General features: G+C 72.0%; 59 protein-coding genes (1 of these 59 only partly in view). 33 read left to right on the top strand and 26 right to left on the bottom strand.

What is annotated here, in order from left to right:
- The 5 genes from secA to VFC33_06355 all read left to right on the top strand — a co-directional run.
- Window positions 1-1,738 carry the 3' portion of a preprotein translocase subunit SecA gene (secA, locus tag VFC33_06375; protein ID HZR12861.1) on the top strand. It extends 1,004 nt beyond the left edge of the window, so the window shows 1,738 of its 2,742 coding nt (coding positions 1,005-2,742); the start codon falls outside the window, past its left edge; the stop codon is at window positions 1,736-1,738.
- A gap of 21 nt (window positions 1,739-1,759) precedes the next feature.
- Window positions 1,760-2,860: a peptide chain release factor 2 gene (gene prfB / locus VFC33_06370; protein ID HZR12860.1), complete on the top strand. Its 1,101-nt coding sequence runs from the start codon at window positions 1,760-1,762 to the stop codon at window positions 2,858-2,860.
- Window positions 2,861-2,911: 51 nt separating this feature from the next.
- Complete coding sequence (ftsE, locus tag VFC33_06365) at window positions 2,912-3,598, top strand: cell division ATP-binding protein FtsE (GenBank protein HZR12859.1); 687 nt, start codon at window positions 2,912-2,914, stop codon at window positions 3,596-3,598.
- Between the two features lie 13 nt (window positions 3,599-3,611).
- Window positions 3,612-4,496 carry a permease-like cell division protein FtsX gene (gene ftsX / locus VFC33_06360; GenBank protein ID HZR12858.1) on the top strand — a complete coding sequence of 295 codons (885 nt, stop codon included), beginning with the start codon at window positions 3,612-3,614 and terminating at the stop codon, window positions 4,494-4,496.
- Between the two features lie 88 nt (window positions 4,497-4,584).
- Window positions 4,585-5,481, top strand: coding sequence for an acyl-ACP desaturase (locus tag VFC33_06355; protein ID HZR12857.1), 897 nt, complete (start codon window positions 4,585-4,587; stop codon window positions 5,479-5,481).
- Between the two features lie 68 nt (window positions 5,482-5,549).
- Here the strand turns inward: VFC33_06355 and VFC33_06350 are convergent, their stop codons facing one another.
- Together VFC33_06350 and VFC33_06345 are read right to left on the bottom strand one after the other, a co-directional pair.
- Entirely contained in the window at window positions 5,550-5,915 is a 366-nt protein-coding gene (locus VFC33_06350; GenBank protein ID HZR12856.1) for a DUF488 family protein, read from the bottom strand.
- A complete protein-coding gene (locus VFC33_06345; protein ID HZR12855.1) occupies window positions 5,912-6,346 on the bottom strand; it encodes a GTP cyclohydrolase I in 435 nt (144 codons plus the stop codon). The genes VFC33_06350 and VFC33_06345 overlap by 4 nt, the downstream gene beginning before the upstream one ends.
- 60 nt (window positions 6,347-6,406) lie before the next feature.
- Here VFC33_06345 and VFC33_06340 point away from each other — a divergent pair, with 60 nt between their 5' ends.
- Window positions 6,407-7,081: an ArsR family transcriptional regulator gene (locus VFC33_06340; GenBank protein ID HZR12854.1), complete on the top strand. Its 675-nt coding sequence runs from the start codon at window positions 6,407-6,409 to the stop codon at window positions 7,079-7,081.
- Between the two features lie 63 nt (window positions 7,082-7,144).
- On the opposite strand, the gene VFC33_06335 is transcribed toward VFC33_06340, so the two are convergent.
- Window positions 7,145-7,774 (bottom strand): peroxiredoxin, encoded by a 630-nt coding sequence (locus tag VFC33_06335; protein HZR12853.1) that lies wholly within the window; start codon window positions 7,772-7,774, stop codon window positions 7,145-7,147.
- A gap of 188 nt (window positions 7,775-7,962) precedes the next feature.
- Here VFC33_06335 and VFC33_06330 point away from each other — a divergent pair, with 188 nt between their 5' ends.
- The 4 genes from VFC33_06330 to VFC33_06315 all read left to right on the top strand — a co-directional run bounded on the left by VFC33_06330 (window position 7,963) and on the right by VFC33_06315 (window position 11,371).
- A complete protein-coding gene (locus VFC33_06330; protein ID HZR12852.1) occupies window positions 7,963-9,345 on the top strand; it encodes an MFS transporter in 1,383 nt (460 codons plus the stop codon).
- Window positions 9,346-9,408: 63 nt separating this feature from the next.
- A complete protein-coding gene (locus VFC33_06325) occupies window positions 9,409-9,822 on the top strand; it encodes a DUF3052 domain-containing protein (GenBank protein ID HZR12851.1) in 414 nt (137 codons plus the stop codon).
- An 8-nt stretch (window positions 9,823-9,830) separates the two neighbouring features.
- Window positions 9,831-10,559 (top strand): SOS response-associated peptidase, encoded by a 729-nt coding sequence (locus tag VFC33_06320; protein HZR12850.1) that lies wholly within the window; start codon window positions 9,831-9,833, stop codon window positions 10,557-10,559.
- A 68-nt stretch (window positions 10,560-10,627) separates the two neighbouring features.
- Entirely contained in the window at window positions 10,628-11,371 is a 744-nt protein-coding gene (locus VFC33_06315; GenBank protein ID HZR12849.1) for a maleylpyruvate isomerase family mycothiol-dependent enzyme, read from the top strand.
- On the opposite strand, the gene VFC33_06310 is transcribed toward VFC33_06315, so the two are convergent.
- Window positions 11,368-11,994, bottom strand: a complete 627-nt coding sequence (locus tag VFC33_06310; GenBank protein HZR12848.1) for a TetR family transcriptional regulator — start codon at window positions 11,992-11,994, stop codon at window positions 11,368-11,370. The genes VFC33_06315 and VFC33_06310 overlap by 4 nt on opposite strands.
- 104 nt (window positions 11,995-12,098) lie before the next feature.
- Here VFC33_06310 and VFC33_06305 point away from each other — a divergent pair, with 104 nt between their 5' ends.
- A complete protein-coding gene (locus VFC33_06305; protein ID HZR12847.1) occupies window positions 12,099-12,830 on the top strand; it encodes a fatty acid desaturase in 732 nt (243 codons plus the stop codon).
- A gap of 13 nt (window positions 12,831-12,843) precedes the next feature.
- On the opposite strand, the gene VFC33_06300 is transcribed toward VFC33_06305, so the two are convergent.
- The 5 genes from VFC33_06300 to VFC33_06280 form a co-directional block, all read right to left on the bottom strand.
- Window positions 12,844-13,800, bottom strand: a complete 957-nt coding sequence (locus VFC33_06300; protein ID HZR12846.1) for an LLM class F420-dependent oxidoreductase — start codon at window positions 13,798-13,800, stop codon at window positions 12,844-12,846.
- Window positions 13,797-14,633 carry a thioesterase family protein gene (locus VFC33_06295; protein HZR12845.1) on the bottom strand — a complete coding sequence of 279 codons (837 nt, stop codon included), beginning with the start codon at window positions 14,631-14,633 and terminating at the stop codon, window positions 13,797-13,799. The genes VFC33_06300 and VFC33_06295 overlap by 4 nt, the downstream gene beginning before the upstream one ends.
- A gap of 53 nt (window positions 14,634-14,686) precedes the next feature.
- The gene (locus VFC33_06290) at window positions 14,687-15,850 is read right to left on the bottom strand and encodes a CAP domain-containing protein (GenBank protein ID HZR12844.1); all 1,164 of its coding nucleotides are present in this window, start codon (window positions 15,848-15,850) and stop codon (window positions 14,687-14,689) included.
- 284 nt (window positions 15,851-16,134) lie between these two features.
- Window positions 16,135-16,671 carry a hypothetical protein gene (locus tag VFC33_06285; protein ID HZR12843.1) on the bottom strand — a complete coding sequence of 179 codons (537 nt, stop codon included), beginning with the start codon at window positions 16,669-16,671 and terminating at the stop codon, window positions 16,135-16,137.
- Between the two features lie 3 nt (window positions 16,672-16,674).
- Window positions 16,675-17,025, bottom strand: coding sequence for a DUF3817 domain-containing protein (locus VFC33_06280; protein ID HZR12842.1), 351 nt, complete (start codon window positions 17,023-17,025; stop codon window positions 16,675-16,677).
- A gap of 56 nt (window positions 17,026-17,081) precedes the next feature.
- Between VFC33_06280 and VFC33_06275 the strand changes: the two genes are divergently transcribed.
- A complete protein-coding gene (locus VFC33_06275; protein ID HZR12841.1) occupies window positions 17,082-17,954 on the top strand; it encodes a J domain-containing protein in 873 nt (290 codons plus the stop codon).
- Window positions 17,955-18,045: 91 nt separating this feature from the next.
- Entirely contained in the window at window positions 18,046-19,767 is a 1,722-nt protein-coding gene (locus tag VFC33_06270; GenBank protein HZR12840.1) for a D-aminoacylase, read from the top strand.
- A 3-nt stretch (window positions 19,768-19,770) separates the two neighbouring features.
- Here the strand turns inward: VFC33_06270 and VFC33_06265 are convergent, their stop codons facing one another.
- The gene (locus tag VFC33_06265; GenBank protein HZR12839.1) at window positions 19,771-20,970 is read right to left on the bottom strand and encodes a cytochrome P450; all 1,200 of its coding nucleotides are present in this window, start codon (window positions 20,968-20,970) and stop codon (window positions 19,771-19,773) included.
- A gap of 90 nt (window positions 20,971-21,060) precedes the next feature.
- On the opposite strand from VFC33_06265, the gene VFC33_06260 reads away from it, so the two are divergent.
- Window positions 21,061-23,232 (top strand): DHA2 family efflux MFS transporter permease subunit, encoded by a 2,172-nt coding sequence (locus tag VFC33_06260; GenBank protein ID HZR12838.1) that lies wholly within the window; start codon window positions 21,061-21,063, stop codon window positions 23,230-23,232.
- Between the two features lie 2 nt (window positions 23,233-23,234).
- On the opposite strand, the gene VFC33_06255 is transcribed toward VFC33_06260, so the two are convergent.
- Both VFC33_06255 and VFC33_06250 read right to left on the bottom strand, forming a co-directional pair.
- Complete coding sequence (locus tag VFC33_06255; protein ID HZR12837.1) at window positions 23,235-24,461, bottom strand: hypothetical protein; 1,227 nt, start codon at window positions 24,459-24,461, stop codon at window positions 23,235-23,237.
- 51 nt (window positions 24,462-24,512) lie between these two features.
- The gene (locus tag VFC33_06250) at window positions 24,513-25,316 is read right to left on the bottom strand and encodes an enoyl-CoA hydratase (GenBank protein ID HZR12836.1); all 804 of its coding nucleotides are present in this window, start codon (window positions 25,314-25,316) and stop codon (window positions 24,513-24,515) included.
- A gap of 41 nt (window positions 25,317-25,357) precedes the next feature.
- On the opposite strand from VFC33_06250, the gene VFC33_06245 reads away from it, so the two are divergent.
- Window positions 25,358-25,912, top strand: coding sequence for a YdcF family protein (locus VFC33_06245; protein HZR12835.1), 555 nt, complete (start codon window positions 25,358-25,360; stop codon window positions 25,910-25,912).
- Between the two features lie 544 nt (window positions 25,913-26,456).
- Here VFC33_06245 and VFC33_06240 read toward each other — a convergent pair.
- The 4 genes from VFC33_06240 to VFC33_06225 all read right to left on the bottom strand — a co-directional run bounded on the left by VFC33_06240 (window position 26,457) and on the right by VFC33_06225 (window position 28,721).
- Window positions 26,457-27,194 (bottom strand): iron-containing redox enzyme family protein, encoded by a 738-nt coding sequence (locus tag VFC33_06240; protein ID HZR12834.1) that lies wholly within the window; start codon window positions 27,192-27,194, stop codon window positions 26,457-26,459.
- Window positions 27,191-27,403 carry a C2H2 type zinc finger domain-containing protein gene (locus tag VFC33_06235; GenBank protein HZR12833.1) on the bottom strand — a complete coding sequence of 71 codons (213 nt, stop codon included), beginning with the start codon at window positions 27,401-27,403 and terminating at the stop codon, window positions 27,191-27,193. Before VFC33_06235 ends, VFC33_06240 begins: the two co-directional genes overlap by 4 nt.
- A gap of 154 nt (window positions 27,404-27,557) precedes the next feature.
- Entirely contained in the window at window positions 27,558-28,082 is a 525-nt protein-coding gene (locus VFC33_06230) for a VOC family protein (protein HZR12832.1), read from the bottom strand.
- A gap of 66 nt (window positions 28,083-28,148) precedes the next feature.
- Entirely contained in the window at window positions 28,149-28,721 is a 573-nt protein-coding gene (locus tag VFC33_06225) for a YceI family protein (GenBank protein HZR12831.1), read from the bottom strand.
- Between the two features lie 119 nt (window positions 28,722-28,840).
- Between VFC33_06225 and VFC33_06220 the strand changes: the two genes are divergently transcribed.
- A complete protein-coding gene (locus tag VFC33_06220; GenBank protein HZR12830.1) occupies window positions 28,841-29,332 on the top strand; it encodes a MarR family transcriptional regulator in 492 nt (163 codons plus the stop codon).
- 35 nt (window positions 29,333-29,367) lie between these two features.
- Here the strand turns inward: VFC33_06220 and VFC33_06215 are convergent, their stop codons facing one another.
- Window positions 29,368-30,609 carry a CaiB/BaiF CoA-transferase family protein gene (locus VFC33_06215; protein ID HZR12829.1) on the bottom strand — a complete coding sequence of 414 codons (1,242 nt, stop codon included), beginning with the start codon at window positions 30,607-30,609 and terminating at the stop codon, window positions 29,368-29,370.
- A gap of 38 nt (window positions 30,610-30,647) precedes the next feature.
- On the opposite strand from VFC33_06215, the gene VFC33_06210 reads away from it, so the two are divergent.
- Together VFC33_06210 and VFC33_06205 are read left to right on the top strand one after the other, a co-directional pair.
- Window positions 30,648-32,054 carry an OB-fold domain-containing protein gene (locus VFC33_06210; GenBank protein HZR12828.1) on the top strand — a complete coding sequence of 469 codons (1,407 nt, stop codon included), beginning with the start codon at window positions 30,648-30,650 and terminating at the stop codon, window positions 32,052-32,054.
- Window positions 32,054-33,253, top strand: a complete 1,200-nt coding sequence (locus tag VFC33_06205; GenBank protein HZR12827.1) for an acetyl-CoA acetyltransferase — start codon at window positions 32,054-32,056, stop codon at window positions 33,251-33,253. Before VFC33_06210 ends, VFC33_06205 begins: the two co-directional genes overlap by 1 nt.
- Before the next feature lie 14 nt (window positions 33,254-33,267).
- Here the strand turns inward: VFC33_06205 and VFC33_06200 are convergent, their stop codons facing one another.
- Both VFC33_06200 and VFC33_06195 read right to left on the bottom strand, forming a co-directional pair.
- Window positions 33,268-34,188: a TIGR03564 family F420-dependent LLM class oxidoreductase gene (locus VFC33_06200; GenBank protein HZR12826.1), complete on the bottom strand. Its 921-nt coding sequence runs from the start codon at window positions 34,186-34,188 to the stop codon at window positions 33,268-33,270.
- A gap of 21 nt (window positions 34,189-34,209) precedes the next feature.
- Window positions 34,210-34,974 (bottom strand): crotonase/enoyl-CoA hydratase family protein, encoded by a 765-nt coding sequence (locus VFC33_06195; GenBank protein HZR12825.1) that lies wholly within the window; start codon window positions 34,972-34,974, stop codon window positions 34,210-34,212.
- A 101-nt stretch (window positions 34,975-35,075) separates the two neighbouring features.
- Between VFC33_06195 and VFC33_06190 the strand changes: the two genes are divergently transcribed.
- A complete protein-coding gene (locus VFC33_06190; protein ID HZR12824.1) occupies window positions 35,076-35,474 on the top strand; it encodes a hypothetical protein in 399 nt (132 codons plus the stop codon).
- Between the two features lies 1 nt (window position 35,475).
- On the opposite strand, the gene ligD is transcribed toward VFC33_06190, so the two are convergent.
- Together ligD and VFC33_06180 are read right to left on the bottom strand one after the other, a co-directional pair.
- A complete protein-coding gene (gene ligD, locus VFC33_06185; GenBank protein HZR12823.1) occupies window positions 35,476-36,495 on the bottom strand; it encodes a non-homologous end-joining DNA ligase in 1,020 nt (339 codons plus the stop codon).
- Window positions 36,496-36,514: 19 nt separating this feature from the next.
- Entirely contained in the window at window positions 36,515-36,883 is a 369-nt protein-coding gene (locus VFC33_06180; GenBank protein ID HZR12822.1) for an MmcQ/YjbR family DNA-binding protein, read from the bottom strand.
- A 127-nt stretch (window positions 36,884-37,010) separates the two neighbouring features.
- On the opposite strand from VFC33_06180, the gene VFC33_06175 reads away from it, so the two are divergent.
- The 5 genes from VFC33_06175 (at window position 37,011) to VFC33_06155 (ending at window position 41,989) form a co-directional block, all read left to right on the top strand.
- Window positions 37,011-38,423, top strand: a complete 1,413-nt coding sequence (locus VFC33_06175; protein ID HZR12821.1) for an alkaline phosphatase family protein — start codon at window positions 37,011-37,013, stop codon at window positions 38,421-38,423.
- Window positions 38,424-38,457: 34 nt separating this feature from the next.
- Window positions 38,458-39,219: a ParA family protein gene (locus tag VFC33_06170; protein ID HZR12820.1), complete on the top strand. Its 762-nt coding sequence runs from the start codon at window positions 38,458-38,460 to the stop codon at window positions 39,217-39,219.
- On the top strand, window positions 39,216-39,536 hold the full coding sequence (locus tag VFC33_06165) for a hypothetical protein (protein ID HZR12819.1): 321 nt from the start codon (window positions 39,216-39,218) through the stop codon (window positions 39,534-39,536). The genes VFC33_06170 and VFC33_06165 overlap by 4 nt, the downstream gene beginning before the upstream one ends.
- 23 nt (window positions 39,537-39,559) lie before the next feature.
- Complete coding sequence (locus VFC33_06160; GenBank protein ID HZR12818.1) at window positions 39,560-40,768, top strand: amidohydrolase family protein; 1,209 nt, start codon at window positions 39,560-39,562, stop codon at window positions 40,766-40,768.
- A gap of 78 nt (window positions 40,769-40,846) precedes the next feature.
- Window positions 40,847-41,989 (top strand): acyl-CoA dehydrogenase family protein, encoded by a 1,143-nt coding sequence (locus VFC33_06155; protein HZR12817.1) that lies wholly within the window; start codon window positions 40,847-40,849, stop codon window positions 41,987-41,989.
- Here VFC33_06155 and VFC33_06150 read toward each other — a convergent pair.
- Entirely contained in the window at window positions 41,976-42,575 is a 600-nt protein-coding gene (locus VFC33_06150; GenBank protein ID HZR12816.1) for a TetR/AcrR family transcriptional regulator, read from the bottom strand. The genes VFC33_06155 and VFC33_06150 overlap by 14 nt on opposite strands.
- 63 nt (window positions 42,576-42,638) lie before the next feature.
- Here VFC33_06150 and VFC33_06145 point away from each other — a divergent pair, with 63 nt between their 5' ends.
- Window positions 42,639-43,085 (top strand): SRPBCC family protein, encoded by a 447-nt coding sequence (locus tag VFC33_06145; protein HZR12815.1) that lies wholly within the window; start codon window positions 42,639-42,641, stop codon window positions 43,083-43,085.
- Window positions 43,086-43,094: 9 nt separating this feature from the next.
- Here the strand turns inward: VFC33_06145 and VFC33_06140 are convergent, their stop codons facing one another.
- Entirely contained in the window at window positions 43,095-44,606 is a 1,512-nt protein-coding gene (locus VFC33_06140; GenBank protein HZR12814.1) for a hypothetical protein, read from the bottom strand.
- A gap of 70 nt (window positions 44,607-44,676) precedes the next feature.
- Window positions 44,677-46,500, bottom strand: coding sequence for a S8 family serine peptidase (locus VFC33_06135; protein HZR12813.1), 1,824 nt, complete (start codon window positions 46,498-46,500; stop codon window positions 44,677-44,679).
- Window positions 46,501-46,613: 113 nt separating this feature from the next.
- Here VFC33_06135 and VFC33_06130 point away from each other — a divergent pair, with 113 nt between their 5' ends.
- Genes VFC33_06130 through VFC33_06105 form a run of 6 tightly spaced genes read left to right on the top strand, consistent with a single transcriptional unit; the run spans window position 46,614 to window position 52,131 of the window.
- Complete coding sequence (locus tag VFC33_06130; protein ID HZR12812.1) at window positions 46,614-47,366, top strand: hypothetical protein; 753 nt, start codon at window positions 46,614-46,616, stop codon at window positions 47,364-47,366.
- Window positions 47,363-48,595 carry a serine hydrolase domain-containing protein gene (locus VFC33_06125; protein ID HZR12811.1) on the top strand — a complete coding sequence of 411 codons (1,233 nt, stop codon included), beginning with the start codon at window positions 47,363-47,365 and terminating at the stop codon, window positions 48,593-48,595. Before VFC33_06130 ends, VFC33_06125 begins: the two co-directional genes overlap by 4 nt.
- 54 nt (window positions 48,596-48,649) lie before the next feature.
- Window positions 48,650-50,089 carry an acetyl-CoA acetyltransferase gene (locus VFC33_06120; GenBank protein HZR12810.1) on the top strand — a complete coding sequence of 480 codons (1,440 nt, stop codon included), beginning with the start codon at window positions 48,650-48,652 and terminating at the stop codon, window positions 50,087-50,089.
- Complete coding sequence (locus tag VFC33_06115) at window positions 50,086-50,871, top strand: thioesterase family protein (protein HZR12809.1); 786 nt, start codon at window positions 50,086-50,088, stop codon at window positions 50,869-50,871. The genes VFC33_06120 and VFC33_06115 overlap by 4 nt, the downstream gene beginning before the upstream one ends.
- Before the next feature lie 35 nt (window positions 50,872-50,906).
- The gene (locus tag VFC33_06110) at window positions 50,907-51,743 is read left to right on the top strand and encodes an alpha/beta fold hydrolase (GenBank protein HZR12808.1); all 837 of its coding nucleotides are present in this window, start codon (window positions 50,907-50,909) and stop codon (window positions 51,741-51,743) included.
- 4 nt (window positions 51,744-51,747) lie between these two features.
- Window positions 51,748-52,131: a VOC family protein gene (locus VFC33_06105; GenBank protein HZR12807.1), complete on the top strand. Its 384-nt coding sequence runs from the start codon at window positions 51,748-51,750 to the stop codon at window positions 52,129-52,131.
- 9 nt (window positions 52,132-52,140) lie between these two features.
- On the opposite strand, the gene VFC33_06100 is transcribed toward VFC33_06105, so the two are convergent.
- Complete coding sequence (locus VFC33_06100) at window positions 52,141-52,860, bottom strand: MBL fold metallo-hydrolase (GenBank protein ID HZR12806.1); 720 nt, start codon at window positions 52,858-52,860, stop codon at window positions 52,141-52,143.
- Between the two features lie 96 nt (window positions 52,861-52,956).
- Window positions 52,957-54,648, bottom strand: a complete 1,692-nt coding sequence (locus tag VFC33_06095; protein ID HZR12805.1) for a helix-turn-helix transcriptional regulator — start codon at window positions 54,646-54,648, stop codon at window positions 52,957-52,959.
- A 96-nt stretch (window positions 54,649-54,744) separates the two neighbouring features.
- Here VFC33_06095 and VFC33_06090 point away from each other — a divergent pair, with 96 nt between their 5' ends.
- Both VFC33_06090 and VFC33_06085 read left to right on the top strand, forming a co-directional pair.
- On the top strand, window positions 54,745-55,053 hold the full coding sequence (locus VFC33_06090; GenBank protein ID HZR12804.1) for a PH domain-containing protein: 309 nt from the start codon (window positions 54,745-54,747) through the stop codon (window positions 55,051-55,053).
- A 135-nt stretch (window positions 55,054-55,188) separates the two neighbouring features.
- Window positions 55,189-55,548, top strand: a 360-nt coding sequence (locus VFC33_06085) for a hypothetical protein (GenBank protein ID HZR12803.1), incomplete at its 3' end; no start/stop codon positions are given.

Genomic DNA, 55,548 nt, shown 5'->3' with positions numbered 1-55,548 from the left:
CCAAGCGGTCGAGGCCAAGGAGGGGGTGCGGATCAAGGAGGAGAACCAGACCCTCGCGACCGTCACCCTGCAGAACTACTTCAAGCTCTACGACAAGCTCTCCGGCATGACGGGCACGGCCCACACCGAGGCCGGCGAGTTCATGCACACGTACAACCTCGAGGTCGTCACGATCCCGACGAACCGGCCGATGATCCGCGCGGACGAGTCGGATCTCATCTACAAGGCCGAGGACGCCAAGTTCGAGGCGGTCGCGGACGACATCGCGGAGCGCCACGAACGCGGGCAGCCCGTGCTCGTCGGCACGATCTCCGTCGAGAAGTCGGAGAAGCTGTCGCGCCTGCTCGACAAGCGCGGCATCCCGCACTCCGTGCTGAACGCGAAGCAGCACGAGCGCGAGGCGCACATCGTCACGCAGGCGGGGCGGCTGCACTCCGTGACGGTCGCGACGAACATGGCCGGCCGCGGCGTCGACATCCTGCTCGGCGGCAACCCCGAGGGACTCGCCCGCAACGAGCTCCTCGCGGACGGCACGACACCCGAGGAGTCACCCGAGCGCTACCAGCAGCTCGTCGAGCGGTTCCGCGTGGAGTGCGCGGAGGAGGGCGACAAGGTCCGCGAGCTCGGTGGCCTCTACGTGCTCGGGACCGAACGTCACGAGAGCCGGCGCATCGACAACCAGCTGCGTGGCCGTTCGGGGCGTCAGGGTGATCCGGGCGAGAGCCGGTTCTACCTCTCGCTCGAGGACGACCTCATGCGCCTGTTCGCGACCGGCGCGATGAACTGGGTCATGGGCCGGGCGTTCCCGGACGACGTCCCGCTCGAGGCGCGGATGGTGACGAAGGCGATCGAGCGCGCGCAGCACACCGTCGAGGACCGGAACTTCGAGATCCGCAAGGACGTCCTCAAGTACGACGAGGTGATGAACGAGCAGCGCAAGATCATCTACCGCCGTCGCCAGCAGATCCTCGACGGCGGTGATCTGCGCGAGGAGGCACTCGAGGCGATCGAGGCCGCGATCACGAACGTCGTCGCCGTGCACTGCCCCGGCGAGTTCCCCGAGGACTGGGACGTCGAGGAGCTGCACCGGCAGATCTCGCTGTACTTCCCGACCAACGTCACGGTCGAGCAGGTCAACGAGCTCGACAACCGCGACCGCCTCGTCGAGCTGCTGCACGACGACGCGCTCGAGCAGTACGACGCCAAGGAGCGGCTCATCGGCGAGGACACGCTGCGCGAGATCGAGCGTCGCGTGATGCTCTCGGTGATCGACCAGCACTGGCGCGAGCACCTCTACGAGATGGACTACCTCCGTGAGGGCATCAACCTGCGCGCGATGGGCCAGCAGGACCCGCTCGCCGAGTGGCAGCGCGAGGGGTTCGACATGTTCACCGCGATGATGGCGGCGATCCAGGAAGACTTCGTCCGCTACGTCTTCCACCTCGAGGTCGTGACCGAGGAGGAGACGCCCCGCCGTGCACCGAGCGGGCTCAGCTACAGCTCGGCGGACGGTCCCGTGCAGGGGGCGGGCGGGTTCCAGGCGGCTGCCGCAGCCGCGCCGCCCGAGGAGATGCTCGCCGCGACGGGCGGCGGCCCGGCCGGTGCCGCGACCGCGGTCGCCGAACGGGAAGAGGTCGCGCAGCAGCCCGTCCGCGTGGAGAAGACGCCGGGCCGCAACGAGCCCTGCTACTGCGGCAGCGGGAAGAAGTACAAGGTCTGCCACGGCGCGAACCGCTGAGCGGTCGGGCCGGTCCTGCCCATGCGCGACCACTCAGAAGAGCTCGCGGAGCTCCGCCGCCGCGTCGACGACGCGCACGCGTACCTGCGCGTCGACGCGCTGCACGCCGACCTCGAGCGGCTCGAGAAGGAAGCGAGCCGTCCCGACCTCTGGGACGACCCCGACGCCGCGCGCAAGGTGACGACCGAGCTCGCGCGCGTCCGTGACGACGTCGAGGTCGTGACCCGTCTCGGCGCGGACCTCGACGACGCGCAGACGTTGTTCGAGCTGGGTCGCGAAGAGGGCGACGACTCCGTCGAGCCGGAGATCGAGCAGACGATCGCGCGCGTGCGGACCGCGCTCGACGAGCTGGAGCTGCGCGCGCTCTTCACCGGTGAGCACGACGAACGTGACGCGATCTGCGAGGTGCACTCGGGCGCGGGCGGTACGGACGCGCAGGACTGGACCGAGATGCTGCTGCGCATGTACACGCGCTGGGCCGAACGTCGCGGGTTCGAGGTCGAGCTCGACGCCGCGAACCCGGGAACGGAGGCGGGCATCAGCTCGGCGACCTTCATCGTGAAGGGCCGGTACGCGTACGGGCTCCTGACCGGTGAGAAGGGCGTGCACCGCCTCATCCGCATCTCGCCGTTCGACGCGAACGCGCGGCGCCAGACCGCGTTCGCGTCGTTCGACGCGGTCCCCGCGCTGGACGAGGCCGAGCAGCCGGAGATCGATCAGAACGACTTGCGCATCGACACGTACCGGTCGTCCGGCGCCGGCGGTCAGCACGTGAACGTCACGGACTCCGCCGTGCGCATCACGCACCTGCCGACCGGCATCGTCGTGTCGTGCCAGAACGAGCGGTCACAGATCCAGAACCGCGCGAAGGCGATGCAGATCCTCGCGGCGCGCCTCGCGGAACGACAGCGCGAGGAACGGCGCGCGCAGCTCGAGCAGCTGTCCGGCGAGAAGCGCGACGTCGCGTTCGGCAGCCAGATCCGCACGTACACGCTCGCGCCGTACCAACTCGTGAAGGACGAGCGCACACGTGTCGAGACAGGCAACGTGCAAGCCGTCCTCGACGGCGACGTCGATCCCTTCGTCGAGGCGTACCTCCACTGGCGACGCCGCGAGTCGTAAGCTTCCCCCGTCCCGGGCGGAGCGGCGACCACTGGTACCCTGGCGAGGCTCATGATCCGGTTCGAGCGGGTTTCCAAGGTCTACAAGGGTGATGTCGTCGCGCTCCGCGACGTCTCGGTGGACGTGCAGAAGGGCGAGTTCGTCTTCCTCGTCGGCCCGTCGGGCTCGGGGAAGTCGACGTTCCTCCGCCTGCTGCTGCGCGAGGACCTGCCGACCGACGGCCGGATCATCGTCGCGGGCCGCGACATCACGCGCCTCGCGTCGTGGAAGGTGCCGCAGCTGCGCCGCAACATCGGTTGCATCTTCCAGGACTACAAGCTGCTGCCCAACAAGACGGTCTACGAGAACGTCGCGTTCGCGCCCGAGGTCGTGGGTCGCCCGCGCCACGTGACGCGTTCGCAGGTCCCGCAGATCCTCGACCTCGTCGGCCTGTCGAAGAAGGCCGACAACTTCCCGAACGAGCTCTCCGGTGGCGAGCAGCAACGCGTGTCGATCGCGCGCGCGTTCGTGAACCGTCCGCTGATCCTCCTCGCCGACGAGCCGACCGGGAACCTCGACCCCGCGACGACGGTCGGGATCATGCGACTCCTCGACCGCATCAACCGGACCGGGACGACCGTCGTCATGGCGACGCACGACGCGCGCATCGTCGACACGATGCGCCGCCGCGTCATCGAGCTCGACCACGGGTCGCTCGTGCGCGACCAGGCGCGAGGCGTCTACGGCGTAGGAAGCTGAGCGAGGCTCACTCATGTTGGCGAAGCTGCGCTACTTCGCGCGCGAGACGCTGATCTCGCTGCGCCGCAACCTGCTCATGACGCTGGCCGGGATCATCACGGTCACCGTCTCGCTCTCGGTGCTCGGCACGGCGCTGCTCGTGTCGCGTCTCGTCGACCACGGCACCGCGAAGTGGAAGCACGGCGTCCGCTTCGAGGTGTTCATGAACGTCGACGCGACGCAGAACCAGATCGACGCCGTCCGCGAGGCGATCTCGAGCTCGCCGCAGGTCAAGAGCTACCAGTTCATCGACAAGCCGCAGGCGTTGAAGGAGTTCAAGCGCCTGACGAAGAACGAGCCCGAGCTGTCACAGGACATCGACGCCAACGCGTTGCCGGAGTCGTTCCGCGTCGCGCCGAAGAAGGCCGAGCAGACCGAGACGCTCGCGGATCAGTTCCGCGTCCTGCCCGGCGTGAAGACCGTCGTCACCGCGCGCCAGGCGTTGAAGACGATCTTCTCGGTGACGAACTGGATCAAGCGCGCGTTCACGATCGCGTTCGTGCTGCTGCTCGCGGCCGCGCTGTTCCTCATCGTGAACACGGTGCGGCTCGCGACCTTCGCACGGCGACGAGAGATCGAGGTGATGAAGCTCGTCGGCGCGTCGAACTGGTTCGTCCGCATCCCCTTCCTCGCCGAAGGGTTCGTGCAGGGGATCATCGGCGCCGGGCTCGCCTTCGCGGTCGTCTACTTCCTGAAGGTCCGGCTCTCGAGCGCGCTCGCAGGCGGCTCCGGGTTCGTGCAGACCTTCTTCCTGACGACGCGCGACGCATGGTCGATCGGCTTCCTGGTGCTGATCCTGGGGGCCGCGATCGGCGTCATCGCCAGCGCGGTCGGCCTCCGCCGGTTCCTCGACGTCTGACCCGCCGCGGGCGACACCTGCCTGCGTGTGCCGAAGCGTGACGCACGGCTCGATTCGCCCTACCGACCGGTAGGTAGGCTGCAGTGCGATGGACCTCGCCCGAGCCCTCGCACCGACCGTCTCCACGTTGCTCGACCGTCACCTGGAGCGGCGGCGGGAGTGGTTCCCGCACCTGCTCGTCCCGTGGACCGCGGGCCGCGACTTCGAGCCCGACGAGGCCTGGGAGCCCGCCGACGCCGGCATCCCGGAGCCGGCTCGCAGCGCGCTGTTCCTGAACCTCCTCACCGAGGACAACCTGCCCTTCTACTTCCACACGTTGACCCGGCTCCGGGCGGGCGACGCCTGGGACGCGTGGACGCGGACGTGGACCGCCGAGGAGGGGCGGCACGCCATCGTGATCCGGGACTACATGACGGTCACGCGCGCCGTCGACCCGGTCGTCCTCGAGCGGGCGCGCATGGCGCAGGTCTCGGGCGGCGTCGTCCCGGAGCCGGCGACGCTGGCCGACGCGCTCGCGTACGTGGCGCTGCAGGAGCTCGCGACGCGCATCTCGCACCGCAACACCGGCAAGCTCCTCGACGACCGCGTCGGCTACGACGTCATGGCGCGCGTCGCGAGCGACGAGAACCTCCACTTCCTCTTCTACCGTGATCTCGCGACCGCCGCCCTCGACGTCGACCGCTCGACGATGGTGTGCGCGATCGACCGTCAGGTCCGCGCGTTCGCGATGCCGGGGACCGGTGTGCCCGACTTCGAGCGGCACGCGCGCGCCGTCGCCGCGGCGGGCGTGTACGACTTCTCGATCCACCATGCACAGATCCTGATCCCGGTCGTGCTCCAGCACTGGCGCGTCGCCGAGCTCGACGGGCTGACGGATCACGCGGAGCGGGCGCGTGACGCGCTGCTGTGCCACGTCGAACGGGTCGGACGCGCGGCACGGCGGCTCTCGGAGCGGCGCGAAGAGCGCGTCGCGGCGCGCGCCTGACGCCAGGCTCATGGCTTCCTCGGCGCCGGCCGTCCCGGGCATCCGCCCACGGCCGGCGTTCGTCCGCATCAGCGACGGCGCCCCCGCACGACGTCCGCGAGGACGGCTGCGCCCGAGTGGTCGACGTCCTTCGTCGCGGTCAGCAGCGTGACGGGTCGCCGTCGCGCGAGGCTGCGGACGTGCGCGAGCGCGTCGGCCGCGTCGGCTGCGCGCAGCTCGTCGCGATAGCGCTTCGCGAACTCGTCGAACCGCTCGGGCACGTGACCGTAGAAGCGGCGCAGCTCGGTGCTCGGCGCGAGCTCCTTGTGCCACTCGAAGTCGGCGTCCTCCTTGCGCAACCCGCGTGGCCAGAGGCGGTCGACGAGCAGGCGCGCGCCGTCACCGCGTGCCGCGGCCTCGTACACGCGCTTGACCCGCACGCGCTCGCTCGTCATCGCGTGCCGTGCCCGCGCCGCAGCGCTGCCAGGAACTCGCCGCGGCGGACGGCGTCGTCGCGGAGCGCGCCGCGCGTAGTGGTCGTGAGGAGCGCGGCGCGACCCTCACGACCATCGCCGCCCGCGCAGCTGAACCGGCTCTCGACCACGACCCCGACTCCTCGCGCCCCGCTCACGCCGACGACCCAGTCCGCGACGTGGGCCGCCGCCTCCGGTTGTACCCACTCGTCGCGGGCGAGCGACGTCACCGCGTCGGCGAGGTCGCCGGTCGCGACCAGCCGGCCGGCGGGCAGGTAGCCGACGTGGAGCAGCGCGTCGACCGGCAGCCGGTGGCACGCGCACCGGGCCCGGACCCGCAGGTCGCGCACGACGACGACGTCCTCGTAGCTGCCCGCGTCGGCGGCGGCGCCGCCCGTCTCTATCGGCAACACGGCCCTACGCTAGAAGCGGGATGGTCTTCCGTCAATCGTTGTTGGCTTTAGAATGACGACGTGACCGACGAGCGAGACGGCGTCCTCGGGCCCGCGGCGGACGGGATCACGAGCCTCGCCGACCCGATGCGGCGGGCGCTGTACCGCCACGTCGTGGACGCGGGCGGCGACGTCGGCCGCGACGACGCCGCCCAGGCCCTGGGCGTGAGCCGGTCGCTCGCCGCGTACCACCTCGACCGGCTCGTCGCGGACGGCCTCCTCGAGGTGCGCTACGAGCGACGCAGCGGTCGCCGGGGGCCGGGCGCGGGCCGGCCGGCCAAGCTCTACACGCGCGCGCGGAAGGCGCTCCAGGTCTCGTTGCCGCCGCGCGACTACGAGGTCGCGGCGCGGCTGCTCGCACGGGCCGCCGAGACCGACACCGGCGCGCGGCGCGCGCTGCTCGACGAGGCGTACCGGTTCGGCGCGCAGCTCGGGGCGGACGCGAGCCATGACGGCGGGGGCGCGGTCGACACGCTCCTGCGCGACCGGGGGTACGAGCCGTACGAGGACGACGGTGTCGTGCGGTTGCGCAACTGCCCGTTCGACGCCCTCGCTCAGGACCATCGCGACCTCGTGTGCGGGATGAACCACGCGTTGCTGCGCGGGCTCGTCGCGGCCCTCGGCGTGCCGGAGCACGCCGTGCGTCTCGACCCGCGCGAAGGCTGCTGCTGCGTCGCGTTCACCCTGGACGCGTGACGGCCCCCGCCTCGCGGCGGGAGCCGTCGAACGTGAGCTCGTGAACGGCGCGCGAGCGGCGCGCTACTTGGGCTGCTTCGTGTAGCGCAGGTAGGGCTTCAGGGTGCGGAAGTCGCCGAAGCGCTTCTTGGCGTCGTCGTCGTTGATGGCGGGGGCGATGATCACGTCCTCGCCCTGCTTCCAGTTCACCGGGGTCGAGACGCTGTGGTTCGCGGTGAGCTGGAGCGAGTCGATCACGCGCAGCAGCTCGTCGACGTTGCGGCCCGTGCTCGCGGGGTACGTGAGCATGAGCTTGACCTTCTTGTCCGGACCGATGATGAACACCGTGCGCGCGGTCAACGTGTCGTTCGCGTTCGGGTGGATCATGTCGTAGAGGTCGGCGACCTCGTGGTCCGGGTCCGCGATCAGCGGGTAGTTGAGCTTGGCGCCCTGGGTCTCCTCGATGTCGTTCGCCCAGCCCTTGTGGGAGTCGAGCGGGTCGACCGAGATCCCGATCAGCTTCACGCCGCGCTCGTCGAACTCCGCCTTGCGTGCCGCGAACGCGCCCAGCTCGGTGGTGCAGACGGGCGTGAAGTCCTTCGGATGCGAGAACAACATCCCCCAGCTGTTGCCGAGGTAGTCGTAGAGGTTCACCTTCCCCTCGGTGGTCTCCGCGGTGAAGTTCGGAGCGTCGTCACCCAAGCGGACTGCCATCGTCATCGCCTCGCTTCTCGTGTGGGTTGTCGCCGGCCGTCGTGTCGGCGGTCGCGTCGTACGTGGTCGTGCCGTGCCGGGCTCGGTCGTGCCCGCCGGCGATCGGGGGGCCCGTCGGTAGGCTCGACGGGCCGACGCGGTCAATGTACTGCCGGTCCCCCCGAAAAGTCGAGCGAAATGGTCGGGAAATGGCTGCGGACGATCACGGAGGTGACCCGTGCGATCCGCATCCGCCCGACCCGGACCAGCCCGACCCGGACCTCGAGGTCGCCGTCCCGCCCGAGCCCGGTGAGGCCGACGCCCTCGCGCCGACCGCCCGGCTCACCCGGGCCGTGCGTTCGCTCGCCATCGACGTCACACCGCTGCGCACGTCGCGCGACTTCCGGCTCGTCTGGCTGGGCGAGATCGTCTCCGAGACCGGCTCGCAGTTCACGCTCGTCGCGCTCTACATCCAGGTCTACAACCTGACGGGCTCGTCGCTCGCGGTCGGCGGCATCGGCATCGCGCAGCTCGTACCGCTCCTGCTGGTCTCGATCTTCGGCAGCCCGCTCATCGACCGCATCGACCGGCGACGCCTGCTGCTCCTCTCGCAGGTCGTGCAGGCGGGCGGCTCGGGCCTCCTGTTGCTCGGCGCGGTCGTCGGCAACCCGCCGCTCCTGCTCGTCTACGCGGCCGCGGGCGTCGTCGGTGGTGTGAGCGGCTTCGCGCTGTCGACGCGCAGCGCGCTCACACCCACGCTCGTCCCCGCGGAGCAACTGCCGCAGGCGCTCGCGCTCAACCAGGCGATGTGGAACACCGCGTTGATCGCGGGACCCGCGATCGGCGGCGTCGTCGTCGCGCAGTTCGGTCTCGCGAGCGCGTACGCGATCGACACCGCGAGCTTCGTCGCGACGATCGTCGCGGCGGTGATGATGTCGCCGCATCCACCCGTCGTGAGTCACGACGTCGCGCACACCGGGCTGCGCGCGGTCGGCGAGGGGTTCCGCTACCTGCGCGGCCGTCGCGTGCTGCAGTCGACGTTCATCGTCGATCTGATCGCGATGATCTTCGGCATGCCGCGCGCGGTGTTCCCGGTCCTCGCTCACGCGCAGTTCCATCGCGGGGACGCGGTCGTCGGGCTCCTGTTCTCCGCGCCCGCGGCCGGTGCGCTCATCGGTGCGCTCACGACGGGCTGGGTCGGCCGCGTGCGCAGGCAAGGTCTGGCAGTGCTCGTCGCGGTCGCGATCTGGGGCACGGGCATCACGCTGTTCGGGCTCGCGGGCGACCGCCTGCTGCTCGCGTTGCTCTGTCTCGCGGTCGCGGGCGGTGCGGACGTCGTGTCGGCCGTCTTCCGCAGCACGATCCTGCAGCTCTCCGTGCCCGATGACCTGCGAGGACGCATGTCCGCGGTCCACATCCTCGTCGTCACGGGCGGGCCGCGCATCGGCGATCTCGAGGCCGGCGGCATCGCGTCTGCGTTCACGCCGACGGTGTCGGTCGTGTCGGGTGGGCTGCTCTGCCTCGGCGGTGTCGCGCTGCTCGCGCTCGCAGTGCCCGCGTTCGCGCGCTACCGCAGCGGTGACGAGGTGTGAGCGGGCTCGCAGCGCGCGACCAGAAGTTGACCGGGCGTCGAGATCCGACTGGAGTGTCATGACGTGGCAGGGTCTCCCGGCACGCCGCTCACGCAGAAGCTCGGCATACGCGCGGGCGCGCGCGTCGCGCTCGTCCACGCGCCGGACGGCTTCGAGTACCAGCTCGGCGCGCTTCCTCCCGACGTCGTGTTGTGCCGTCAGGCGCGCGCACCACTCGATGTTGTCGTGCTGTTCGTCACGCGACGTTCCGAGCTCGAGCGACGATTCCCGCGTCTCGCGCGCGCGCTCGTCCCCGCGGGTGGACTGTGGGTCGCGTGGCCGAAGCGCGCGTCCTGCGTCGTGACGGATCTCCACTTCGAACCGGTGCAACGCATCGGGCTCGACGCGGGACTCGTCGACAACAAGGTGTGCGCGATCGACGACACGTGGTCCGCGTTGCGATTCGTCGTGCGCGCGGCCGATCGCGCGCGCCGCTGATCGCGAGGATGTGCGGTCGGTTCGTCGCGACGTCGTCGCCGCAGTCACTCGCCGAGCGCTTCGACGCGCTGGTCGACGACGACGTCGTGCGCGCGCACGCGCCCGACTACAACGTCACGCCCCGCGCGGCCGTCCCCGTCGTGCGGATGGCCCACGGCGGGAGCACGGCGGAGCGGGTCGTGGAGCAGCTCCGCTGGGGGCTCGTGCCCGCGTGGGCGGACGACCCGCGGGTGGGGGACCGGCTGATCAACGCCCGGGCCGAGACCGTCGCCACGAGCGGGGCGTTCGCGGGGGCGTTCCAGCGGCGCCGCTGCCTCGTCGTGGCCGACGGGTTCTACGAGTGGCGCCGCACGGGGGCGCCCGGTCCCGTGCTCCTGCACCGGCCCGGCGGGGAGCCGCTCGCCTTCGCCGGTCTGTGGGAGGCCTGGTGGGACCGGACCCTGCCGACGGGCGGCGAACCCCTGCTGACCTGCACCATCGTGACGACCGCGGCGAACGCGGACGTCGCCGGGATCCACGACCGGATGCCGGTGGTGCTCGACGACGACAGCTGGCCGGTCTGGCTCGACGACGACGCCGACCCCCGGCACGTCGAGACGCTCCTCGCCCCGGCCCGGCCCGGGACGCTGGTCCATCACCCGGTCTCGACCCTCGTCAACAGCCCGGCCAACAACTCGCCCGCGCTCGTCGAGCCCGTCGACCGGCTCGAGGTCGTCCCCCTCACGCTGTTCGAGTGAGGAGGATGCGGCACTGACGTACGGAATCCGTATGTCAGTGCCGCATCTCGCCTGCGTAGGCTCCCGGCGTGGATCACTCGCAGTTCCTGGACGTGACGCGCGACGAGAGCGCGCGGCTTGCGACGGCGTATCGCGGCGCGGATCCCGCGACACCGGTGCCGTCGTGCCCGGGCTGGACGCTCGCGAAGCTCGTCAAGCACACCGGCAGCGCGCAGGCCTGGGCGCGCACCATCGCCGAGCGGCACTCGATGGAGCCCGTCGACCCACGCACCATCGACCTCGGCCTGCCCGACGACGAGACCGAGTACGGCAACTGGTTCGCGGCGGGTGCGCAAAAGCTCGTCGACGTGCTCGGCGCGCTCGACCCCGGTGTCCCGTTGTGGTCGTGGGCGGGTGACGACCGCGCCGCCTTCTGGTCACGCCGCATGGCGCACGAGACCGCCGTGCACCGCTGGGACGCCCAACACGCGACCGGTGGCGCACTCGACCCGATCGACGCACCGCTCGCGGTCGACGGGATCGACGAGCGCTTCGACAACCTCCCCGCGACGGCCGCGCGCAGCGGGATCACGCCGACCGGGAACGGCGAGACGATCCACCTCCACGCAACCGACTGCGACGGCGAGTGGCTGGCGCACCTCGTTCCCGACGGGCTCGAGTGGTCGCACGGTCACGGCAAGGGCGACGTCGCGGCGCGCGGCAGCGCGTCCGACCTCCTGCTGATGGTGTACGGACGCGTCCCCGCCGACGCGGTCGAGGTGTTCGGCGACGACGCGCTGCTGGCGCGCTTCCGCGACCTGATGAAGCTCTAGGACGCCGACGGCTCGAGCGCGTTGCGCAGCACGTCGATGACGTGCTCGCGCCGCTCCTTCAGTGCCGCGGGCGAGAGCGGGTCGTCGTCGAGCAACGACGAGATCAACGGCGCGTCGGAGAGATACGACAGGATGGCGCCGTAGCCGGTGAGCAGCATCTGGCGCGGGTCGTAGCGGCGCAGCCGCCCGGCGTCCATCTCACGTGTGAGGAACGCGACGCCACGGTCGAACAGCGGGCGCAGCGCGAGCCCGAGCTCCGCGGACAGGACCGGGCCGCCCTCGATCGCCTCCCGGCGGGCGAGCCGGACGAACTCGGGGCGCTCCTCGAAGAACTGGAACGCCGCCCGCAGGACCCGCTCGACCTGGGGCCATCCCTGCTTGTCGGTGCCGGCCACCGCCGCTTCGACGAGCGCGAACCAGTCCGCGAACGACCGCATCACCACGGCGCTGTAGAGCGCCTCCTTGGACGGGAAGTGGTGCAACAGGCTCGGTCGCCGGATGCCGACCTCGTCGGCGATGTCGTTGAGCGTCGTCGCCGCGAAGCCGTGATCGGCGAAGCGGCGCAGCGCCACCTCGAGGATCAGCTCCTTCGTGGTGGCCGGCCCGGCAGGGTTGCCGTCCATCGGCTCGAGGGTACTCCTGGTCGCCGAGGGCACCGGTCGGCGTCGTGGCCGCCGCACGCGAGGCCCGTTCCGTCTACCGACCAGTAGGTAGGTACGATCCCACCGTGCATCCCCTCATCGCCGTCGTCGCCGGTCTCGTCGTCACCCAGATCGCGATCCTCGCGACGACCGTCTACCTCCACCGCGGGCTCGCCCACCGCGCGCTCACCCTCAACCCGGCGGTCGCTGTCGCGTGCCGGACGATCCTCTGGCTGACGACCGGCATGCGCCCCCGGGAGTGGGCCGCCGTGCACCGTCGTCATCACGCCTCGACCGACACGCCGGAGGACCCGCACAGCCCGGCGCAGGTCGGGTTCTGGCGCGTGCAGCTGGCGAACGCGGCGCTCTACCGGCGCGTCGCGCGTGACGGGGTCACCGTCCGCAAGTACGCGCGCGACATCCCGCAGGACGCGCTCGACCGCGTCCTGTTCGACCACGCCTTCCTCGGGCTCGGGATCGGCATCGCGATCCTGTGCCTCGTGTTCGGGTGGGAGACCGGTCTCCTCGCCGCTGCGGTCCACGCAGTCACCTACCTGATGCTGAGCGGCGCGATCAACGCGCTCGGGCACACCGCGGGCCGCCGGCCGCACGCGAACTCGGCGACGAACATGCAGTGGCTCGCGTTGCTGACCGCGGGCGAGGGCCTGCACAACAACCATCACGCCGCGCCGACGTCCGCGCGGTTCTCACTGCAGCGGTGGGAGCTCGACCCGGGCTGGTGGGCCGTCCGCGCGCTGACCGGGCTCCGGCTCGCGCGCGTCCGCCATCACGACGTCAAGCTGCGCGAAGTCGCCTGACGGCGCGTTCTGGTCAGGCGCTCGGCGCGAGGTCGCGGATCACCTGTCGCAACGACTCGCCGCTGCCGAGGATCGCGGGCGCGGGTGTCGTCACGCCGGCGTCGACGTAGCGCTGGAGGTGCTCGCGGCACGCCTCGGGTGACCCGTGCACGATCAGGTCGTCGACCAGCTCGTCCGGGATCGCGTCGAGCGCAGCAGCGCGGTCGCGCGCCTTCCAAGCGTCCCACATGGGCTGCAACACGTCGCCGCGTCCGAGCCACTCGTGGAAGGCCGCGTACACGGGGACGTTGAGGTACGCGGCGATCGCACGCCGCCCGACGTAGCGCACCAGCTCGCGATCCTCGGTCGGCAGCACGAAGATGCGCGCCACGATCTCCTTGCCCGCCCCCACGTGCGGGACCACCTGGTGCACGTCGTCGGCGGACAGCCAGTTGATGATCGCGCCGTCGCCTTCGCGCCCCGCGAGACGCAGCATCCCGGGCCGCAGCGCGCCGACGAGGATCGGCGGTTGCTGCTCGACCTCGATGCCGAGGCGGAACCCGCGCACCGAGAACGTCTCGTACTCCTGCGTCACCTTCTCGCCGGCGAGCGCGGCGCGCAGGAACCGCACCATGTCGCGGGTGCGGTGGTACGGCTTGTCGAACGGGATGCCGTTCCACTGCTCGACGATGACGTTCGACGACGTGCCGATCCCGAACGCGACCCGACCGGGCGCGGCCTGGCACAGCGATCCGACGCACTCGGCCAGCGTCGCCGCCCCGCGCGTGAACGACGGGACGATCGCGGTACCGAGGCGCAGCGACGGCGCCCACACCGACGCCAGCGCGAGCGGCGTGAACGCGTCGTAGCCGCCCGACTCGGCCGACCAGACGTCGGTGTAGCCGAGGTCGGGCAGCTCCTCGATCCAGGCGCGCTGGTCGCGCAGCGGAACGCCCTCGAACGGGATCGTGATGCCCCAGCGCTGCGTCATGCGCGTGCAACCTTTCGTCCTGTCGACACCTCGCCGTTCTCGTCACGGTGGCGGCGGACGATCGTCGACTGGCTCGCGGTGCCGAGGAGCGTGCCGTCCGCGCTCCAGAGATGGACGAGGCCGTGCCCGAACCCGTCCGCGACCGCGTGCACGCGCACGTCGGCCAGGACCCACTCCGTCGGTGCCCGGTGCGCGACCCGCAGCGTGTTGTCGAGGCTCTGCCCGCCGGCGCGCTGGCCGAGCGCCTGCCCGATCCCGAACGGGACGTAGTCGCCGACGATCGCGAGCGCCGCGGCCGACATCTCGAGCGACGGGAGGCGGACCCACAACGCGCTCCGCCCGTCGCCCGGCGGGCCGGGCAGCTCGTCCTGGTTGCGCGCGTTGGCGAGTCGCATGTCGAGCCGGTCCATGATCGTGCCGAGGTGCCGTTCCATGACGACGCGCGGGGGCGACATCTCCGGCGGCGGCACGTCGGGCTGCAACGCCCACGAGCCGGCGAGGTCGAGCTCACGACGGCCGAGCGCGGCGTTGACCGTGAAGATCTCCTCGCCACCGACCCGGCCGACGACGCGCGCCTGGGACATCTGGTGGCCGCGCACGACCTCCGTCACGTCCAGGTCGAGCACCGACGGCGGGCGAGCGAACGACAGGTACTGCGCGGTCGCCCAGACGAGCGGACGGTCGGTCGTCCGCTCCAGGACCTCGATCGCCGCCCCCAGGCCGCAGCCCCCGAACAGCGCGCCGAGGCCCGAGCACAGCTCGGGCACGATCGGCATGCGCCACCGGAACGGGTCGTGCGTGCGTTGGAGGCCGAAGAAGGCCAGCGCGTCCACGGGGCGACATCGTACGGTCACCCGCGACGCAGCCCCGCGCCGGGTCGCGACCTCTAGCTCGCGACGAACCCGTCCGCGCGGATGGCCACGTAGCCGGTCCCGGCGTTCGCGAGCCCGCGCCAGATGTCGAGCGGGACGTACGGCACGCCGGTGACCGGCGCCGCGTCGCCGGAGACGTGCACGCCACCGAACCCGTCGAGCACCGCGTACCCGTTGCCGTCACGCGTCAGTGCGAACGACCGCGCGATGTTCCATCCCGGCCAGTAGGGCGAGCCGCGCCAACGCGCCGTGCCGTCTACGTGCACGCCACCCCAGCCGTCCAGCACGTAGATGCCGTGGTCGTCGGGCGAGATCGCGACCGAGCGTGCGATGTCCCACCCGGGCCAGTAGGAGCTCGCCATCGGCAGCCGCGGTGCGTCGCCGTACGCGTGCACGCCGCCCCAGCCGTCGAGGATCACGTACCCCCTCCCGGTCGGCGTGATCGCGATCGCGCGGGCGATGTCCCACCCGGGCCAATACGTCGTGCTCGGCGGGAGGCTCGTCGCCGAACCGAACAGGTGGACCGCGCCGAAGCCGTCGAGGATCGCGTACCCCCGGCCGTCCGGCATGACGGCCATCCCTCGCGCGATGTCGAACGAGAACGCGGGCTGGCCGAAGCCGGGCGCGCCACCGAGCGGGATCACGCTGCCGTTCCCCCGGAACGCGTAGTAGCCGCCGGCGGGGTTGGTCGCCGCGCCGTGCACGAAGATCCACGACGGGGGCGGCGGCGGCGCGGGCGGGGGCGCGCCGTTCATGAACTCGACCGCGACCCACACGCGACCCGCGCCGTACGCGACGCCGACGCCGATCCACTGGAACGCGGGGTCCAGCATGTTGGCGAGGTGGGGCGCGGACGCGACGAACGCCTGGAAGATCTGGTCGACGTCACCGCCGACGCCGACGTTCTCGCCGAGCTTGTTCCACGGCACGGTGATGCCGTCGGTGAGCGTCGAGTGGTAGAGGTGGTTCTGCGCGGCCATCGTCGCGGCCCACGCCTCGGCCTTCGCAGTGAGCACGGGATGCGTCCCGAGCCCGGCAAGTCCGTGGCTCGCGCGCAACCCGTTGACGAGCGTGGTCATCGACGCCTCGGCGCCCGGGTCGGCGGCGTGCGCGGACGTCACCGGCGTGAGCGCCAGCAGCGCGGCGATCAGTGCCCCGACGGCCATGAGTCGTCGCATCTGGTCGTCCTCCTCGAACCCGGCAGGGGACCGGTGCGGTCGGAGGGAGCTGCGTTGCCCCCGGGGCGGCCGGTCTCGTCGGACGCCCGGCCGTCGGGCCGCGCGTCGAACCAGTCGCGTTGATCGGCGTGTGGTGCGCGCAGCTTGAACGGGGAAGCGCTACGCGGCGCAGTCGAGCGACACCATAGCGAGGCGGACCGCACGCTCTTCCACGCCACGTCGCCCGTACGCGCAACGCGTGGCAACGGAGCGGCCGCGACGTGCCGGTGTGCGCGCGCTACGTGTCAGGCGACGCTGCTCGACCCGTGCCCGAGCTCCGCCGCGAGCTGTTCGACGAGGTCGAGGAGCTCGCGCGCGCACGCATGGAAGACGGGCGCGTCGCCACCGGCGGGATCCTCGACGTCCTCCCACTCCTCGAGCGCGACGCGGTCGAGACCCAGCGCGGCGACACGTTCGCCGAGCGCGCCGGCGGTGCCCGGCAGGTCGCGGACGAGACGCTTCAACGTCCCGGTCCGGGCGGCCGCCTCGGTGTGCACGCGCCGGACGTAGTGGACGTGCTCGCGCGCCATGGCGACGACGAGATCGGTCGTCCGCAGGTCGTCGTCGCGGAGCTGCCGGCTGCGATGGCCGTCCAGCGGCACCTCGAGCGCGACGAGCGCGTCGCGGGTGCGGAAGCTGATCGGCATGCCCTCGATCACGTGCGTGCCGGCAGTCGTCACGTCGACGTGCGGGGCGCGGGTCGCGAGCATCGCGCCCGCCATGACGGAACGGGCCGCGTTCCCGGTGCACAGGAACAGCACGTGTGGGTTCGCATCGGTCACGACCTACGCGGGGCGCGCCTCGGCGCGCGCCGTCCGGCGCCGCGCGTGCTCGGGGACCCCGTCACGACGGATGCGCTCGTACACGAGGAACGCGCCGATCGGACCGGTGACGATCGCCACGACGGCGAACGTCCACGACCACTCGATCTCGCGTGCGATCAGCAGGACCATCCCGCTGAACGCGAGGAAGATCATGCCGTGCAGCGACCCGAACAGGACCGTGCCGATGCGGTTGCCGCCCAGCCAGAACACGAGCAGACCGACGTAGGTGATCCCCTCGACGAGGCTGACCCACTTCAGCGCGTCGGCTTTGCGCTCGAGCTCGGTGCTCGTGTCGTCCGCGAAGTCGGGCACGCCCGAAGAATAGGGGAGGGCCCCGGGTAGGGTGGCACCGCAGGAAAGAGAGTGGCATGTCCGTGCGGCAGTGGCGTGTGACGGATCTGTACGCCGTGCTCGGGGTGTCCCCGCGCGCGTCCGAGGACGAGATCGACGCCGCGTTCCGCGAGCTCGCGAAGCGCTGGCACCCCGACCGCTGCGGCGGCGACCCCGTCGCGACGGAGCGCTTCAAGCACATCACCGCCGCGTACGACGTGATCGGCCACCCGGAGCGACGCGCGCGATACGACCACGAGCGCGCGCTCGCGGCCGACGTCGTCGCGGACGTGGCGGTCGCGCCCCCGCGACCGCGGCCGGCCCGCGACGGCGACGGGGCGGGACCGCGGCGACCCGTCGCCGACGAACCGGCCCGATCGGAGCCCACGTGGAGCGACACCACGTCGTGGGACCGTCCCGAACCCGAGTGGCGGCCACCGGTCACGTACGTGTCCGAGCGGCGGCCCCGGCGCTTCCACCCCGCGCTCGTGCTCGCGGCCGGCGTCGTCTGCCTCGTCGGCGGGCTCCTCCTCGGGGGGTGGCGTCTGACCGTCGGGCGGGCGGGCTCGAGCTTCGGTGCGCGCGCGACCCGCACGACGGGGACGATCGTCCGTCAGGACGGCCACCGGGCGGTCGAGTTCCGGACGACGACCGGCGCGACCGTCGTCACCCGTCCCGGGGGCGCCCCGAGCGACGACGTCGGGTCGCGGGTCACCGTCGTCTACGACCGGGCCGTCCCGTCGCGCGCCGTGGTCGACCACGACTCGACCGCGAAGGAGATCACGATCTGGATCGCGGTGATCAAGCTCATCGCGGGCGGGGTGATCCTCATCGTGGTGTCGCGCTCGAAGCGGCTCCGTGCGTGGATCGTCAGCCACACCCGTCGCCAGCACGTACCTGTCCGCGCCTGACCGTTTGCGTCGCCCGCGCCCGTAGGTGACGATGTGTCAGATTCGCGCGGCGCGCCGACACGCGCCCCCGCCCGTCGTCCTGGAGGTCCCGATGATCGACTACGTCGTCCGCGGCGCGACGGTCGTCGACGGCACGGGCGCGCCCGGTGTGCGCGCCGACGTCGGCGTCGACGGTGGACGGATCGTCGCGGTCGGTGACGTCGACGACCAGGGCCGGACCGAGCTCGACGCCGACGGGCTCGTCGTCACGCCCGGGTTCGTCGACCCGCACACGCACTACGACGCGCAGCTCTTCTGGGACCCGAGCGCGTCGCCGTCGAACATCCACGGTGTCACGACGATCGTCGGCGGCAACTGCGGCTTCACGCTCGCGCCCATCAAGGCCGAGGACGCCGACTACATCCGCCGGATGATGGCGAAGGTCGAGGGCATGCCGTTGCCCGCGCTCGAGCACGGCGTCGAGTGGGACTGGTCCAGCTTCGGCGAGTACCTGGGCCGCATCGAGGGGAACCTCGGCGTCAACGCGACGTTCCTCGTCGGACACTGCGCGCTCCGCCGCTACGTCATGGGTCCCGACTCGATCGGCAACGCGGCGAGCGACGACCAGGTGCGCGAGATGGTCCGGTTGCTGCACGAGTCGATCGACGCCGGCGCGCTCGGCTTCTCGTCGTCGCAGTCCTACACGCACTCGGACGGCGACGGGAACCCGATCGCGTCGCGCTTCGCGTCGACGGACGAGGTGCTCGCGCTCTGCGAGGCGACGGGCGAGCACCCCGGTACGACGCTCGAGTACATCACTGACGGTTGCCTCGACCAGTTCTCCGACGAGGAGATCGCGCGCATGGCCGAGATGAGCGCACGCGCGCGCCGCCCGTTGAACTGGAACGTGCTGACGCTCGACTCGAAGTCACCCGAGAAGGCCGCGCACCAGCTGTCGGCGTCGGACGCCGCGGCTGCGAAGGGCGGGCGGATCGTCGCGCTCACGATGCCGACGCTCGTCCCGATGAACATGAGCTTCCGCAACTACTGCGCGTTGTTCATGCTCCCCGACTGGGGTCCGATCATGGCGCTGCCCGTCCCCGAGCGGATCGCGAAGCTGCGCGATCCTCAGACCCGTCGCTTCATGGACGAGCGCGCGCACTCGCCGGAGGCGGGTGTGTTCCGCCGCCTCGCGAGCTGGGGCAACTACGAGATCGGCGACACGTTCTCCGCCGCCAACGAGGGGTTGAAGGGGCGGCGGATCCACGAGCTCGCGGCCGAGCGGGGCCAGGAGCCGTTCGACACGTTGCTCGACGTCGTGATCGCCGACGACCTCCGCACGATCCTGTGGCCGATCCCGTCCGACGGCGACGACGCGAGCTGGAAGCTCCGGGCCGAGACGTGGAACGACCCACGCGTCCTCATCGGCGGGTCCGACGCCGGCGCGCACCTCGATCGCATGCTCGGGTCGCAGTACACGACGTCGTTCCTGCGCGACTGCATCCGCGGCCGCAAGCTCGTCTCGATGGAGCGCGCGGTGCAGCTCATGACGAGCGAGCCCGCGAAGCTGTTCGGCCTGCGCGACCGCGGACGGATCTCGGTCGGCGCGCACGCCGACCTCGTCGTCTTCGATCCCGAGACGGTCGGTGCCTCGAAGGCGCGGCTCGTCGAGGACCTGCCCGGCGACTCCGCACGACTGTTCGCCGACTCGACGGGTGTCGTGCGCGTGCTCGTCAACGGGGTCGAGACCGTCGTCGACGACCGGCCGACCGGTCAGCTGCCCGGGTCGTTGCTGCGCTCCGGTCGCGACACCGACACGGTCGCGACGAGCTGACGCTCAGCTCGCCCGCGCCGTGGGCGTGAACCGGACGGGCATCGACTCCAGACCGCTGATGAAGTTCGCCTCGCGGCGGGGGAGCGGGGCGTCCGTCGCGAGCTCGATGTCGGGAAGACGGGAGAGGAGCTGCTCGAAGAACACCCGCATCTCGAGCCGGGCGAGGCTGTTGCCGAGGCAGAAGTGCGCGCCGAACCCGAACGCGACATGGTCGTTCGGCTGCCGCGTCGAGTCGAAGCGCTCGGGGTCGTCGAACGTGCGCTCGTCGAAGTTGGCCGACTCGTAGAGCAGCATGATCTTCTGACCCGCGCGCAGGTCGGACCCGTGGAACGTGACGTCGCGCGTCAGGGTTCGGCACATGTTCTTGATCGGGGACACCCAGCGCAGCATCTCCTCGACCGCGACCGTGATCCCATTCGGGTCGCGCGCGAGCCGGTCGCGTTGTGCGTGGTCGCGCAGCAGCTGCTCCATGCCGCCGCTCAGCACGTGACGGGTCGTCTCGTCGCCGCCGACGAGCACGAGCAGCGACTCGTGGACCGTCTCGTCCTCGTCGAGCCGGTCGCCGTCGACCTCGGCATGGACGAGCACGCTCATGAGGTCTTCGGTCGGGTGCTCGCGTCGTGACGCGATCACGTGGCGGGCGTACGCGTCGTACTCGCCGAACGCCTCGCCCGCGCGCAGCAGCATCTCCTCGCTGATGTTCCCGCCCTGCGCGCTCACCATGTCGTCGGACCAGCGCAGCAGCTTGTCGCGGTCCTCGGGCTCCACCCCGAGCATGTCGCCGATGACGATCATCGGCAACGGTGCGGCGAGCTCCCGAACGAAGTCGCACTCGCCGCGCTCGCAGACGTCGTCGATGAGCTCGTTGCAGAGCGCGCGGATCTTGTCCTCCTGCTCCCGGACGCGCTTCGGCGTGAACCCCCGGTTGACGAGCTTCCTCCGCTGCCAGTGCGCGGGATCGTCCATGTCGATCATCATCGGCAGCGGACCGTTGTCGGGACGGATGCCGCCCGCGCTCGAGAACGTCGCGGGATCCCTCGACGCGTCGAGCACGGCGGCGTAGCTCGCGGCACCCCACACGCCGTTGCGCTCGTCGAAGTAGACGGGCTCGTTGTCGCGCATCCACTTGTAGACGGGGTGCGAGTCGCCGGCGTAGAGCCGCCCGTCGAGCAGGTCGATCGAACGGCGCGTCTCGGTCGTCATCGGGCAGGAACCTCGTACCTAGCGGGAGGGGTCGTCATCTTGGCGCACGGGCAGTCGTGCGCGCCCGTTCGACGGGGAACGCTTCCACTCGTGGCCGCGACGGCGACGGCGACGACACCCGCACCGGCGACGGTGCAGCCGCACCCGCGGCGCTGGTCGGTCCTCGGCGTGCTGTGCCTGAGCCTGCTCGTCGTCGGGCTCGACAACACGATCCTCAACGTCGCGCTCCCGAGCCTCGTGCGCGACCTGCACGCGTCGAACACGCAGCTGCAGTGGATCGTCGACGCGTACACGATCGTGTTCGCGAGCGCGCTGCTCGTCGCGGGGAGTCTCGGCGACCGCTTCGGCCGGCGCGGCTGCTTGCTGATCGGGTTGCTGATCTTCGGCGCGGGCTCGGCCGCGTCGGCATTCGCGGGAAGCGCCAACCAGCTCATCTTCACGCGCGGCGTGATGGGCATCGGCGGCGCCCTCATCATGCCGGCGACGCTGTCGATCCTGACGAACGTCTTCCCTGCGGAGGAGCTCGGGCGCGCGATCGGCATCTGGGCCGGTGTGTCGGGACTCGGCGTCGCGATCGGCCCGATGGTCGGGGGGTGGCTCCTCGACAACTTCTGGTGGGGATCGGTGTTCCTCGTGAACGTGCCGATCATCGTCCTCGCGCTGATCGCGGTCGTCGTGCTCGTGCCCACGTCGCGCGACCCGAGCGCGCCTCCGCTGGACGCGCTCGGGTTCGTGCTGTCCGCCGCCGGGATCACCGCACTGCTCTTCGGGATCATCGAGGCACCGACGCACGGATGGTCGTCGACGCCGATCCTCGTCGCGTTCACGATCGGCGTCGTGCTGGTCGCCGCGTTCGTGCTGTGGGAGATGCACACCGAGTACCCGATGCTCGACGTGCGCTTCTTCCAGAACCCGCGGTTCAGCGCGGCATCCGTCGCCGTCACGCTGGTGTTCTTCGCGATGTTCGGGTCGCTGTTCTTCCTCAGCCAGTACCTGCAGTTCGTGCTCGGCTACGACCCGTTGCAGGCCGGCATCCGCACGCTGCCGGTCGCGGTCGCGCTGATGGTGGCGGCACCGACCAGCAGCGTCCTCGTGCGCAGGTTCGGCTCGAAGCTGGTCGTCGCGGGTGGGCTCGCGGTCGTCGCGGTCGCGCTCGCGTTGCTCACACGGGCGACGGCGACGTCCGGCTACCCACTCGTCGCGGTCGTGCTCCTCGTCCTCGGTCTCGGGATGGGGACCGCGATGGCACCCGCGACCGAGTCCATCATGGGGTCGCTCCCACCTGAGCGGGCCGGCGTCGGTTCGGCGGTCAACGACACGACCCGCCAGCTCGGTGGCGCGCTCGGTGTCGCCGTGCTCGGGAGCGTGATGCAGAGCGCGTACGTCGCGCGCGTCGACGCCGTCCCCCAGCTCCACGAGCTCCCACCGGCCGCGCTCTCGGCCGTCCGCAGCTCGGTGGGCGGCGCGGCGGAGGTCGCCGCGCACCTTCCGGCCCAGTTCCGCGAGCAGCTCGTCAAGCTGGCCAACGAGGCGTTCGTGCACGGCATGACACGCGCCGTGATCGTCGGCGCGGTGATCGCGCTGTGCGGTGCGCTCGTCGCGCTCGTGTTCCTCCCGGCACGGCCGGTCGCGGCGGCCGAGGCTCCCGCGGAGCTCGACGAGCTCGTGGTTGCGACCGCGCAGGCCATCCCGACCGAGTCGCCGCGTCGGCGCGTCCTGTCCGCGACCGTCGACCTGCTGAAGGAGGCGGGGTTCTCGAGCTTGAACTTCCACGCGGTGTCGACGAAGGCGGGCGTCAGCACGTCGACGCTCGAACGGATCTGGAGCTCGAAGGTCGACCTCGTCACCGCGGTCGTCGCCGAGCTGTCGGAGCGGCTGCCCGTCCCGGACACGGGTTCGGTACGCGACGACGCGATCGCGTACCTCGACGCGCTCGCGTCGCTGTTCGCCGCGCCGTGGGCGCCGGGCGTGATCGCGGTGCTCGTCGGCGAGGCCGGCCGCCATCCCGACCTCGCAGCGCGGCTGCGCACGTCGGTGATCGGACCGCACCGCGCCGCGCTGATCGACGCGCTGCGACGCGGTGTCGCCCGCGGCGAGCTCGCGCCCGACACGGACGTCGGCCTCGTCGGGGACGTGCTCGTCGGCCCCCTCTACTACCGGCTCCTCGTCACGGGCGAACCGGTCGACACCGCACGCGCCGACGCGCTCGTCGACCATGCGTTCCGCGCCAGCGCGGTCGCCGCGGCGCCGCGACCGGACTGACCTCAACTCGTGTCGTCCTTGGGCCGGTTCTTCGGGTGGTCGGGATGGTCGGGCGGGACCATCGGTCGTTTGCCGCTGCCGTCCACGAGTGCCCAGCCTTCGCGGTGCTTCAGGTCGTGATGGAAGCCGCACAGCGCGTCGAGCTCGGCGAGCTTGGTGTGCTTCGTGTTCGCCCATGGTTCCCGGTGGTCGAACTCGATGCGGGTGCGCGTGCAGCCCTCGACGCTGCAGCACGGTGACTGCCACAGCAGCGCGATCTTCTGGGCGACCCTCGGCCCGCGCCCGAGGTGGGTGACGTTGGCGACGTCCGCGCCTTTGGTGACGACGAGCTTGAGGATGCTCTCGCCCAGCAGCGTCCGTGCCGTGGTGACGGGGACGGGTCCGAGCCCGGCGATCTCGCAGAGCTCGTCGCCCGCGGTGGAGCCGCGCAACAGCGCCTCGTAGTCGAGGCGGAGGATCGATAGGTACGACGGGCAGCGGTGCTTCGTCTTCGGCGTGTTGTCGGTCTCGTCGGGCTGCTGATCCTGCTCGCGGAACACGCGGACGAACGCGTCGAACACGTACGCGTCGCGTTCCTCGCGGCGTCCTTCGCGGCGCGCGGCGGTGAACTCCTCGTTGACGAGCCCTTCCAGCACTCGGGCGACGCGGCTGCCGTCGCGCACCGTCCCCATGGCGTTGAAGTGCCAGCGGCCTTCCTCGTCGGTCCACGACCGTGCCCGCCGCTGCGCGTGGATGCGTCGCTCGGTCGCTTCCGGATCGGGGTCGCCGTTGGCGCGTTCACGTCCCGCGGCGTCGCGCAGCTCCGCGACCGTCGTGGTCCTGGCCTTGTCGAGCAGGCGCCGTTCCGCGGCCGGATCGCCGTTCGCACCCGCAGCGACGAGCGCGGCCTGGGTCGGCGAGATCTCCCCGTTGCGCATCGCGGTCTCGGTCGCGGGATGCTGGTCGAGCTGCTTGGACAGCTCCAGCTGCCGCTTCGCCGCACCGGTGTTCGTCCCCGACTTCTTCGCCATGCCCTCGGCGGCGTTGCGCTGCCCGCGCCGGCGCCACGTGCCGGCCTCCTCGACACGTCGCGCGAGCAAGGTCTTCGCGTTGGCGGCGTGACGCTCGATCTTGTCGAACGCGTCCCACATCGGCTCCGCGTCGCCGAGCGCGACCGCGTCCGGTTCGAGCGCGCGCAACAACGCGGCGACCCGATCACGTTCCTCGCGCACCTCGGCAACATCGAGCACGGGTTCAGTATGAACGAAGGGTGTGTCACTCAACGGCGCTGCGATGCGCGATCAATCCCGGTAGACGGGAGTGCGCTGCTCCTTGCGGGCCCGGACGGCCTCTTCGAAGTTCTCGGTCGTGAGGCGCACGTACAGCTGCGCGTGTGCCTCGTGGTCCATGTGCGAGAACAGGCTTCCCGCGTCGAGGCTCGACCACAGCAGCCGCTTCGTGCTCTCGACGCCGATGCGACTCCATCCGATGATCCGTTCGGCGACGTCGTAGCACGCGTCGAGCAGGCCGTCGTGGGCGACGGTTCGTGACACGAGCCCGATGCGCTGCGCTTCCTCAGCGTCGACGTCGCGACCCGTCAGCATGATCTCGAACGCGCGGGACGACCCGATCGCGCGCGGGAGCAGGTAGCTGATGCCGAGCTCGCTCGACGTGAGGCCGTTGTTGATGCCGGCAGCGCGGAAGTACGCGCGCTCGGACGCGATGCGGATGTCGGTCGCCGTCGCGAGGCAGAACCCACCGCCGATCGCGGCGCCGTTGATCGCCGCGATGACGGGTTGGTGCATGCGGCGCAGGCCGAGGATCACGTCGTCGAGAAGATCCATCGAGCGGTGCGCGATCGTCGTGCGCGTCAGCCCGCCGATGTTGGGAACGTGACCCGAGTCCTCCAGGTCGGCTCCCGAGCAGAAGCCGTGCCCGGCGCCGGTGAGCACGACGACGCGCGTGTCGTTGTCGGCACTCACCTCCTCGAGCGCCTCGCGCAACGGGACCATCACGTCGAACGCCATCGCGTTCATCCGCTCGGGACGGTTGAGCGTGACCAGCGTGACGTGCGGGCGCGGCTTGTCGATCAACACGAATGACATGCGGGTGACGCTACCCCGGCCGTCGAACCCGACGTTCGGGCATGCTGTCGGCCGTGCTGTCGGCCGTGCGCGAGCACCTTCCGGGACGGCACCGCCTCGTTCGCGTCGCGGCCGGCTGCGTGTGCATCGTCGTGATCGGTCTCGTGGTCGCGTCCTACCTGCTGTTCGTTCGTGCGGGCACCGGCGTACCCGCACACGCCGATGCCGTCGTCGTACTCGCCGGTGGGCGCGGGGAACGGCTTGCACGCGCGCAAGCGCTGATGGCTCACGACGTCGCGCCGACGATCGCGATCTCGAATGGCGCGTGTGGCGCTCGGCGCCCCTATCGCATGATCTGCTTCCGGCCCGAGCCGCAGACGACGCGCGGCGAGGCCGAGGCGATACGAGGGCTCGCGCGCGCCAACAACTGGCGTCGCATCGTCGTCGTCACGTCGAGGTATCACGTCGCTCGCGCGCGCATCCTCGTGCGGCGCTGCTACAGCGGACACACGAGCTTCGTCGGCGCGACGCCGCGTGACGGCGTCGTCGGCTGGGGGAAGCGCATCGTCCACGAGTGGAGCGGGCTCGCGAAGGCGCTCGTCGTGCGCGGCTGCTAGTGCCACGTCAGGGAACGTTTCCCCTCTCGCCCTGGTACCCCTGCACTGGGCTGCCACCACGGGGCTCGTGGGCGGCGGCATCCGCGAGGCCGAGAGCGCCATGACCGCCGCCGAGGCCTGGTGGTCGCGCGGGGCCGAACTGTCGACGTAGTCCGGCGGGAGCGCTGTGCCGGCTGGAGTTCTAACGCTCGAGAACTGCACGGCATCGCTCGGGTCTGCTCAACTGCCCCAGATCGCCGGCTCAGGGCCAACGCCGAACGTCGCAAACGTCGCGGGTCACTCGATCTCGCACGTCAGCACCTCGCCGTCGTCGCTCATCTCGGCGCGGAACGCGTGCGTCACACCGTCGTGGACGACCGTTCCCGAGACCGTGTTCCCGTCGACGTCGTCCGACCGGACGACGACGCCGTCACCGAGGCGCTGCGCGAGATGCGCGGCCAGGCCGGCGAAGGCGTCGGCTCACAAGCCTCATCAGAAGTGGTACCAGACGCCCTCGATCTCGCGGTCCGTGTCGCCCCAGGTCGACCCGCACAGCGCGCACGGGTCACCGGCGGCCAACGCGCTCCTCCTGCTCGAGGGCGCCCGCGAGCTCCCACATCGCGTCCATCATCTTCCGCAGACGGTGCATCGACTCGTCCAGCACGCCGAGCACCTCGTCCGCACGTTCGGCCGGCGTGTAGCGGGCGATGATGTCGACCGTCTCGCTGCCGTGCCCCGCGTCCGCCTCGTCGCTCACGCGGAAGAACTCGAGCGCATCGGGAGCGATCCCGGTCGCGGCCCACGGGTCGGGCGCGAGCCCGGTCCCCTGCGCGAGCCCGTACGCACGCGGGAGCGCGCGGTCGCCGAGGATCTCCAGCCCGTTGATCGCGGTGAAGCCCAAGAGCCAGTCCGGTTGGCGGGCCATCTCCCACCACCACGCGAACGCGTCGCGCGCCGCGCCACTCGACTCGTGGGCCTCGATCGTCGACCGGTCGGATCCCGCGCCCGTCCCGAGACGGATCAACAGCTCGTAGTGGTTGGTGCCCGCCGCCGGATCCCGCACGACCTCCGACATCAGGTTCTCGACCTCGAACGCGATCACGTCGAAGTGCGGGCAGTTCGACACGACCGCGCCCACCCAGCGAGGGAACCGGCGCGAGAACTTCGTCCACTCGTAGACGAAGGCGCGCGCGACCGCGGGTGTGGGCGCCGTCGACATCACACGCACGATCTCGGGCGGATGCCGGAACCAGCCGTCGACGACGGCCTCCTCGACGCGGCGACGCACCGCGTCCGCGGTCACCGCTTCACCCGCGTCGCACGGGTCGCGCCCGTCTCCGCCAGCTCGCGGAGGAGCGCGGCGAGCTCGTCGACGCCGACGCGCTCCTTGGTCACGTTCCGGTTCAGCCACATGACGTGCGCCCCGTCACTGCGCGCGGCCTGCTCGGTGAGGTGCGCGGCGAGCGCGCGGTGGCCGTCACGGCCGTCGACGCCGCACACCGGGCACCGCATGCCGCCATCGTACGGCCGGGGTGATCCGCGTGGCCGGGCGGCGCCGAACTGACGGTGGGGCAGGGGCCGGCTCGCGCGCGTCCGCGCCGTCCCCCCGGCGCGGGACGCGTGCGGGCGGGCTCACCTCGACGAGATGTCCCGCCTCCCGGCGCGCTCAGCCGGTCGGGATGGAGATGCCGACGCCGCCGCGGGTGTCGGCGCCGTAGCGCGCGATCTCGCCGCGGAGGTCGAGCGGGCCGATGCGCGTCCGCGCGTCGCGGGCCGCGTCGTCGAGGCGGTCGGCGGGCACGATCCACGCGACCTCGAACTCGATCCCGTCGGGGTCCTTGGCGTAGAGGCTCTTCGTCGTCCCGTGGTCCGACGCGCCCACCAGCGCGCCCGCGTCACCGAGGCGACCGGCGAGGCGCTCGAGCTCTGCGAGCGTGTCCACCTCCCACGCGAGGTGGTAGAGGCCGACGGTCGAGCGTCCCGCGGCCGAGGGGCCGGCCCCCGCGCCGATCTCGAACAGCCCGATGTCGTGGTCGTTGGTCGAGCCGGGCGCCTGCAGGAACGCGGCGCCGTGGAACCCGTCGGGCGTCATGTCGACGCGACGGAACCCCAGCACCTCGGTGTAGAACGCGACGCTGCGCGCCACGTCACGCACGTAGAGGACGGCGTGGTTCAGACGGGTGATGGGCATCGTGCACCTCGTTCGCGAGTGCGGTGGGGCCGCGCGAGGACAGTTCATCGCGCGGCCCCGGCACTGTCACGCGTCGGGACTGTCGAGGACCGCCTCGATCTCGAGCTGGATCGACACCTTGTCGCCGACCACGACGCCGCCGCCCTCGATCGCCGCGTTCCAGTTGACCCCGAAGTCCCGCCGGTTGATCTCGCCCGTCGCGCTGAACCCCGCACGCGTGCCGCCCCACGCGTCGGCGCCGAAGCCGTTCAGCTCGAGGTGCAGCGGGACCGGACGCGTGACGCCCTTGAGCGTCAGCACGCCGTCGAGCACGAAGTCGTCGCCGTCGCGACGGATGCCCGTCGACCGGTACGACATCGTGCGGTTCTCCTCGGCGTCGAAGAAGTCCGCGCTGCGGATGTGCGCGTCGCGTTGCTCGTTCCCGGTGTCGATCGACGTCAGGTCGATCTCGGCGGTCACGGACGACGCGAGCGGGTCGGACGCGGTGACGACCTGGCCCGAGAAGCGGCTGAAGTGCCCGCGCACCTTGCTGACCATCATGTGGCGGACGCTGAACTCGACGTGCGAGTGGCTGGGGTCGATCGTCCACGTGCCGGGGACGTATCCGGGGATCTGGGCGGTCGTGTCGGTGAGGGTCATGGCGGCCTCCGGTTCGGTGGTTCGGTGACGGCAATCTGATTGAGGGCTCAACCAGAACAGTTCTACCCAACCCTCTTGAGCGCTCAACCATTCCCGCTTCCCGGCGGTACCATCGGGCCATGGGTGAGGAGCCACGCTGGCTGGACAGGGAGGAGCAGCGGGCCTGGCGGGCGTTCCTGAACGCCAACCGCCTGCTCTTCGAGGTCGTCGACCAGCAGCTCCAGCGGGAGGCCGAGATCCCGCACGCCTACTACGAGATCCTGGTGCGGCTGTCGGAGGCGCCCGGCCGGCACCTCCGGATGAGCGACCTCGCGTCAGCGTCGAAGTACTCGCGCAGCAGGCTGTCCCACGCGGTCGCCCGGCTGGAGGAGCAGGGTTGGGTCCGGCGTGACAGCTGCCCGACCGACCGCCGCGGCCAGGTGGCGGTCCTCACCGACGAGGGGTTCGCCACGCTCGAGGCGGCCGCGCCCGGGCACGTCGAGTGCGTCCGCCACGCCCTGTTCGACGCGCTCACGCCGGAGCAGGTCCGCCAGCTGCGCGAGATCTCGGAGGCGATCGTCCGCGGGCTCACCGCGACCGACGCCGCGTTGGTACACGAGTCGCGCCCCTGACCGCGAGTTGTGTACCAACCGACGATGGGCGGCGGTCAGATCACGCCGTCGGCGTGGAGCTGCGCGAGCTCCGTGTCGCTCAGCCCGAGCTCGTCGCGCAGCACGGCGTCGGTGTGCTCACCCAGCCACGGCACGCGTGACTCGGGGCCCTCGGCGACCTTGCTCATCTTCACGGGGTTCCCCGGTGTGAGGACGGGCTGCGCGACGCCGTCGGTGCGCGGCATCTCGACGAGCATGTCGCGGGCGGCGACGTGCGGGTCGGCGACGATCTCCTCGTCGGCGAGGCACGGTCCCGCCGCGATCCCGGCGGCGCCGAGTGCCTCGCACGCCTCGACCTTCGTGCGCGTCGACGCCCACTCCTCGATCGCGGGCCGCAGGACGTCCTCGAGGTGGTCGAGCCATCCCTGACGCGACGCGAAGCGCGCGTCCTCGACCCACTCCGGATGACCGATCACCTCGACGAGCTTCGCGAAGTGCTGCTCGCGGCCGACCTGCACGATGAACCAACCGTCCTTGGCCCGGAAGCCGTGGAGGATCAGCGGGCCGAGATCGCCGTTGCGCAGACCCATCGACCAGAAGTTCGCGACGATGTCGGTCATCGCGATCACCGAGTCCAGCATCGCGATGTCGACGTACTGGCCCTCACCGGTGCGGTCGCGGTGACGGAGCGCGGCGAGCACCCCGATCGTCGCGAACATCGCGGCGCCGATGTCGCCGAGCGCGCCCACCGGGTTGACGATCGGCGGCGCGTCGCCGACGCGCTTCATCTCGTAGATGCCGGACATCGCCTCGGCGACGGCCGCGAACGCAGGCCAGCCCGCGTACGGCGTGTCGACGGTGTTCCCGAACCCCGACACCGAGACGTAGATGCACGAGGGGTGCACACGGGCGAGGTCCTCGTAGCCGAGACCGAGCTTGCGCATCGACCCCGCTTTCGAGTTCTCCGCGATCACGTCGAAGCGGGGCGCGAGCGCGAGGACGAGATCGCGACCACGCGGGTCGCGGAGGTTCACGGTGACGCTGCGCTTGCTGAGGTTGTTGCGGAGGAACGTCGCGCCGACGCGGCGCCCCTCGGGGTCGGTCATCGCGGGGAGGGACCCGCGCCCGCTGTCGCCCGTTCCCGGCGGCTCGACCTTCACGACGTCGGCGCCGAGCCGGGCGAGCAGCTGCGTCGCGAACGGCAGCGCCTGCATCTGCTCGAGCGCGAGCACGCGCACGCCGTCGAGCGGCTTGCCGAACCGTTGCGCGTCCGGGTTGGCGACGTCTCCGAGCCTCATATGGGTCATCCTACGAACGCGGCGGTAGCCTCCCCTCCATGCGAGGGATCTTGAGCTGGGGGACCTACCTGCCGTACCGGCGGCTCGACCGTTCGACGATCGCGGCTGTCGCGGGCACCGGGGGAGGGAAGGGCACACGCACCGTCGCGTCCTACGACGAGGACGCGACGACGATGGGTGTCGAAGCCGCGAGAGTCGCGCTGCGGTCGGCACCCGAGGTCGAGCCGGACGCGGTGTGGTTCGCCACCGTGTCGCCGCCGTACCTCGACAAGACGAACGCGACCGCGCTGCACGCGGCACTGCGGCTGCCGTCGCGCGCGTCCGCATACGACGCGATCGGTGCCGTGCGGTCCGCCGTCGGCGCGTTGCGTGCCGGCCTCGAGTCGGACCGGGCCACGCTCGTGGTCGCCGCGGACCTCCGGGGTGGGCTGCCGGGCGGTCCCGACGAGGCGGCTGGGGGCGACGGCGCGGCCGCGCTCGTCGTCGGCGACGACGGCGACGGGCCCGTCGTCGCGGAGCTGCTCGCGTGGTCCAGCGTGAGCGAGGAGTTCCTCGACCGCTGGCGCACGCCGGGCGACAGCCGCTCGAAGCTGTGGGAGGAGCGCTTCGGCGAGAACCACTACACGAGCCTGGGCATCGAGGCGTGGGAGGACGCGCTGAAGGCGGCCTCGCTGACGGCCGACCAGGTCGACCACCTCGTCGTCGCGGGGACGCATGCGCGCGCGGTCACCGCCGTCGCGAAGAAGACGGGCGTCGCGGCCGACCGCGTGGTCGACACGCTCGCGACAACCGTCGGCAACACCGGCGCCGCGCACCCCGCGCTGCTGCTGTCGGCGACGCTCGAGCGCGCCCGTCCCGGTCAGGTGATCGCGCTCGTCGCGCTCGCCGACGGCGCGGACGTCGCGCTGTTCCGTACGACCGACGCGCTCGCGTCGCACACGACGACCCGCACGGTCGCCGACCAGATCGCGGCGGGCGGCCCGATCGCGTACGGCAAGTACCTCGCGTGGCGCGGCCTGCTCCCCGTCGAGCCGCCCCGGCGTCCCGAGCCGGCGCGCCCGAGCGCGTCTGCCGCGGCCCGTTCGATCGACTGGAAGTTCGCGTTCGTCGGCTCCGAGGGTGGCGACGGGACGGTGCACCTGCCGCCCGCGCCGCTCGACCGCGACGTCCGACCGATGGCCGACGCGGCCGGAACGGTCGTGACGTTCACCGTCGACCGCCTCGCGTACTCGCCCAGCCCGCCGATCGTGTTCGTCGTGGTCGACTTCGACGGCGGCGGCCGGCTTCCCGTCGAGCTCACGGACGTCGATCCCGACGAGGTCGCGATCGGGGGACGGGTGGAGATGACGTTCCGCCGGTTGTTCACCGCCGACGGGATCCACAATTACTTCTGGAAGGCCCGGCCGGTCCGTACCGGAGGGACCGGAGAGAGAGGAGCGTCCTGATGGGCTCGCACGGGATCAAGGACCGCGTCGCGATCGTCGGCATGGGGTGCACGCGCTTCGGCGAGCGCTGGGACAAGGGCGCCGACGAGCTGATGATCGATGCGACCGACGAGGCGTTCAAGTCGGCGGGTGTCACGAAGGACGACGTCGACGCGTACTGGCTCGGTACCGCGATGTCGGGCAACAGCGGGATGACGCTCGCGATGCCCCTCCAGCTCGAGGGCAAGCCGGTCACCCGCGTCGAGAACTTCTGCGCGACCGGCTCCGAGGCGCTGCGCCAGGCTGCGTACGCCGTCGCGAGCGGTGCGTACGACATGGCGATGGCGGTCGGCGTCGAGAAGGTGAAGGACACCGGGCTCCAGGGCCTCAGCGGCGCGGGGCACGCCCCGACCGACGGCACGAACCGCACGCTCACCGCGGCCGCGATGTACTCGATGGTCGCGCCCGCGTACTCGAAGAAGTACGGCGTCCCGATGGACGAGCTCAAGAAGGTGCTCGCCCGCATCGCGTCGAAGAACCACCACAACGGCGCGCGCAACGAGCGCGCGCAGTTCCGGCGCGAGATGTCGGTGGAGCAGCTGTGCGCGATGCCGCGCGTCGCGGGCGACCTGTCCGTGTTCGACTGCGCGGGCGTCGCCGACGGGTCCGCCGCCGCGATCGTCGTGCGGGCCGAGGACGCCGAGCGCTACACGGACAAGCCGCTGTACATCAAGGCGCTCTCGATGATCGCGGGGAACGGCTCGGGATCCACCGACCCGTCCTACGACTACACGACGTTCCCGGAGATCGTGGAGTGCGCGAAGGACGCGTACGCGCAGGCGGGGGTCAGCGATCCGCGCCGGCAGCTCGCCATGGCGGAGGTGCACGACTGCTTCACGCCGACCGAGCTCGTGCTCATGGAGGACCTCGGGTTCTGCGAGCGGGGCACGGCGTGGAAGGAGGAGCTCGACGGCGCCTTCGACCTCGACGGCGACCTTCCCGTCAACCCTGACGGCGGGCTCAAGAGCTTCGGTCACCCCGTCGGTGCGTCCGGCGTGCGGATGATGTTCGAGGCGTGGCTGCAGCTCCGCGGCGAGGCCCCCGAGGAGCGGCGCATCTCGACGTACGGCAGCCGGAACCTCGCGCTCACGCACAACCTCGGTGGCTACCCGGGCGAGATGGTGTCGTTCATCTCGGTGGTCGGCACCGAGCGGGGGTGACCGCGGGCGCCGCGTCAGCGACTCGACTCGGTGGAACGTGCGAGCTGCGTCAGCAACGTGAACGTGCGCTCACGCTCCTCGCGTGAGCCGTAGGGCGCGGCGGCGAACTCGGTCACGCCGGCGTCGGCGACGGTCGTGAGCTGACGAGCGATGGCGTCCTCGTCGCCGACGACGGCGACCGCCCCGGGACCTTCCGCGCCCTCGCGGTCGAGCATCGCCCGGTACGACGGCAGCGTCCCGTAGATCGAGAACACCTTCCCGGCGCGCTCGCGTGCCCCGTCGGGGTCGTTCGTGACGCAGACGGGGAGACTGCACGCGACACGCGGCGCGCGCCGCCCGGCATCCGCGGCGGCGCGCGTGATCGACGGGACGATGTGGTCCGCGAGCGTCGCCGGTCCCGTCATCCACGTGATCGTGCCGTCCGCGAGCGTGCCCGCGAGCCGCAGCATCGTCGGCGCGAGGGCGGCGACGAGCACGTCGGGCGCGGGCGCGTCGATCTCGAGCGGGCCGATCGTGCGTGCGGTGAGCGTCTCGCCCTCGTACGACACCTGCTCGTGGCGCAGCAACGGCATCAGCGCGTGCAGGTACTCGCGCATGTGACGCGCCGGCTTGTCGAACGAGTAGCCGTACATCCCCTCGATGACGATCTGGTGCGACAGCCCGATGCCGAGCGTCAGCCGTCCGCCGCTCGCCGCTTGCACGGTCAGGGCCTGCTGCGCCATCGCGATCGGGTGGCGCGTGTACGTCGGCACGACCCCGGTGACGAGCTCGACGTCGGGCACCTGGGCGCCGACGATCCCGAGCAGCGTCAGCGCGTCGTAGCCGAAGATGTGCGAGACCGTCGCCGACGCGAGGCCCGCGTCGCGCACGGCGCGGACCTGCGCGACGACGTCGGGGATCCGGCGCGAGGTGTCGATGGTCAGGCCGTACCGCATCCCACGACCCTATCGGTGCGATCAGGTTGGTGCGCCGTGGCGGCCCGCGCCGCCGACGAAGCGGTCGACGTTCGCGCCGAGCTCGCGCGCGGCGAGCGACCGTCGTCCGTGCTCGTACTCCACGCGCAGCGCGTCGCCGAGTGACAGCCCCCACTGCTCGTAGCTCGACGCGCGGTCCTCGCGCAGGCAGGTCTGGGGGAGCGCGGCGAGCTCGTGCGCGAGCGCGAGCGCACCGTCGAGCGCGCGGCCCGGCTCGGTCAACCGGTTGGCAAGCCCGATCCGCAACGCCTCGTCACCGGACACGCCCCGTCCCGTGAGGATCAGGTCGAGCGCGTGGCTCTGGCCGACGAGACGGGGCAGCCGCACGGTGCCGCCGTCGACCAGGGGCACGCCCCACCGCCGGCAGTAGACCCCGAAGACCGCGTCGCGCGCGGCGACGCGCAGGTCGCACCACAGCGCGAGCTCGAGCCCGCCCGCGACCGCGTGTCCCTCGACCGCGGCGACGACCGGCTTCGACAGGAGCATCCGCGTCGGGCCCATCGGACCGTCGCCCTCGGCCGCGACGGTGTTGGACCGGTCGGTGCGGAAGGCCTTCAGGTCCGCCCCCGCGCAGAACGTGTCACCCGCGCCGGTGAGCACGGCGACGGCGTGCGCGTCGTCGGCGTCGAACGCGCGGAACGCGTCCGCGAGGGCGGCGGCGGTCGGTCCGTCGACGGCGTTGCGGACGTCGGGCCGGTCGATCGTCACGACCACCACCGGCCCGTCGTGCTCGACGCGCACGCTCATCGCCCAACCTCCCCGCTCCTGTCATCCGCGTCGACATCCTGCTCCGAATGGTTCGTGACGTGCGCGACCGGCAGGGTCGTGCCCGAACGAGGAGCATCACGATGTCGCTCGTCAGGTTCCTTCCCGCGTGGTTCCACGCCATCGCCGACTACGCCGTCGGCGCGCTCTTGATCGTCGTCGCGCTCGCGGTGGGCGGTTCGACGGGTGCCGTCGCGACGGGCGTCGTGGTCGGGGCGGTCGTGCTCGTGGTCAGCATGTTGACGCGCTACCCGCTCGGCGTCGTGCGTGTGCTGCCGTTCACCGTGCACTCGGCCGGTGACTACCTCGCCGCCCTGCTGCTCGTCGTCGCGCCGTTCGCGCTGAACTTCTTCGACGGTGACCGCGGCCTCGGCGTCTTCTACATCGTCGGCGGGATCGCGGTGCTCGCTGTCAGCTTGATCACGAACTACCAGTACAGCCCGAAGCGCGAGTGGAGCCCGGCGCGCACGTCGATGGCGTGACTCAGTCCGCCGACGGCTTGCGGGCCCGGCTCGGGGCGACACGCGGTGGCTCGCCGGGCATCTTCGGATAGACCGGCGGCCACGGCGCGTCCTGCAGACCGTTGGCGCGGTCGCGGTCGTGGAGGGCGAGCAGCGGGGCGAGCGACTGGGGGTCGTCCTCGAGGTCGGCCCACGGATCGCCCCGCTGCTCGACACGCGACGGGACGGTCTCCATCGTCAGCGCGTCGGGATGGATCTCGTCGAGCTCGTCCCACGCGAACGGCGTGGACACCTGTGCGCCGGGACGGGCACGGATCGACCACGCGCCGAAGATCGTCTTGTGCGGCGCGTTCTGGTTGAAGTCGACGAAGACGCGCTCCCCGCGCTCCTCCTTCCACCACGCGTCCGTGATGAGGTCGGGCCGCCGGCGCGCGAGCTCGCGGGCGACCGCGACCGCGGCCGCGCGCACCTGGTACGAGTCCCAGCGCGGCGCCAGTCGCACGTACACGTGGACGCCGCGGTTGCCCGTCGTCTTCGGTGCGCCGCGCACGCCGAGCTCGTCGAGCAGCGCCCGCACCTGGTGCGCGGCCGCGCGCACCTGCTCGAACACGACGCCCGGTTGCGGGTCGAGGTCGATGCGGAGCTCGTCAGCGTGCTCGGGATCGCTCGCCCGGCTCGGCCAGACGTGGAAGCCGAGACAGCCGAGGTTCACCGCCCACGCGACGTGCGCGACGTCCGCGACGACGAGCGCGCGCGACGTCGTCCCGTTCGGGGTGCTGACGATCGTCGTCTGCAGCCATTCGGGCCGATCGTCGGGGACCCGCTTCTGGAAGAACGACGAGCCGCCCGCGCCGTTCGGGAACCGCTGCAGCAGGACCGGCCGGTCGTACATCGCGCGCATCACGGGATCGGCGAGGCGCGCGTAGTACTGCACGACGTCGAGCTTCGTCTCGCCGCGCTCGGGGAACATCATCTTGCCGGGGCTCGTGATGCGAACCGTCCGTCCCGCGAGCTCGAGGTCGACCGACTCGGTCTTCGGCACGGCGCGCGACCGTATCCGGTCAGGTCCCGTCCAACTGACGAACCAGGGTGACGGGCGCGACGCAGCGGTACGCGTCGTGCACGATCGCCTCGATCTCGTCCCAGTCGACCGCGACGTCGATACGCACGCCGATCCAGCCTCGGTGACCCACGTACGCAGGGACGTAGAACCGCTCCGGCTCCTCGTCGACGAGCTGGCGTTGCACCCCGGGCGGCGCCGCGCAGATCAGCGCGACCCGGCCGTCGCCGTGGTGGTCGTTCCAGAACGTCGCGAACGACTTCTTGCCTCTCACGAAGAACGTCGGGGCACCGTGACTCGGCCGCTCGACGACCTCCGGGAGCGCGAGGCAGATGCGGCGGATCTCGGCGATGGGATCGCGCGGGGCCATGCACGAAGTGTGGCGCGCGCGGTACACAGTCCGGCAGAGCCCAAGGACACGTGCGGACGAAGCCCGGCCGTGGGCGGACGCCCGGGACGGCCGGGCCCGAGGGAGCGAGCGGTAGGGGGAGTGCGGGATGGCGATCGAGCCCATGGACTGGCAGCACGTCAGCCGGCGCAGCCTGCTGAAGGGCATGGCGGCGCTCGGTGCCGGGGCCGCGCTGAGCAGCTGCGGGTTCCTCCGGGGCGGCCCGGGGCGGGGACGGCCGATCCTCCCGCCCGGCACGCGACCGTTCCCCCGCGTCCCGGAGGGCACGGACATGCTCCCCCAGATCGAGCACGTCGTCGTCGTGCAGATGGAGAACCACTCCTTCGACGACCACTTCGGTGTCCTCGGACGCGGTGACGGGTTCCGCATCGGTCGCGGGGGCCTGCCGCTCGACGCGAACCCCGACACGAACGGGAACCTGATCCGCGCGTTCCACATGCCGTCGACCTGCCAGCAGCACGGGCACCCCGGCCAGAACTGGAACGCGAGCCACACGGCGTTCGACAACGGCCGCAACGACGGGTTCGTGCGGGGGAGCGGCCCGGTCGCGATGGGCTACTGGGACGGGACCGACCTGCCCTTCTACTACGGCCTCGCACGCACGTTCCCGCTGTGCGACCGGTTCTTCTGCTCCGTGCTCGCGCAGACGTACCCGAACCGTCGCTTCCTGATGGCCGGGACCGCGGCCGGCATCGTCAGCACGACGACCGCGGCGCTGTTCGCGCCACCGCCGCCGAACGGCACGATCTTCGATCGCTTCGCCGCGCACGGCATCTCGTGGCGCAACTACTACTCGGACGCGCCCTCCGCCGCGATCATCATCGAGACCGCGACGAAGTACGGCGCGACGAACTTCTCGCACGTCTCGCAATTCTTCACGGACGCCGCCGCGGGCACGTTGCCGTTCTTCTCGCTCGTCGACCCGAACTTCTCGACGCAGTCCGAGGAGGATCCGCAGGACGTGCGCGAAGGCGAGCAGTTCGCCGCGCAGGTGATCAATGCGGTGATGCACGGCCCCGGTTGGCCGAAGACGCTGCTCATCTGGAACTACGACGAGCACGGCGGCTACTACGACCACGTCCCGCCGCCGCCCGCGATCCCGCCCGACAACATCCCGCCCGACATCACCGTCCCACCCGATCTCCCGGGCGGGTACGACCGCTACGGCTTCCGGGTGCCCGCGGTCGTCGTGTCGCCGTTCGCGCGGCGCCACTACGTGTCACACCGCATCCACGACCACACGTCGGTGCTGAAGCTCGTCGAGACGAAGTGGAACCTCGGCGCGCTCACGTTCCGCGACGCGAACGCGAGCAACCTGCTCGACACCGTCGACCTCGACACGCGCCGGCCCGCGTTCCTCGACCCGCCGGTGCTCCCCGCGCCGGCGCTCGCGGGCGGGCCCGACACGTGCACGGTCGGCGACCCGGGCGGGCCGATCCCGCCGCCGGACGCCGTGTACCCGCCCGGCGATCGCGACCACCTCGTGGTGGGCGCTCACTGATCATCCCGCACGGTCGGCGCCCTACACTCCCGCGGTGCCCCGGGTGGTGGCGGTCGCGAACCAGAAGGGCGGCGTCGCCAAGACGACGACCGTCCACAACCTCGGCGCCGCGCTCCACGAGCTCGGGACGCGCGTGCTGCTCGTCGACCTCGATCCGCAGGCGTGCCTCACGTACTCGGTGGGGCTCGACCCTGAGGCGCTGCAGCTCTCGCTGCACGACGTGCTGGTCGGGCGGAACAAGGCCGAGGACGCGCTGGTGCCGGCGACGCGCGGGGGGTTGGCGGTCCTCCCCTCGACGATCGATCTCGCGGGCTCGGAGGTCCACCTCCTCACGCGCACCGGGCGGGAGTACGCGCTACGTCGTGCGCTCGAGCCGGTGGTCGCCGACTTCGACGTCGTGCTCGTCGACTGCCCGCCGTCGCTCGGGATCCTCACGATCAACGGCCTCACCGCGGCCGACGAGGTGCTCATCCCGTTGCAGTGCGAGACGCTGAGCCACCGGGGTGTCGGCCAGCTGCTCGACACGGTCGACGACGTGCGCACGTTCACACGCCCGGATCTCGCGGTCCGTGGCGTGATCGCGACGATGTTCGACGCGCGTACGCGTCACGGTCGCGACGTGCTCGCCGACGTCGAGGCGCGCTACGGCCTCCCGGTGCTCGAGCCTCCGGTGCCGAAGTCCGTCCGCTTCGCCGAGGCACCCGCGCACGGCGCGTCGATCCTCGAGCACGCGCCATCGTCGCCGGGCGCGGACGCCTACCGCTCGCTCGCCCGTTCGCTGCAGGAGGGTTGGTGAGCGTGGAAGGTCGCGACGCGCGAGGCAAGCGCGCGCTGTTCAGCGCGTCGGCCGACGCACCGGGAACGACGCGGCCGACGCGGCCGGTCGGGGATGACGCGGGCAAGGACGCGCTGTACTCGAGCGCGACGCGGCGGCCGGGGACGCTCGTCGTCGAGTGCTCGTCGTGCGGCGGTCGCAGCCGGGTCTCGTACGTCGAGTTCACGATGCGCCAGCTCCCGGTCACGCTGTGGTTCCCGTGGCGGCGACACTCCCGGCTGATGACGTGCCCGGCGTGCGGCCGCCGCACCTGGCTGGCCGCGCACTGGTTGCAGTAGAACCAAGGCAGAGGTCGAGAGCGATGCCGTACGTGAGCGGGCGCGTCGTGCACGACGCCGACGCGCACATCATGGAGACACCGACGTGGCTGCGTGACCACGCCGATCCCGCGATTCGCGACCGCATCGAGCCACTGTCGCTGTCGAGCGGCAACGAGCTGCGCCAGACGGGCGATCCCGAAGAGCAGCTGCGCGACCTCGAGGCCGCCTTCACGCGTCTGCGCGCGAAGCACGCGTCGGACGCGTACCGCGCGGTCGAGGCCGACGAGATCATGGCCCGCAAGAACTTCGCGGCGACGGGCTCCTTCGTCGCCGAGGACAGGCCGCGCGCGCTCGACCTGCTCGGCTTCTCGAGCCAGCTCGTGTTCAACACGTTCCACAACCGACGGCTGCACGACTGGGAGCACGGCGACGACGTCGACCTCGCGTACGGCGTCGCCCGCGCGCACAACCGCGGGATGCTCGAGTTCTGCTCCGTCGACCCTCGCCTCCTGCCTACGTGCTACGTCCCGCTCGCGGACTTCGACCGTGCCGCGGCGATGGCGGACGAGGCACTCGCTGCCGGCGCGGCCGCGCTGCTCGTCGCGTCCGGGTGCCCGCGCGGTCACTCGCCGAGTCACGTCGGGCTCGATCCCGTGTGGGCACGCGCGCAGGAGGCTGGCATCCCGGTCGTGTTCCACGTCGGTGGCACCGGCGACCTGATCGACGGTGACTACTTCCGCAACGGGCTCCCGATCCCGCCCGACTTCCACGGTGGCGAGGAGAACTTCCGCTCGGTCGACTACATGGGCATCCCCGGCCCGCCCGCGCAGACGCTCGCGACGATGATCTTCGACGGCGTGCTCGAGCGCTTCCCGCGCCTGCGCGTCGGCGTGATCGAGCAGGGCGCGATCTGGGTGCCGTCGTGGACACGCCAGATGGAAGCCGCGTTCGAGGCGTTCGGGCGTCACGAGGAGCGGCTGCGCGCGCTGTCGCTGCGGCCGACGGAGTACGTGCAGCGGCAGGTCCGCTTCACGCCATACCCGACGGAGGACGTCGGCTGGATCATCGAGCAGAGCGGCCCTGACGTGTGCATGTTCAGCTCGGACTACCCGCACGTCGAGGGTGGTCGCCGTCCCTTCGAGCGGTTCGAGGCGTCGCTCGGCGACGCGAGCGACGACGTTCGTCGTCGCTTCTACTGCGACAACTTCCTCGACCTGATGGGTACGGCGGCCCGCGCGCTCGCCGCGTGACCCGCGCTCATTCCGTGAAGCGCCAGACACACATGTTGTGCATGACGCTTCACAGAATCGGCGGGTAGCGTCCCGCCGATGCCCGACATGCTGACGGCCGCGCGCGCCGTCACCGACGTCGTCGAGCGCGAGGCCGCGGCGTCCGAGGCCGCGGGAACCCTCACCGCTGCGGTCGTGAACGCGTTGCACGAGGCGCGGTTGTTCCGGTTGATGACGCCGAAGGAGCTCGGCGGCGAGGAAGCGGACCTGACGACGGTCCTCGCGGTGTACGAGGAGGTGACGCGGGCCGACGCGTCGACGGGCTGGTCGCTGCTCGCCAACGCGACGACGACCGGCTTCGCGGGTGCGTTCCTGGGTGACCGCGCCGTGAAGGCGATGTTCGGCGGCGACGCCGACCCGGTCCATGCGGGCCAGTTCGCGCCACGGGGCACGTCGGTCGCGGTGGACGGCGGCTACGAGGTCGCGGGCCGCTACAGCTTCGGGAGCGGATGCGCGCACGCGGGATGGATCGGGGGCGGCACGATCGAGGTCGCCGACGGTGAGCCGGCCGTCTCGGAGCGGGGGCTCCCCGTCATCCGCGCGTTCTTCGTGCCCGCGGGGAACGTCGAGCTGCTCGGCAACTGGGACGTGATGGGCCTGTGCGGGACGGGCAGCTACGACTACGCGGTCACCGAGCAGACGGTCGACGAGGCATACACGTTCCGGCTCGTCGAGGACGAGCCGCAGCGTGGCGGGCCGCTCTACCGGCTCGGTGTCCTCGGCCTGACCGCCGTGGGCCACGCCGCGTTCGCGCTCGGCGTCGGGAAGCGCGCGCTCGAGGAGCTGGTCGCGGTGGTCGGCGGCAAGCAACGCCTTGGCGCGACGGCACCGGTGCGCGACCAGCAGCTGTTCCGGCACGACCTCGGCGTGCACGACGCCGCGCTGCGGGCGGCGCGCGCCTTCGTGTTCGAGGTGTTCGACGACGCGCAGACGACGCTCGAGCGCGGCGAGGAGGCGAGCGTGCTGCAACGGCAGCGGCTCCGTCAGGCGACGACCTACGCGACGCGCGTCGCGGTCGACACGGTGCGCTTCGCGTACACGTGGGCGGGGACGGACGCGCTGCGCACGAGTGTCCTGCAACGTTGCTTCCGCGACATGCACGCGGCGACCCAGCACGTCTTCGTCGACAACGACACGATGACCGAGACCGGTCGCCTGCTCCTCGACGTCACCGCTTCCTGAGCGAGGCGTCCTGCTCCTCGAGCGCGATGAACCGCTCCATGGCCGCGTCGACCGCGGCGCGGTCACCCGTCGCGAGCAGGTCGAGCAGCAGACCGCGGGTGACCGCGACGGCGAGGCGCGCGTCGATGCGCGCGACGTCCGGGGCGATGCCGTGGCGGCGTGCGATCTCGACGGCCGGCTCGATCCACGAGTCGACGATCCCGTCGAGGAGGTGCGCGGTGTGCGGGCGGCCCTGCAGCGCCTGGCCGTACACCTCGAAGAACAGCCGCTCGTTCGCCGCCAGGGAGGGGTCCGTGAATCGGCGCCACATGGCCCGCGTCAGCTCGGCCTGGGAGCGCGACCCGTCGTCGTCGAGGGCGGCCAGCGCCTCGCGCTGGCGCTCCTCGACCGCCTTGATGACCTCGACGAGGAGCTCCTCCTTGGAGCCGAAGTGGTAGATGAGCATGCGGTGGCTCGTCCCGAGCGCCCGCGCCAGGGCCCGCAGGCTGAGGTCGCCCATCCCGTGATCGGACACGTACGTGACCGCGGCGTCGAGCAGGCGGGCCCGGGCCTCACCCGCGCGCCGCCGGGTGGTGACCTCCGTCATGGCGCAGCACTGTACCATGTGGTACACGTACCGTCTGGTACAGCGCGATCGGAGGAGGTCCCCATGGCACACCAGGACATCGACGTGAGGGCGGAGAGCTCGGCACCGCCGGAGGACGTGTTCGCACTGCTGGCCGACGGCGCGACCTGGCCGGTGTGGTCGCCGATCGGGTCGTTCCAGCTCGAGGAGCCCGCGCGCGGTGGCGGCGAGGGCGTCGGTGCGATCCGCGTCTTCCGCACCGGTCGGACGACGTCACGCGAGCGCGTCGTCGAGGTCGTCCCGGACCGCCGGTTCAGCTACGCGCTGCTGTCCGGCATCCCGATCCGCGACTACCGAGCGGACGTCGACCTCACCCGCACGCCGTCAGGCGGCACCGCGATCCGTTGGCACTCGACGTTCACCGCGAAGATCCCGGGGACGGGCGGCATGATCCGGCGCAAGCTGCACGCGTTCATCGGTGAGTGCGTGCGCGGGCTCGCGCAACACGCAGCCGCGCGCGCGAACGCGTAGCGAGCGTTCTCAATCGTCGCCGCGCTCGTGATGCGAGCGCGCGCCGTGCGCACCCGGGAACCCGTCCAGGAACGGGATGAGGTTGGCGACGAAGTCGTTGTCGGGCGTCGCGGCCGACGGGTCGTTGTGCGCGTAGGTGCTCTGCCGGTTGACGAGCACGAGGTTCGCCGCCGGGATGCCCGACTGCGCGGCGAGGATCTGCGTCGCCGCGAGCACGCCCGGCCCGCCGAGCGCCGCGCCGAACGCGTAGATCCGCAGCCGCTTGCTCAGGTCGTGGCCGTGGATCGCGCGGACGTCGAGCACGGTCTGCGCCGGGTTGGCGTTGCCGTCGGCCACCGCACCGGCGTCGATCGTCAGCCGCATCGGGTGGTACCACGCGCTCCCGTCGACACCGAGGATGCCCGTCCCCGACAGCATCGACGCGTAGCGCTGGATCGGCGTGATCGCGCCCGCGCGGTCCCAGCCGCGCGGCGTACCGCTCGCGGCGAGCTGCCCGGCGTGGACCTGCGCGGCGCGGAGGTTCGGCGGCGAGGTCTTCGTGTCGACCGCGAAGCCGAAGCCCGCCTCGTTCGTGACCGGCACCGGTGGGACCAGGTTCGAGGGCAGCAGCGGGAAGCCGGCGAGCGTCGCGGGCGCGTTCGGGGCGAGCGACGCGAGCGTCGAGCCGACCGCGGAGAACAGCCCGAGGAAGGGCGCGCCGATGCCGCCGAAGGCGAGCCACGGGGTCGACGTCTGCAGCTGCTGCAGCGACTGCGTCGCCTTGGTCGCGGTGACGGGCGTCGGGTCGCTGGCGCCGTCGATGTAGACGAGCCCGGCGAGGTCGCGCGCGCCGGGTCGGCCGTCGAAGTCCCACGTCGCGTACGCGGTCACGATGGAGCCGCCGAGGGAGTGGCCGCCGAGCACGACGCGCCGCCCGTCCTCGTGGGCCTTCTCGACGACGCGGTGGAGGTCCTGGATCTCGACGTTCAGCCCCCAACCGCGCGCGTAGCCGACGCTCGAGTCCGGGATCAGCTTGAAGTGGTTGGTGATCGACGGGTTCGAGAGCCACCCGAGGTAGTACTCGAAGAACTGCTGGGCGCCGGTCTTCCCCTGCTTGTACGCGTCGAGCATCGACTGGTCCTCGAGCTGGTTCTCGCGTCGCTCGACCGACCACACCTGCCACTGCCCGTTCGTGTCGCGCACGACGTCCTCGGCGAGGGGCGCGAAGTACGCGGCGCCGGCCGACGTGCCCGGTTCGAGCACGAGGACGTTGCGCGCGCGTGGCGACCCGATCTCGAGGACACCGACCCGGTTGAGGTTCGACGGCGTCGCGGGGTCGTTGTCGCCGCGCAGCCACTCGAACCGGACGTTGCCGCACCCGACGACGGACAGGATCTGCGGCTGCGTGCACGCGGTCGCGCGACGGCCGTCGTTCCCGCCGTCCGCCACGGCCGGCGCAGCCGGGGCGACGAGCGCGAGCACCACCGCGACGGCGGGGATCAGGGCGAGGCGAGAACGACGGCGACGGCGGAATTGCGGCACGGCGAGCTCCCTGGGCGCGGACGAGGGGGAGCCACGATCTTGTCGCGCGCGGGCCCGGAGCGCCCGTCCGTCAGGACTTGACGACCGCGATCCCGCGGTACACGTCCGCGAGCGCGTAGCCGTTCGCGACGACGTGCAACGCCGAGCCGAACAGGTGTACGCCGCCGAAGCCGTCGAGGATCGCGTAGCCCTTCCCGTCCGCCGCGGGCACGAGCGCGCGCGCGATGTCCCACGACCGGAACGGGGCCGCGCCCTCGAAGCGCGCGTCGCCGCTGGTGTGCACGCCACCCCAGCCGTCGAGCAGCCAGTACCCCTGGCCGGACGGCGTGATCTGCACGTCGCGCGCGATGTCCCAGCCGAACCAGTACGGCATCCCGGTCGGCGCGGGCGCGTCCCCGGCGACGTGGAGGCCACCCCAGGCGTCGAGCACGACGAGGCCGTGACCGGACGGCGTGATGCGGACCTGTCGCGCGACGTCCCAACCGGGCCAGTACGCGTTCGCGGGGACGGGCAACGACGCCGCCGACCCGAAGCGGTGGACGCCACCCCACGCGTCGAGGACGACGTAGCCGTTCCCGTCGGGCATCACCGCCAGCGACCGCGCGATCTGCCACCCGCCCCAGCTCACCGAGCCGAAGAGCGGTGCACCGCCGAACGAGCGGACGCCGCCGTTCCCCGAGAGGACGTACCCGCCACCCTTCGGGTTCGCGGCGACGGCACGGTCGGGCGCGACGGCCTTCTCGTAGTGGTAGAGCGACAGCGATGCCACCGCGCGCAACGGGTTCACGAGCCCGGCGCCGTACGCGCGCGCCGGGCCCAGTGGCGTCGCGGTGGACGTGAGCGCCGAGCGGACCTCGTCGGGGTCGAGCCACGGTGCCGACGCGCGCACGAGCGCGGCTGCGGACGCGACGTAGGGCGACGCGAACGACGTGCCGTTCTCGTACACGTAGGCGTTGCCGGGCCACGTCGTCGCGATGCTGACGCCGGGCGCCGCGATCGCGACCCACGAGCCCTGCGACGAGAAGCTCGCGACGGTGTTCGACGAGTCGGTCGCGCCGGCGGCGATCACGCCGGCGGCGTCGGCCGGGTACTCGGGTGGGCTGCCGGGACCGTCGTTGCCCGCCGCGGCGACGACCACGACGCCGTGCGCGCGCGCATACGCGATCGCGAGGTCGACGGGCGGGTAGGTCGTGAGCCCGGTCGCGGCGAGCGACATGTTGACGACCGTCGCGCCGTGGTCGGTCGCCCAGACGAGACCGCTCGCGACGTCGGACAGGTAGCCCGTCCCGCTCGCGTCGAGCACCCGGACGGGAAGGATCCGCGCGCCGCGCGCGGCGCCGGAGATGCCGATCCCGTTGCCGACGGTCGCGGCGATCACGCCCGACACCGCGGTGCCGTGGCCGTTGGGGTCGACGCGGCCGTTGCCGCCCGGCGCGACGAGATCCGTCCCGGGGAGGACCTGTCCGCTGCGGAGGTCCTCGTGGGTCGCGTCGACACCGGTGTCGACGACGGCGACCGTCTGGCCCGACGCGTCGCGCGTCGCCCACGTCTGCTCGTACGGCACGTCGTTCAGCGGCCACTGCAGCCACCGGATCGGGTCTCCCGTCGCGTGGACGGGCCGGTCGACGACCGCGGGAATGCCGTATGCGTGCAACGCGCTCGCGACGCTCGTGGCGTCGCCCGGCGTCGCAGCCGGGATCGTGTGGAACACGGGACGGCCGGTCGCGTCGCGGGTCGTCACGACGATCCGTGGCGGCGGCGTCGTGGCGGCGGTCCGCGTCGCGGGCGCGGTCGGGACCGTCGTCTGCGCGGCCGCGACCGAGCGGCGCACCGCGACGGGCACGACCATCACGACGAGCGCGAGCGCGCCGACGAGCGCCGTTCGCGGTCTCACGAGCTCTCGATCGGCCGGTGTGACGCCGGGAACAGGGCACCGGGCCGATCGGGACCGAGGCCGAGCAGGCCCGGGGTCGGGCGGGCGCGCGGGCGGCTACCGTCGCTCGCCGCATGGCGGTGGAGCCTCACGCCGGCACGCCCCCGTTCAGCCCGGAACGGTTCGCGCGCGCACGCGACCTCGTGGCCGGGCTCGCGATCGCGCCGGACCGCAGCGCACGACTCCAGTTCCGCGCCGGCGACACGCCGTGGCACCTCGTCGTGGAGGCGGGTCGCGTCGTGGTGTGGGACGTCGGGATCCTCGACTCGCCGGACGTCGACGTTCGCTGGACCGGCGACGTCGCCCGCCGAGTCGTGACGCGCGAGCTGCGCGGCACCGACGCGTTGCTCGCGACCACCGTCACCGCCGCGACCGCGGACGGCACCTACAGGGGCGTGCCCGCGCCGTTCGACCTCGGCTCGCGGCCGGAGCTCGCGGCGATGATGCGCGTCCCGGACGCGACGCTCGTCGCCGAGTACCGGTACCGCGGCGGACCGTTCGGCGAGGTGCGGGAGACGATGTGGTTCGTCGACGGCCGCTTCGTCGAGCAGCGACCCGGCGAGACGAGCTCGGCCGACGTCTTCGTCGACGTGACGTACCGCGCGCTCGCGCTCGTCCGAGCCGGCGAGATCACCGTGATCCAGGCGCTCGAGGACGGCGCGGTGCGCGGCGAGCTCGGCGGCCTGGCCGCGCTCGCCGGCATCGTCGAGAGCCCCGAGTTCCACGGGGCGGAGCTCGCGACCGGCCGGCACGCGATCGCGCTGTCGGTATTGGGCGAGCTCGACGCCCACGAGACGTTCGCGACCGCCGTGCAGGTGCTCGCGTGACGGGCGAGGGGCCGGCCGCCGACCGCGGCTTCGAGCGAACCGTCGAGCGGCTGCACGACCAGGTCGAGGACGGCGTCTTCAGCCCCGGCGCGCAGATGGCCGTCGAGCTGCGCGGTGAGCGGGTGCTCGACCTCGCGGTCGGCGAGACCGGAACCGGCACGACGATGACGCCCGAGCACGTCTTCCGCGTGTACTGCTCGATCAAGCCGGTGACCGCGGTCGCGATCCAACAGCTCGTCGAGCAGCGCGCGCTCGCGCTCGACGAGCCGCTCGAGGCGCGCCTGCCGGATCTGCGCGTCCTGCAGGGTGGTGTCACGTTGCGCCACGTCATGACGCACACCGCCGCGCTCCACCGGCCGATGGCCGTGGAGATGGAGCTCACCCCCGCCGACCGTCGTCGTGCCGTGATCGCGACGCTGAAGCGGCCGCCGGGATGGCGGCTCGGCGCCGACGCGGCCTACAGCGAGTACGTCGGGTGGCAGGTCCTCGGATGGGTGATCGAGCAGGCGACGGGCGACGAGCTGCGCGCGCACCTGCGCGAGCACGTCCTCGACCCCATGGGTCTCTCGTCGACGTGGGTCGGCATGACGCGCGACGAGTACCGCGCGGTGCTCGACCGCCTCGGGGTCAACGTCGAGATGCGGACGAAGACGCTGCCGATGCTGTTCGAACGCAGCGAGCGCGTGTGCACGGAGACGAACCCGTCGCACGGCGGGTACACGAACGCGCGCGACCTCGCGCGCTTCTACAGCGGGCTGCTCGAACGGCTCGCCGCGCTCGCGCCGCCCGACCCCGACGATGCCGAAGACCCCGACGAGCCGGCCGACGACGTGTCGCTGCGCGCCTTCACGTCCGTCGTCCGGCCGGCCGTCTACGACGAGGTGCTCCAGCGGGAGTGCACCTACGGGCTGGGGTTCATGACGCGCCTGCGCGAGCACGCGTTCGGCGAGCGTTGCAGCGAGACCGCGTTCGGTCACTCCGGGAACGTCGGCACGTCGTTCGCGTTCGCGGATCCGGAGCGGTCGCTGTCCGTCGGGGTCGTGTTCAACGGCCTCGTCGGCCACGAGGCCGCGTTCCTGCGCCGGCGGGCGCTCGTGAACACGCTGTACGAGGACCTCGACGCGCTCGACGCGACGGCGGACGTCGCGGGCGACGACGCCGACGGACCACGCGCCCGCGCACCGAGGCGGTTCTCGCTGCGCCGCAGAGGTACGTCGCGCGGCTCGTGACGACCGGCGCGCTTTGACAGCCGGCCACGCGCGACCCTTCAATCGCCCGTCCCCATGAGCTCCCGTACCGATCCCCGCCTGCCAGTCCTCGTTGGTGCCGGCACGTGCATCGACCACGTCGAGGCCGTCGAGCTCATGGCGCGCGCCACCGTCGCGGCCGCGGACGACGCCGGTGCACCGTCGCTGTTGCACGACGTGCAGCGGATCGCGGTGCCGCGTGGCACGTGGGGCTACACCGACCCCGCGCGTGTGGTCGCGCATCACATCGGCGCGCCACGCGCGACGACGGTCCTCGTCGACCTCGGCATCCCGCAGCAGACGCTGATCAACGAGGCGATGACGGCCATACGCGACGGCACCCTCGACGTCGTCGTCGTCGTCGGCGCGGAGGCGAAGGCACGTGCCGCGCGCGATCCGCACGCGACGGAGCTCGATCAGCACGGCGCGGAACCCGACGTGCTCCAGCAGCCGCAGGGCGAGATCGTCGCGCCCGCCGAGATCGCGGCGAGGCTCTGGACGCCGGTGCAGCAATACGCGCTCATGGAGTCGGCGTTGCGCGCCGCGGACGGTGTGACGGTCGAGCAGGACCGTTGGGACGTCGCGGCGTTGTGGGCGCGCTTCAACGAGGTCGCACGCGACAACCCCGAAGCCGCGTTCCGGGAGTCGATGACGGCCGACGAGCTGGCCAAGCTCGGTCCCGGCAGCCGGCCGCTGGCGTTCCCGTACGGCAAGTGGCACGCGAGCCAGTGGACCGTCGACCAGGGCGCGGCGCTGCTGCTGTGCGCGGCCGAGGTGGCGGAGCGTCACGGTGTCCCGCGCGAGCGCTGGGTGCTCCCGCGCGCCGGACTCGACTCGTCGTTCGCGCTCCCGCTGTCGGCGCGACGCGAGATGCACCGCTGGCCCGCGATGCAGGTGGTCGGGCGGGCCGCCTCCGCCCGCATCGGCCGCCCGCTCGCGGCGTGCGAGCACGTGGAGCTGTACTCGTGCTTCCCGGTCGCGGTGCGCGTGCAGCAGCGAGAGCTCGGCCTCCCGGCGAGCGGCACGCCGACGATCACGGGCGGCATGACGTTCGCGGGCGGTCCGTTCAACAACTTCGTGCTCCAGGCGACGGCCGCGATGGTGCGCCGGTTGCGCGCGGACGGCGGGCTCGGGCTCGTCACGACCGTCAGCGGACTGCTGACCAAGCCCGGTCTCGCCGTGTGGGCGACGGACGACGACGGCGAGCCGCCGCTGATCGCCGATCTCGCGCGCGACGCGGAGGCCGCGACAGCGCGCGTCGACGTGCTCGACTCCTACGACGGCGACGCGACGGTGGCCGCCTGCACGGTCACGTACGACGGGGAGGAGCCCCGCGAGCTCGTGGCGATCCTGGACACGCAGCGGGGTGCGCGCGTGATCGCGCGGATCGACGATCCGGTGCTCGCGGCGCGCGCGACCGAGGAGGAGCTCGTCGGCACGCGCGTCGCCGTCGCGGGCAACGGGCTCGTCGCGTGACCTCCGACCTCGACTGGCTCGGTGTCGAGCCTCGCGGTGGCGGGCGGTACGAGCTCGTCCTGCGATCGCCGCTGACGCGCTTCGACGGCAAGCTCTACGGGGGCACGGGCGCGGCGCTCGTGACGGCGCTGCTCGAGGCCGAGACCGGCCAGGACGCGCTGTGGACCACGGCCCAGTTCGTCGGCAGCGCGGACCTCGGCGACGTGCTCGAGTGCCGGCTCGAGACGCTCGCGGGCGGCCGCCGCACGACGCAGGCGCGCGTCACCGTGTGCGCCGGCGGACGCGTCGCCGTCGTCGGGCTCGGTGCGACGGGTGACGCGCGCTCGGGCGCGCTGGAGGCGCAGTTCGGCGCGATGCCCGACGTCGACCCACCCGAGCGCGCGCCGCGGTGGATGCCCCGGTTCCCGTTCCCCGTTCGCGGTGAGCGACCGGGTTGGCTCGCGATCACCGACATGCGTGAAGCCGACGGTGAGACCCGCTCCGCGCTGTGGGTCCGCATGCGCGACGTGGCCGACACGACGCAGACGCGGGCGAAGGTCGCGTTCCTGACCGACATCGTGCCCAGCTCGGTCGTGCGCGCCGCCGGCCGCACGGGTGGCGGGACGAGCCTCGACAACGCGGTGCGCTTCGGGCCGAGACCGGACGGCGAGTGGATCCTGGTCGAGTTCGACCCCTACTTCGCGTCCGCGGGCTACGTCCACGGCGGTGCCCGCGTGTGGGCGCGCGACGGACGACTCGTCGCGGTCGCGAGCCAGACCGCGGTCGCGCGCGTCTTCGAGTGACGCCGGCCGCCGGTCGTGGTCGAATGCCGCACGTGATGGAGCGCCGCGACCTCTCGATCGGCGAGGGCACCGCGCAGGTCTGGACGGGCGGTCAGGGTGACGGCGTCCCGCTCGTGCTGTTGCACGGCGCGTGGGCGGGCGCCGCGCCGCACTGGTCCGGGATCTGGGACCGGCTCGCCGCGGAGCGGCGTGTCGTCGCCCCGGAGCTGCCCGGGCTCGGCGCACCGTCGACCGACCCGCCCGGCACGGTCGCCGCGTACGCGGAGTGGGTCCTGCGCGTCATGGACGCGACGGCGGTCGACCGCGCGGTCGTGGTCGGCAACTCGTTCGGCGCGTCGATCGCGTGGTGCGCGGCCGCGACCGCGCCCGCGCGGGTTGCCGCCGTCGTGCTCGTCGACGGAGCGCCGGGACCGGGGTTGCCCATGTGGCTCCGGCGCGCGCTCGCCGCTCCGCCGTTGCGACGCGCCCTCACCGCGATGTTCCGCAGGAACGTGTACTCACCCTCGACCGCCGCGCGTGCCTTCGCGGACACGCGCAACGTCCCGCCCGAGGTCGACGCGGTCCTCCACGACCCGCATCCCGCGCCGCTCGACGTCGTGACCGAGGTCGTCCTCGCGAGCGAGCCGTGTCCGGCGCCGACGACCCGCGACGTCCTGCTGCTCTGGGGTGACGCCGACCGGCTCTCGGGCTCGTCGGTGCGTGCCGCGCAGCGGCTCCAGCGCCGCATCGCGGGCTCGCAGCTCGTCGTCGTCTCCGGCGCCGGTCATCTGCCCCAGGTCGAGCAGCCCGACGCGGTCGTCACCGCGTTGACGCGCTTCGTGGACCGCGTCGACGGGCCGCGAAGCGATCGCCCGCCCGACGCGCCAACATGACGGCGTGACCATCGAGCTGAACCACACGATCGTCTGGTGCCGCGACAAGAAGGTCTCGGCGTCGTTCCTGACCGAGCTGTTCGACCTCCCGGACGCGACACGTTTCGGCCCGTTCCTCGTCGTCGAGGTGGCCAACGGCGTGTCACTCGACTACCGCGAGGTCGACGGCGACATCGCCTCGCAGCACTACGCGTTCCTCGTCAGCGAGGACGAGTTCGACGCGATCTACGGCAAGATCGTCGAGCGTGGCCTCGACCACTGGGCCGATCCCGGCTTGACGCGCCCGAAGGAGATCAACCGCAACGACGGTGGCCGCGGGGTCTACTTCACCGACCCCGACGGCCACCTGCTCGAGATCATCACTCGCCCGTACGGCAGCGGCGCGTAGCTCCCGCCGTCACGCCGGGACGATCGCGCCGTCGTAGTAGTCGGCGAGCGCATGGAGCTGCGCGGCGCCGTCACCACGGAACGACGACCCGTGCATGCACGCGAGCGTCGACGGTTCGAGCTCGGCGAGCGTGCGCAGCGTCGTGCCGACGGCCGGGCCGAGCGACGTCGCGTGGAACACGTCCTCGGCGACGATCGCGCCCTCGACGACGTCGGTGTCGACGACCGCAGGCCCGTCACCGAGCGACGTGAACAGGTCGCCCGCGAGCAACGTCGCGGTGGTCTCGTCGAACCAGAGACCGCTCTCCCAGTTGTGGGGGACGTGCGGCGTGGGCAGGAACCGCATGACGTGCCCGCCGATGTCGAGCGGCTCGTCGGCCATCGGGACGGGTGGACGGTCCGCGAGGTCGTTCAACGAGACCATGCACGCGAGCGCGCCGTGCACGACCTGCGCGTCGGGCGCGGCGTCGAGGAACAGGTTCATCGCGCCGCACTCGTCCGCCTCGACGTGCGCGAACGAGATCCAACGCAGGTTCTGCAGGCCGACCAGCCGGTCGACGGCGTCGGACACGAGCGGGAACAGCCCGCGCATCCCGGCGTGGAACAGGAGCGGCTGCTCGCCGCGCACGACGAACTGGTTGAACGTGAACCCCGCCGGCGGCGCGATCTCGTCCACGTAGGTGGACAGCCGGAACACGTCGGGTGCGATCTCGTCGATCCTGGTCTCCATCACGATGCTCCTCGTGTCGGTGCGGGTGTGGTCCACAGCATGCGGGTAGACGGGCGGTCCGCACATCGGGGGATCCCCCCGACCTGCCCCCGATCCTCACCCCGTGTCGGCCTCGGCCTCGCCCGTCGCGGCCGCAGCCGCGGCGACCGCGGCCGCCTCGGCCCGGGTCCGCACGCCGAGCTTGGCGAGCACCCGGCTGACGTGGTGCTCCACCGTCTTCGGGGACAGGTAGAGACGGGCCGCGATCTGCGCGTTGCTGTCGCCGCGGCGCAGCCCGTCGAGCACCTCGCTCTCGCGGGCGGTCAGCCCGGTGAGCCGGCTCGCCGCCGACGCCGCCGAGCGCGGTGGCGTCGCACCGAGGCGGCGGAGCAGCGCGGCGGCGCGGTCGCACATGGGCGCGGCGTCGAGGCGTTCGGCGACCGTGTGCGCGGCCCGAGCCGCGACGACGGCCGCTTCGTCGTCGTGCCGCGCGACGTGGGCGTCGGCGAGCTCGAGCTGTGTCGCCGCGACGAGGACCGGACGCTCCGCGGCGGTGAAGCTCCGCAGCGCCGCGTCGAACGCGTCGAGCGCGGCCTCGACGTCGCCCGTCGCCACGGCGACGCGACCGGTGGCGAGCGTGGCGAAGCCGGCGACGACCGGCGCGTCCACCGCTTCGGTCATCGCGCGGAGGAGGCGCGCGGCGCCGCGCGCGGCGTCGACGTCGCCGCGCGCCAGCTCGGCCTCGACGAGCGCGGCCAGGAGGGGTGCGCCGCGGAGGACGTCGCCGACGAGCCGCGTCACGGCGCGGCGCAGGACCGCGGCCGCGAGCGCGGGCTCGCCCCGCGCCAGGTGCAGCGACGCGACCGGTGCGGCGGCGGCGAGGTCGTCCTCGATCGGCGCGAGGAGCTCGGCGGCCTCGTCGACGCGGCCCTGGTACAGGCGCAGCTCCGCGAGGCGCGTCGTCGCCTCGACGCGGTGACCGCGACTCGCGGAGGCGGTCGGGCCGAGCGACGCCAGCAGTGCCTCCTCGGCCTCGGTCCACCGCCCGACCGCGCACAGCACGCCACCGAGCGCGAGATGGCAGTGCGTGCTCAGCACGCGGGGACGGCCGCCGCGGGGCTGCAGCACGAGCGACTGCACCATCCGGATCCACTCGGTCGCCCGTTCCGCGTCACCCGCCCGCTCACACGACGACAGCAGTGCGCAGAACGCGGTGCCGACGACGAACAGGTCGGTGACCTCGCCCGTCGACAGCACAGCGAGCGCCTCGTCGAGGCGGTCGAAGCCCTCGCGGACCCGCCCCTGCGACACGAGCGCGAGCCCACCGTCGGCGAGCGCGCGCACCTCCAACGCCACATCGCGGTATTCGGTCGCGAGCTCGAGCGCGCGCGTCGCGCTCCGCTCCAGATCCACGACGTCCGGCCGGTCGCACGCGATCAGCGCGAGCTCCCAGTACCCCCATTCGACGCACGGGCCCGCCTGCTCGAGCAGCCGGCGCGCGCGTTCGAGCCAGCCGCTGCCCGTCGCGCGGTTCCCGAGCGAGCCCGAGTGCAGCTCCGCGAGCCCCATCGCGACGCGCGCCGCGTTGCGCAGATCGCCGGCGTCGCGGTAGCCGCGGAACGCGTGCTCCCACTCGACGCGGGCGTCGTCGAGATGGTCGTTCGCGTAGGAGAGCGCGCCCAGCAGGCGGTGTGCGTCGGGAACGTCGGCGGCGGCGACGCACTCGCGCAGGAGCTCGATCGCGCCGGGCACGTCGCCACGCGCCGCGGCGTCCACCGCCGACTGGAGAAGCTCCGCCGCGTCGCTCACGCCGAGGATCGTAGGAGGCGGCCGGGCGGTCGAGACACCGTGGCGGGGGAGTCGCGCCGCCCCGGATCCGGCGCCGACACCTGCGATGATGGGGCCGTGCTGTACGACGACGGTCGGATCGCGTGCGACGACGACGCGATCACGATCCGCTGGTACTACCTCTGGGGCGCGAAGCGCATCCCGTACCGCTCGATCAGGTCCGTCACCGCGCGCACGATGACGGGTGTGCGCGGCCGGTGGCGCATCTGGGGCTCCGGCGATCTCGTGCACTGGTACAACCTCGATGGGAACCGGCCGAACAAGCAGGTCGCGCTCGAGCTCGACGTGGGTCGACGGGTGAAGCCGACGATCACACCTGACGAGCCGGAGACCGTCCGCGCCATCCTCGACGCGCACCTCGCGTAGCGCGGGTCACGGCGGGCCGGTCGGGTCCGGACTCAAGTCCCGGTTCGGGCGGTCGATACCAAGCCGGACACACCGATCCGGCGTGCGCGCCCAGAGCGGCGCCGAGCGTGCCGCTGCTCGACGAAGGCGGGAAGCATGACCTCGCGCGCGATGCGGAGGACGAGCGTGCTCGTGTCGTCGGTGGTCGCGGCGGCGACGCTGACGTCGTGCACCTCGTCGTCGAGATCGACGGCGCGCGCCCAATCGGCGCCGCGAGCCGCGAACCCGACCGTGGTCGTCGTCGGTGTCGTCGACGCGGGGGATCCCGTCGCCGGCGCGGCCGTCACGCTCCGAGCGGCGAACGGCGCGCCGATCGCGACCGCGCCGAGTGACACGCTCGCGTCCGGCGCGTTCGCGGTCGAGGCGACCGACCTCCCGCGCGACTTCCGCGTGATCGCGACGGGCGGAACGGTCGACGGGCGCCCGCTCGCCAGCCCGCTCGCAGCCGACGTGCAG

It is taken from the genome of Acidimicrobiia bacterium (assembly GCA_035651955.1).
Lineage (GTDB): Bacteria > Actinomycetota > Acidimicrobiia > IMCC26256 > JAMXLJ01 > JAMXLJ01.
The sequence above is the reverse complement of the archived record's forward strand: the minus strand, read 5'-3'. Positions and strand labels throughout refer to the sequence as shown.

What these genes read in the sequence shown, in the direction of transcription:
- prfB (HZR12860.1), top strand. Translation starts at nt 1,760, where the DNA reads ATGCGCGACCACTCAGAAGAGCTCGCGGAGCTCCGCCGCCGCGTCGAC.
- ftsE (HZR12859.1), top strand. Translation starts at nt 2,912, where the DNA reads ATGATCCGGTTCGAGCGGGTTTCCAAGGTCTACAAGGGTGATGTCGTC.
- ftsX (HZR12858.1), top strand. Translation starts at nt 3,612, where the DNA reads ATGTTGGCGAAGCTGCGCTACTTCGCGCGCGAGACGCTGATCTCGCTG.
- VFC33_06355 (HZR12857.1), top strand. Translation starts at nt 4,585, where the DNA reads ATGGACCTCGCCCGAGCCCTCGCACCGACCGTCTCCACGTTGCTCGAC.
- VFC33_06350 (HZR12856.1), bottom strand. Translation starts at nt 5,915, where the DNA reads ATGACGAGCGAGCGCGTGCGGGTCAAGCGCGTGTACGAGGCCGCGGCA.
- VFC33_06335 (HZR12853.1), bottom strand. Translation starts at nt 7,774, where the DNA reads ATGGCAGTCCGCTTGGGTGACGACGCTCCGAACTTCACCGCGGAGACC.
- VFC33_06330 (HZR12852.1), top strand. Translation starts at nt 7,963, where the DNA reads ATGGCTGCGGACGATCACGGAGGTGACCCGTGCGATCCGCATCCGCCC.
- VFC33_06320 (HZR12850.1), top strand. Translation starts at nt 9,831, where the DNA reads ATGTGCGGTCGGTTCGTCGCGACGTCGTCGCCGCAGTCACTCGCCGAG.
- VFC33_06310 (HZR12848.1), bottom strand. Translation starts at nt 11,994, where the DNA reads ATGGACGGCAACCCTGCCGGGCCGGCCACCACGAAGGAGCTGATCCTC.
- VFC33_06300 (HZR12846.1), bottom strand. Translation starts at nt 13,800, where the DNA reads ATGACGCAGCGCTGGGGCATCACGATCCCGTTCGAGGGCGTTCCGCTG.
- VFC33_06290 (HZR12844.1), bottom strand. Translation starts at nt 15,850, where the DNA reads ATGCGACGACTCATGGCCGTCGGGGCACTGATCGCCGCGCTGCTGGCG.
- VFC33_06275 (HZR12841.1), top strand. Translation starts at nt 17,082, where the DNA reads ATGTCCGTGCGGCAGTGGCGTGTGACGGATCTGTACGCCGTGCTCGGG.
- VFC33_06270 (HZR12840.1), top strand. Translation starts at nt 18,046, where the DNA reads ATGATCGACTACGTCGTCCGCGGCGCGACGGTCGTCGACGGCACGGGC.
- VFC33_06265 (HZR12839.1), bottom strand. Translation starts at nt 20,970, where the DNA reads ATGACGACCGAGACGCGCCGTTCGATCGACCTGCTCGACGGGCGGCTC.
- VFC33_06250 (HZR12836.1), bottom strand. Translation starts at nt 25,316, where the DNA reads ATGTCATTCGTGTTGATCGACAAGCCGCGCCCGCACGTCACGCTGGTC.
- VFC33_06245 (HZR12835.1), top strand. Translation starts at nt 25,358, where the DNA reads ATGCTGTCGGCCGTGCTGTCGGCCGTGCGCGAGCACCTTCCGGGACGG.
- VFC33_06235 (HZR12833.1), bottom strand. Translation starts at nt 27,403, where the DNA reads ATGCGGTGCCCGGTGTGCGGCGTCGACGGCCGTGACGGCCACCGCGCG.
- VFC33_06230 (HZR12832.1), bottom strand. Translation starts at nt 28,082, where the DNA reads ATGCCCATCACCCGTCTGAACCACGCCGTCCTCTACGTGCGTGACGTG.
- VFC33_06225 (HZR12831.1), bottom strand. Translation starts at nt 28,721, where the DNA reads ATGACCCTCACCGACACGACCGCCCAGATCCCCGGATACGTCCCCGGC.
- VFC33_06220 (HZR12830.1), top strand. Translation starts at nt 28,841, where the DNA reads ATGGGTGAGGAGCCACGCTGGCTGGACAGGGAGGAGCAGCGGGCCTGG.
- VFC33_06215 (HZR12829.1), bottom strand. Translation starts at nt 30,609, where the DNA reads ATGAGGCTCGGAGACGTCGCCAACCCGGACGCGCAACGGTTCGGCAAG.
- VFC33_06210 (HZR12828.1), top strand. Translation starts at nt 30,648, where the DNA reads ATGCGAGGGATCTTGAGCTGGGGGACCTACCTGCCGTACCGGCGGCTC.
- VFC33_06205 (HZR12827.1), top strand. Translation starts at nt 32,054, where the DNA reads ATGGGCTCGCACGGGATCAAGGACCGCGTCGCGATCGTCGGCATGGGG.
- VFC33_06200 (HZR12826.1), bottom strand. Translation starts at nt 34,188, where the DNA reads ATGCGGTACGGCCTGACCATCGACACCTCGCGCCGGATCCCCGACGTC.
- VFC33_06195 (HZR12825.1), bottom strand. Translation starts at nt 34,974, where the DNA reads ATGAGCGTGCGCGTCGAGCACGACGGGCCGGTGGTGGTCGTGACGATC.
- VFC33_06190 (HZR12824.1), top strand. Translation starts at nt 35,076, where the DNA reads ATGTCGCTCGTCAGGTTCCTTCCCGCGTGGTTCCACGCCATCGCCGAC.
- VFC33_06180 (HZR12822.1), bottom strand. Translation starts at nt 36,883, where the DNA reads ATGGCCCCGCGCGATCCCATCGCCGAGATCCGCCGCATCTGCCTCGCG.
- VFC33_06175 (HZR12821.1), top strand. Translation starts at nt 37,011, where the DNA reads ATGGCGATCGAGCCCATGGACTGGCAGCACGTCAGCCGGCGCAGCCTG.
- VFC33_06160 (HZR12818.1), top strand. Translation starts at nt 39,560, where the DNA reads ATGCCGTACGTGAGCGGGCGCGTCGTGCACGACGCCGACGCGCACATC.
- VFC33_06155 (HZR12817.1), top strand. Translation starts at nt 40,847, where the DNA reads ATGCCCGACATGCTGACGGCCGCGCGCGCCGTCACCGACGTCGTCGAG.
- VFC33_06150 (HZR12816.1), bottom strand. Translation starts at nt 42,575, where the DNA reads ATGACGGAGGTCACCACCCGGCGGCGCGCGGGTGAGGCCCGGGCCCGC.
- VFC33_06145 (HZR12815.1), top strand. Translation starts at nt 42,639, where the DNA reads ATGGCACACCAGGACATCGACGTGAGGGCGGAGAGCTCGGCACCGCCG.
- VFC33_06130 (HZR12812.1), top strand. Translation starts at nt 46,614, where the DNA reads ATGGCGGTGGAGCCTCACGCCGGCACGCCCCCGTTCAGCCCGGAACGG.
- VFC33_06120 (HZR12810.1), top strand. Translation starts at nt 48,650, where the DNA reads ATGAGCTCCCGTACCGATCCCCGCCTGCCAGTCCTCGTTGGTGCCGGC.
- VFC33_06110 (HZR12808.1), top strand. Translation starts at nt 50,907, where the DNA reads ATGGAGCGCCGCGACCTCTCGATCGGCGAGGGCACCGCGCAGGTCTGG.
- VFC33_06100 (HZR12806.1), bottom strand. Translation starts at nt 52,860, where the DNA reads ATGGAGACCAGGATCGACGAGATCGCACCCGACGTGTTCCGGCTGTCC.